Source organism: Proteocatella sphenisci DSM 23131, from assembly GCF_000423525.1.
Classification (GTDB): domain Bacteria; phylum Bacillota; class Clostridia; order Peptostreptococcales; family Filifactoraceae; genus Proteocatella; species Proteocatella sphenisci.
This window is the reverse complement of record NZ_AUID01000020.1, coordinates 1-52,558: the sequence shown is the minus strand read 5'-3', so window position 1 is coordinate 52,558 and position 52,558 is coordinate 1. Positions and strand designations below refer to the sequence as shown.

Here is a 52,558-nt window from a genome sequence, read left to right as displayed (position 1 = left end):
TGCAAATAACATAATAGGGTTATAGCCTTTTCTTCCCTTGTTTGAGTATCTAGCCAGTAAGCTAGAAAAATCGAAATCCTCCAATACATTTATTAGGGTATAGACTGGATCGTCAGCAGGTAAACCTATTGTGTAAAGATTAAAATTAATAACCTGTTGTCCTTTTTCAAAAAATTGGTTATAATATTGTTTCATGGGTAGTTATATTATAAAATATAACGGGAAAAGATGGCAATATATTTTGTCATTTTTTTTTGCTTTTTTTTGCATTAAAAAAAGCGAACTAGTCGCTTTTTTCTTTGGGGGCTATTTCCCGACAGCCCCTTTGTTTTATTAAACATTAATCAATTATACATAATTTTTCCATCTTGTAATTAAGTGTCTGCCTCGTAAGATTTAGTTTCCTGGCCGCCTCAGCCTTACTTTTACTATTATTTAGGGCTTCTTTAATCAGGCTTTTTTCAAAACTTTTCACCAATTCATCATATCCATATTCTATTTTATTATCAGAATTAATATCATCATTAATAGTCATTTTTGTCCTTATATTTTTAGGTTTTACTGTCTTTTTTGATAAAATATAATCAGGAACATCTTCTATTGTTATCAATTCCGATTCCGTCAGATTAAATGCACTTTCAATTATGTTTCTAAGTTCTCTTACGTTTCCTCGCCATTCGTGATCTTGAAATATTTTTTCTACTTTTTGATCAATCCCTTTTAGATTCATATTCATGGCATTATTGTAAAAATCAATGTAATAATCTGTTAACAACTTTATGTCGTTTTTTCTTTCTCTAAGTTCATTAAGTTTAAGTGATACAATATTAAGCCTGTAAAACAAATCATCCCTTAGCCGGTTGCCCAATATAGATTCAAACGGATCTTCGTTTATAGCTGCTATGATTCTTATGTCCGTCTTTATGTTCTTATGTCCACCTATCCTCCTTATGCTTCTTTCTTCAATAGCTTTAAGAATCTTGCTCTGAAGCGATATTTCCATAGAATTTATCTCATCAAGAAAAATAGTCCCTCCGTCAGCCAGTTCAAAAAGCCCTTTGTTAGTTATCGCCCCTGTAAAGCTTCCTTTTTCAGTCCCAAAAAGAGTACTTTCGAGCAAATTCGCAGGTATGGCGGCACAATTTTGAGATATAAAAGGCTTATCTGATCTGTTGCTTGCATAATGAATGGACTGAGCCACAATCTCTTTTCCAGTCCCAGTTTTACCCTGTATCAGCACATATGAATCAGTTTTAGCAATTTTTTTGATTTTTTTCTTTATCTCAAGCATATAGGGATCCTGAGTTATCAGGCTGTCTATTGTATAATTATTCCTCCCTTCACTCTTTACTCCCTTATCTTCATCTACTATCATTATAAATTCTTTGCTGAAGTTTGAATCCACAACTTTCATAGCTACTGCTACCCCTACTATTTCCTTATCTTTATATATCGGATAAGAACTGCTGTAGCCTTTTACCTTGTCACCTTTATAAGTTATGAGATCTTCTTTGAAGAGTATCATTGGTTTTCCCGTTCTTAAAACCTGGTAAACCTCGCTGTTTTTTTCATTAGACGTCTTAAACACATCAAAAATATGTTTTCCTGTTATCTCATCTGCTGTAAAGCTATACATATCCGGTATAAATATCTCACAATATCTTATTATCCCATTTTTATCAACAATAGATATCTCATCAAAAAAATTTTTAACTGCAAATATAGATGATATTGCCTTGTCAAACATAGAATCACTCCTTTTCCTTATTATATCAAAATATTTACAATTTCGCTTATTTTATTTACAAATAGACAATATTTTTTTTACAAAACTTTAAAAAACAATTTTCCATCCAGTGTAATAGTTGAAAAATAAAGCTTCTTGTTTTGGCACACTTCTTGCATATTTATTATAATAAAGAATTATAATTTTATTTTATATTAAATATTTTTTATTTAGATTGATTCGGAGGATTTATGAGACCAGAAATAAATAACAACCTTTCTATAATAGGTGTACCCATTGACCTTGGAGCTGGAACAAGAGGCGGCAATCTAGGCCCAGATGCTGTAAGATACGCAGGACTTCAAAAAAGGCTCGAAAATATAGGATACAATGTAGAAGACAAGGGAGATATTCCAGTAAATCGAAGAGAAGCCGTAACTGTTGAAGGATCTAACCTTAAAAATCTTAATGTCGTAGCAGATGTTAATGAAAAATTATGCACACAAGTATCTAAGGTCATGGACGAGGGGAGATTTCCACTAGTCATAGGAGGAGATCACTGCATTGCAATTGGAACTATATCCGGGGTTTTGCAGCACAAGAAAAATCTTGGTATCATATGGTTTGATGCTCACGGCGATATTAACACTGCTGAAACAAGCCCATCAGGCAACATACATGGGATGCCTGTAGCCGTTTTACTTGGAATGGGTCATGAATCCCTTACTTCAATAGGCGGAAAAGAAAGTGTAATAAATAAAGATAATTTTGTATATATTGGTTCAAGAGATCTTGATTCAGGCGAAAGAAAAGCAATGAAAGAGCTTGGAATTAAAGTATTTACGATGTATGAAATTGATGACATGGGAATCAAAAAAGTTATGGAAGAGGCTATAAAGATTGCCGGCGATGGAACAGACGGCATTCACGTTAGCTTTGACCTTGATGTGCTAGATCCCGAGGTAGCTCCTGGTACAGGAACTACAGTACCTGGTGGTATGGGCTACAGAGAAGCTCATTACGCACTTGAACTTATCGCAAAATCAGAAAAACTGGTAAGCGCAGAATTTGTTGAAGTAAACCCACTACTTGACCACGTAAATAAAACTGCAAAAGCTGCAGTCGCACTTGCCGGTTCACTTCTTGGAGAATGGTTGATTTAATAATAAAAATATGACTCTGACCAAAAGAAAATTCTTTATAAGAATTTTTTTTTGGTTTTTTTATTTTAATTAGTAATAAATATGTTGATCATTTTCAACATACGGTATATAATCTTAATTATCGAGAAGCATTACCACTATATATTGTATAGAAAGGGATAGGATTATGTTCCAGAAAATTATAAAAAGAGATGGAAGAACAGTAGAATTTAATATCGAAAGAATCGCCACAGCCATATATAAGTCGGCCAAGGCCGTAGGAGGACAAGATTACCACACATCTATGGAGCTTTCAAAAGACGTTGTCTCCTACCTTAGCAAAAAAGATATAAAGCTTCCCAGTGTAGAAGAAATACAAGATGCTGTAGAAAAAACCCTTATTGAAACTGGACATGCAAAAACTGCAAAAGAATACATACTCTATAGAGCAGAGCGAACCAGAATAAGAGAGAAAAATACACACCTTATGAAAATCTACGAAGGACTCACATTTAAGGATTCCAGTGAAAATGATACAAAAAGAGAAAATGCCAATATAGATGGCGATACCGCAATGGGTACCATGCTTAAATATGGGTCAGAAGGCGCCAAGCAGTTTTATACTACGCATGTACTTAACCGGTCTCATTCCAATGCTCACGAAAACGGCGATATTCATATACATGATCTGGATTTTTTGACACTTACTACCACCTGCTGTCAGATAGATTTGGAAAAATTATTTGCAAAGGGATTTTCTACAGGCCACGGTTTTCTTAGAGAGCCTAACGACATATCAAGTTACTCTGCACTCACATGCATTGCTATACAGTCTAACCAAAATGACCAGCACGGGGGTCAGAGTATCCCAAATTTTGATTATGCCCTTTCAAAGGGAGTAAGCAAAACATACGCAAGACTTTACCGACAAAACCTGGAAAAAGCAATTATGCTGCTGTGTGAGTTTGATGATGCCGAGATCTTTGTCAAAAATATGATGTCTGATATAAAAAATAAATTTAATCTTGTACCTGAACTTTCTGCAGATAGTGCCTATCAGGATAAAGAAGCCGAATTCCTTAAAGAAAATTTCGGAACCGTAAATGCATTAAAGATACAGGATTTTGTTCTAAAAAAAGCACTTGCAGAAACTGACAGAGCTTGTTATCAGGCCATGGAATCACTTGTTCACAATCTAAACACCATGCACAGCAGAGCGGGTGCCCAAATTCCTTTCAGTTCAATCAACTACGGAATGGATACGTCAAGCGAGGGAAGAATGATAATTAAAAACATACTCCTTGCAACTGAAAAAGGCCTCGGCAATGAAGAAACACCTATATTCCCAATACACATATTCAAGGTGAAGGAAGGCATTAATTACAACTCCTCAGATCCCAACTACGACCTTTTCAAACTTGCATGCAGAGTCAGTGCTAAAAGACTGTTTCCAAATTTTTCATTTATTGATGCTTCGTTTAATGCAAGCTTTTACAAAGGAACCCCTGAAACCGAAGTAGCATACATGGGGTGCCGAACAAGAGTAATGGCAAATAAATATGATCCTTCAAGAGAAATTGTAAGCGGACGGGGAAATCTTAGCTTTACATCTGTAAATCTTCCGAGAATTGCTATAAAGAACGAGCGAAATATAGAAGATTTTTTTTATGAACTTGATATAAAAACCGAGCTTGTAATAGATCAGCTCCTCGAAAGATTCGAAATACAGTGCAATAAAAAATCAAAGAACTTTCCTTTCCTGATGGGTCAAGGCATCTGGCTGGACAGCGATAAACTAAAGCCCGAAGATTCCATAAGAGAGGTTATTAGACACGGCACCCTTACGGTAGGATTTATTGGTCTGGCAGAGGCTCTCAAAGCACTTACTGGATCTCATCATGGAGAATCTGCAGATGCTCAGGAACTTGGCCTGAAAATAATTAGCCGCATGAGAGAAAAAACAGACGAAGCAGCAAAAAGATATAAACTTAATTTTTCACTTATAGCTACTCCTGCCGAAGGTCTTTCAGGAAGATTTGTCAGGATGGACAGAAAAAAATATGGAGAAATACCAGGAGTAACAGACAGGGAATACTATACAAATTCATTCCACATTCCTGTACATTACAACATAACAGCCTTTGATAAAATAAGACTTGAGGCCCCTTATCATGAACTCACAAACGGTGGCCATATAACTTATGTAGAGATGAATGGAGATCCTTCCAATAATCTTGAAGCTTTTGAATCGGTTATAAAAGCCATGAAAGAAGCTGGAATAGGTTATGGCTCTATAAATCATCCTGTCGATAGAGACCCCGAGTGCGGCTATACCGGTGTAATCGGCGAAGTGTGTCCTAAGTGCAAGAGAAGCGAATCTGCTGATATTCCATTTGAAAGAATCAGAAGAATTACTGGTTACCTTGTAGGTACTGTTAATCGATTCAATGATGCAAAAAAAGCCGAAGAAAGCCAGAGAGTAAAACATATGGATGCATCATCAGAAAGAAAAATGGAGATATTATGAAAATCGCAGGCATAATAAGAGAATCCATAGTCAACGGTCCAGGGATAAGGTTTGTTGTCTTTGGTCAGGGATGTCCTCACAAATGTCACGGATGCCACAATCCACAAACTCATGATTTTGAAGGTGGATTCGTTATTGATTCGGCTGAAATAATGACTGAAATAGAGAAAAATCCTCTCCTTAGTGGGGTTACGTTTTCAGGTGGCGAACCCTTTTGTCAGGCTGGTGAATTTGCAGATCTGGCTGCTGAAATAAAATCAAGGGATTTAAATATTATGACATACACCGGCTATACATTTGAAGAAATCCATGAAATTTCAAAAACCGATATAGACTATATGAGACTTTTGGTATTTACAGATATACTTGTAGATGGGCCCTATGTGGAGAGCAAAAAAGACCTGACACTTAAATTCAGAGGTTCTTTAAATCAGAGGATCATAGACGTTCATGAATCCAATAAAAATCACACCATAGTAGAGTTCGGTTCTGAATAGGAATTTCAAAAGTCAGGACTGATTATATCAATCAGCCCTGACTTTTTTTGATATTTATTATCTTTAAAAAACTTGTTAAAGCTTGGCTCCACATTCTCCACAAAATTTTGTTTCTTCAGTATTAGCCGCCCCACATGCAGGGCATACAACTCCTTTAGCTTCTGCCGACGATTCTGATGGTGCTGCAGGTGATTCTGACGGATCCACTTCATCCTTAAGCTTTTGAATGTCGTTCATTATTCCGGCTATTACGCCTTTACTGTTTTTAATATTTTCACATACTTCTGCTAATTCAGGAGAAAGCACTTCGCCCGCTTCAAACTTATTCCAGATTATTTCTCCGATTTTTTTCTGGTATTCGAGTATGTTGCGATTTTCCTCTCCTACCTTTGTATTAAGTCGTGTAACCTCCATTGCTTCGGTAGCTTTTTCGGTGACATTTCTTGCCATCTTATTGACTTTGTCAAATATTGACATGCAAATCCCCTCCCGTTATGTTACATATAAAACATCTATAAATTCCATCTATTTTATACCCGTAAACATGAGACGTAAATCATATTTGCTTTATCTAAGATTTGCGTTACATTCAATTTCCAGCTGAAGAAGTATTTTTTCTATTACAGGATTAATTTCTTCATCAGTCAGTGTTCTGTCAGCAGCTCTAAATTTCAATGAATATGCCACAGATTTTTTATCGCTTCCTATCTGAGCTCCTTCAAAGATATCAAAGAGCTTCACTTCTTCAAGCAGCTTCTTGCCATTTTTTCTGATGACCTTTTCAATTTCATTTACATACACGTCTTTATCGACAACAAGTGCTATATCTCTTAACACCGTTGGGTATTTAGGTATCTGACTATATATTATCTCTGTATTGGATACAGATTTTACCTCATCAACGAATATCTCAAAAAGATAAATTCTCTTTTTGATACCATAATTTTCCAGTACTGCTGGATGAATTTCTCCTATAACAGCTATATTCTTGCCATCTGCTACAACATTTGCGCATCTGCCCGGATGGAAAACTCTGTTTGTTTTTTCAGGTACATATTCATATTCTTTCAAGCCAAGCCCCTTCAGTATTCCTTCAAGCCTTGCCTTCATAATGAAAAATTCTTCTGCTTTTCCATAAGCTGCTGCTACCATGGCCTTTGCTTCTTCAGGCAGTTTATCTTCTTCTGACATAAAGAATGTATTTCCATATTCAAATGCTGCAAATTCATCATTTTTTCTTGAGGTATTTGTGTACATTACATCCAGCATCTCTGGGATAAGACTTGTTCTCATAACAGAGGTCTCTTCTCCAAGAGGATTGAGAAGCTTAAGGAAATTATGATATTTCATATCTGTAATGTTAGATTTTTCAAGTCCTTTTGGGCTCACGAAAGAGTATGTTGAAACCTCAGTAAGTCCATTATTCATAGCAAGGGATTTTAAAATATCTTCAAACTGTCTGTCTTTGCTTTTTCTTGCCTGAGTAACTTCTGCGTATATAGGTTTTGATTCTATATTATTGTAACCGTATATCCTTGCCACTTCTTCTACAATATCATCTGCTATTGCCATGTCCAGTCTGTAATGAGGAACTGTTACTTTTATATTGTCCCCTTCCACTAAACATTCAAAATTAAGACTTTGGAGTATATCAGTTATATCTGATATACTTAACTCGGTTCCCATAAGCCCATTTATATTTGAAAAAGTAGTTTGGATAATTGCAGGTACAAATTCCGTTTTCATTGTATCTACTATGCCGCTGCAAACAGATCCGTATCCTAATTCTTCAATAAGCTGACATGCTCTGTCAAGTGCAAGATTTGGCCTTAATATATCTATGCCTTTTTCATATTTAGAAGATGCCTCAGATCTCAGGCCCAGTCTTCTAGATGTAAGTCTTATGCTGTCAGCATCAAAAAGTGCACTCTCAATAACTATATTTTTTGTATTTGCATCTATCTCTGTATTGAATCCACCCATAACTCCGGCTATGCCTATTGGCTGTTTTCCATCTGTTATAAGAAGCATATCTGTATCCAGGGTTCTTTGTATAGCATCCAGAGTTGTCAGTTTTTCGCCTTCATGAGCTCTTCTTACAAGAATTTTACCCGACTGTATTTTTTCTGCATCAAATGCATGAAGTGGCTGACCGTATTCAATCATAACATAGTTAGTGATGTCTACAATGTTGTTTATAGGTCTCATGCCATATTCTATAAGCCTTCTTTGCATCCAATATGGAGAAGGACATATCTTTATATCTCTTATCTCACGAAGCATGTATCTTGGGCAAAGACATTCATCTTCAACATCTACAGATATTCTCACGTCTGCATCCGTCTCAGCCTTAACCTCTGGCACAGGTATATTTGCCTTTATTCCCAGAGTTGCCGCGGCTTCGTATGCAATTCCCATCATAGACTGGCAGTCAGGTCTGTTTGCAGTCAGCTCAAATTCAACAATTGCATCATTAAGCAGAAGTACTTCTCTTATGTCTTTACCTGTTTCTACCTCATGAAGAAGAAGTATCCCATCTTTTGATTTTTCATCTATATACTTTGAATCTATGTTGAGTTCTTCGTTGGAACAGAGCATTCCATTTGAAGCAACTCCTCTAAGTTTTCCATTTTTTATTTTTATTCCGCCAGGCAGCTTTGATCCATGAAGCGCTACAGGTACATAGTCTCCTACTGATACATTCTTTGCTCCTGTAACAATCTGTAAAAGTTCTTCTTTCCCGATGTCTATCTGAGTAACTATGAGCTTTTCTGCGTCTGGATGTTCTTCTATTGAAACAATTTTACCCGTAACTACATTCTCTATCTCTTCTCCAAGAAATTCTATTGCCTCAGACTTTGTGCCTGACATAGTCATCATATCAGCAAAAGTCTTGACGTCCTTATTTATATCCACATAATCTCTAAGCCATTTTAATGATACTTTCAATTTTGCACCTCCAATTAAAATTGTGACAAGAATCTGCTGTCATTTTCATAAAGCAGTCTGATATCTTCTATTCCATACTTGAGCATTGCTATTCTTTCTACTCCCATTCCAAAAGCAAAGCCTGTGTATTTTTTTGAATCTATGCCACAGTTTTCAAGAACATTAGGGTGCACCATTCCAGCTCCCAGAATTTCTATCCAGCCTTCTCCCTTGCATATGCTGCAGCCTTTTCCGTTACATTTAAAGCACGTAACATCAACTTCTGCGCTAGGCTCTGTAAAAGGGAAGTTATGGGGTCTGAATTTAGTCTTTATATCGTCTCCAAAAAACATCGATACAAACGTCTCAAGAGTAGATTTAAGGTTTGCAAGTGTTATGTTTTCTGCCACAACAAGGCCTTCTATCTGGTGAAACATAGGCGAATGGGTAGCATCTGGAGTATCATATCTGAAACATCTTCCAGGCGAAATCATTCTTATAGGGGGCTTATCTCTCATCATAGTTCTTGCCTGAACTGTTGAGGTCTGAGTTCTAAGCAAAAGATCCTCTGTAAAATAAAAAGTATCGCTCATTTCTCTTGATGGATGATATTTTGGCGCATTGAGCCTGTCAAAGTTGTTTGCCACAGTATCAACCTCAGGACCCTCTTCTATAGAGAATCCCATGGACATGAATATCTTCTCAATTTCAGATATAACAAGTGTTATAGGATGCATTTTCCCGACAAATCTTACATCTACAGGTATTGTTACATCTATTGATTCTTTTTCTAGTTTTTCATTAAGGAGTATTTCCTTAAATTCTATTTTTTTGTTTTCAATAAAATTCTCAATCTCAGTTCTCACTTCGTTTGCTACTTTTCCCATTTCAGGTCTTATGTCAGATGGTAGTTTCCCCATCTCTTTCATGAGGTTAGCCAGTTCATTTTTCTTTCCCAGAAAATTAATTCTAATTTCCTCAACTCTGTCAAGGCTTCCTGCTTCCTTAAGCTGGTCTATTGCAGCTTTTCTAAGGTTTTCTAATCTTTCTTTCAATTCTTTCACCTCTCAGATATTATTTGTCACATTGTAAAACGCCCGCATGCGCGTAGTTTTCCTTTTCCATTTCTCTTATTATTATGCTCACCGCTTCAGCAGGACAGTTTGTTGTCTCACATATTGCTGCAGTTACCTTTTCGATCATAGCTCTTTTTTGTTCTACTGTTCTTCCTTTTAAAAGCTCTACCTGTACTATTGGCATTTTAAAATACTCCTTTAATCATATCTTTCATTTAAATTAAAATTGTTAACACTAATTAAATTTTATTATTTTTTCTTAAGCTGCATAATTCTCTCGTTAACTGAAGCTAGCATTTCTTCGTGTTTTTCTTTCTTCGCTGTCTCTTCATCAACTAGGCTCTGTGGTGCTTTTGCAAGGAAGCCTTGATTGTTAAGTTTTCCTATTGCTCTTTTTATTTCACCTTCTTGCTTTGATTTTTCTTTTTCTAGTCTCTCTATCTCTTTTTCAAAATCTATAAGTTCAGCAAGAGGAAGGAAAAGTTTTGCTCCATCCATAACGATACTTACTGCGTCTTCAGGAATCGATGCTTCGTTTATAAATTCCACATCCGAAGCTGAAGCCAGGGTCTTGATATATATCTTTGCCACTTGTATGGCTTCTCTTACTTCTCCATCAGAAACTACCATAACAGTAGCTTTTTTAGATGGAGGCACGTTCATTTCAGATCTTGAGTTTCTTATCAATCTAACGGCTTCCATTACTATTTCCATCTGATGCTCTTCTTTTTCGTAATTTTCATTTTCGTCATAATGTGGCCACTGGACTACAATTATTTTTTCTTCTTTTCCAAGATATGAGTATATTTCTTCTGTTATAAATGGCATGAAAGGATGAAGAAGTTTTAGAATTTTTTCAAGTACATATGTCAATGTATAAAGCGCCGCGTTTTTGGCCTCTTCATCATCACCATAAAGTCTTGGCTTAACCATCTCAATATACCAGTCACAAAACTGAGACCATGCAAAATCATAGATTTTTTCAGCAGCAAGGCCAAGCTCAAACTTGTCTATATTTTCCGTTACATCTCTGGCAACTTTGTTTGCCTTTGATATAATCCACTTGTCAGACAGCTCAAGGTTGTTCATAGCTCTTTCTTTTGAAATTTCTTTGTCTCCAAAGCTCTCAAGGTTCATGAATATAAATCTTGAAGCATTCCATATCTTATTTGCAAAATTTCTGGAAGCTTCTACTCTTTCTACATAAAATCTCATGTCGTTTCCTGGTGAATTCCCTGTAGCAAGTGTAAATCTCAGAGCATCTGCACCATATTCTTCAATTACTTCCAGAGGATCAATCCCGTTTCCAAGGGATTTACTCATTTTTCTTCCTTGTGAATCTCTTACAAGCCCATGAATAAGAACATGTTTAAAAGGAACTTCATCCATAGTGTAAAGGCCTGAAAAGACCATTCTTATTACCCAGAAGAATATAATATCATAACCTGTTACAAGTACGCTTGTAGGATAAAAATGTCTTAGCATCGCACTGTCTTCAGGCCAGTTTAAAGTACTAAATGGCCATAGCGCTGATGAAAACCATGTATCAAGGACATCTTCGTCTTGAACAAAATGTGAAGACTTGCACTTGGGACAAATTAATGGCATTTTTCTTGATACCACTATCTCGTCACACTCCTGGCAGTAATAAGCGGGTATTCTGTGTCCCCACCAAAGTTGTCTTGATATGCACCAGTCTCTGATATTATTCAACCAGTTGTAATATATCTTGTCAAATTTGTCTGGAATAAGTTCAAAATCTTTATTCTCAAGGGCGTCTATGGCAGGTCTGGCAAGGTTTTCCATTCTTACAAACCATTGCTTTGAGAGTCTTGGTTCTACTACAGTATTACATCTGTAGCAATGACCAACATTATGAACATGGTCCTTTATAGATGCCATAAGTCCGTCTTTTTCTAAATCTTCAATTATGGCTTTTCTACACTCTTCTCTTGTCATGCCTTCATATTTTCCAGCATTTTCATTCATCTTTCCAAGCTCATCCATAACTATAATTTGCTTTAGCATATGTCTTTGGCCAATTTCAAAGTCATTTGGATCATGCGCTGGAGTTATTTTTACCACACCTGTTCCAAATTCCATATCTACATAACTATCCGCTATAACTTCTATTTCACGGTTTACATATGGAACTATAAGGGTTTTCCCAATAAGATGACTGTATCTTTCATCATCTGGATTTACAGCCACTGCAGTATCTCCAAGTATCGTTTCTGGTCTTGTAGTAGCAACTTCAAGTTTTTCATCAGAATCCTTAACAGGGTAGTAGAAGTGGTAGAATTTGCCTTCTACTTCTCCATGGTCAACTTCTGCATCAGAAAGAGACGTTTTGCAGTCTATACACCAGTTTATGATTCGATTCCCTCTATAAATATTTCCATCTTCATATAACTTTACAAAAAATTCAGTTACAGACTTGTTGCAGCCCTCATCCATGGTAAAGCGCTCTTTTTCCCAGTCACATGAATCTCCAAGTTTTTTCATCTGGTCAACAATTCTTCCACCAAACTCCTCTTTCCACGCCCAGGCTCTTTTTAGGAATTCATCTCTTCCGAGTTCTTCTTTTGACTTGCCTTCTTGCTCTCTTATTCTCTCCACAACTTTAACTTCTGTTGCTATGGAAGCATGGTCAGTACCCGGTTGCCAAAGTGTATTATATCCGTCCATTCGCTTTTGCCTTATGAGAATATCTTGAAGAGTATGATCCAGAGCGTGACCCATATGGAGCTGTCCAGTTATGTTTGGTGGCGGAAGAACAATGCTGAAAGGTTCCTTCGTTGCATCAGGTTTTGCACTGAAATATTTTCCATCCTCCCACATCTTATAGATTCTGTCTTCAAAATCTTTAGGGCTATAAGTAGTTGATAAATTAGCCATTTCTACCTCCAATATTTTTTTGTATTAAAAATCCCCCATCCTTATAAGGACGAGGGATAAAATTCGCGGTACCACCTTAATTCCAGACAAAGTCCGGCACTTAAAATTCATTTAACGCTGAACAGGCGTCTGCACTACTTTGTTTCATACAGAAACTCCAAAGCTACATTGCAAGTTTCCAGTCAAGTGATTTTTCAGCCTTAGAATCACTTTCTCTGATACTTTTCCCCCGCAACCTCTTTTTCACAGTTATGATAAATATTCTTCTATTAGTGAACTATTATATCACGATTCTTTATATTTGTTAATAAAAATTTCAAATTTATTTCAAAAAATTATTATGCTTTAATATAAAAAACCTTATGTCCATCTTTTTTTACTAGTTTTAATATATCTTCAAAATCCATTATCAAAGTAGCCGAATTATCATTTGGGTGGATTCCAAGATTTTTTGCATCCTTAAGGTCTTTATCAAATACAAATTCAACCGTCTTTTCTGGGTTATTGATAACCGCAAGTGGTCCAACCTGTCCTGTTACAAGTTTAAGGTGAGTAGCAAGCCTCTCATCTGATCCAAAGCTCAGTCTTGTGCTTCCAATTTGCTTTGCTATATCTTGAATGTTGATTTGCTTGTCTTTTGGAAGCGTTACTACAAAGTGTCTCTTTCCTTTTGCATCTCTGAGAAAGAAGTTTTTGCATACATCGCATCTTTGCGTTATACCCGCGGCTTCCATATCTTCAATAGTATGAACAATTTCATGTTCTATTATTTCATACTTCAGTCCCATATCCTGAAGTGCCTTTAGTGTTAATTCCTTATTATCCATTTCTGCCTCCTGTTATGTAAACTATTTAACAGTATCAGTATAACAAATAAGGACTTGCTTGTCGACAATCAAATAACAAATTTGGTGAAATACCCATCTTAATTTATTTCAACTCTTTTTCCATCTACTATATATATTATCTTTTCACAGATGTTAGTAAGGTGGTCTCCCATCCTCTCAAGGTATCTTCCGACAAAGAGAAATCTTGTACCTTGTGAAATGTTACTTGCATTTTCATTCACCTTATGCAAAATCTCATTATAAATATTTTTATACAGCTCATCTACGAGTTCATCTTCACTTCCTACTCTGTAAGCAAGCTTTGAATTTTCTTCTATAAAGCTTTTTTTTGTATTTTTTATCATTTCCGAAATTATGTTCTTCATTTTAGGTATGTCCTTAAGAGGTTTTATATGCTGCTCGTCACCAATGAGAATTGCTTCTTTTGCAATATTTACAGAATAGTCTCCCATCCTCTCAAGATCATTTACTATGCTCAGTATTGAAAATAGTATCCTTAAATCTCTTGCAGCCGGTTGCTGAAGAGCAAGCAGATCTATACATCTTTCTTCAATATCATCTCTTTGCGCGTCAATTACATCGTCAAAATTTATTGCCCATCTGGCGGTTTCCATGTCCTGTTCAATAAGAGACATTACGCTCTTTTCCATTATTTCATCAACATCATCCATCATCTGGACAACCTGAGTTTTCAGTTCACACAAACTTAAATCAAAACCTTCTCTTACCATGACGATCTCCTTTAATTAACCAAATCTTCCCGTTATATAATCTTCAGTTTTTTTGTTAAAAGGCGTTGTAAATATCTTTTTTGTCAAATCTTTTTCTATGAGTTCTCCTAAAAGAAAGAACGCTGTTTCATCAGATATTCTTGCCGCCTGCTGCATTGAATGAGTAACTATAACTATTGTATATTTTTTCTTAAGTTCTTGCATAAGATCTTCAATCTTTGAAGTGGCAATGGGATCAAGTGCCGAAGTAGGCTCATCCATAAGAAGTACCTCTGGATTTACAGCAAGCGCCCTTGCTATACAAAGCCTTTGCTGTTGTCCGCCAGAAAGTCCAAGAGCCGAACTCTTGAGCCTGTCTTTTACTTCATTCCAGATAAAGGCTCCCTTTAGTGAGGTTTCTACTATCTCATCTAGTTTTGCCTTATCTTTAATTCCATGAGTCTTTGGGCCATAAGCTACATTTTCATATATATTCATAGGAAATGGATTCGGTTTTTGAAATACCATTCCAACTCTCTTCCTAAGCTGATATACATCTATACTATTTTTGTATATATCTGCTCCATCAAGAAGAATTTCTCCTTCAATTCTGCAAGCTTCAACAAGATCATTCATCCTGTTAAGAGACTTAAGAAATGTAGATTTCCCACACCCTGACGGGCCAATAAGTGCTGTAATACCTTCTTTATTTAAATCTATGTTAATATTTTTCAGCGCCTGAAAATCACCGTAAAATAAGTTCATATTCTTTATTGAAAATTTATAGTCGTTCATAAAGTTCCCTTTCATCAGTTGTTATTTCCTAGTTTTTTACTCAGAAAAGTTGCTGAAAAATTAATCAGAAGTACTGTTATTATCAAAACTGTAGCTGTTGCAAACGCGTCTTCAAAAGATATTCCTTCTTTAGCTAACAGATAAAGATGTACAGAGAGCGTCCTTCCCGAATCCATTATGCTTCCTGGTATCTGAAGCACCGTACCAGCCGTTAATATTAGTGCTGCTGTTTCTCCCACCACGCGACCAATACTCAGTATCATAGCCGCCAGTATCCCTGGTGATGCTGTGGGCAGTATTATTCTAAATATAGTCCTTATCTTTGTGGCGCCAAGGCCATAGCTTCCTTCTTTAAATTCTCGTGGTACAGATTTAATTGTTTCTTCTGTAGATCTTACAATTGTAGGAAGTATCATAATGCTCGCTGTCAGTGATCCTGAAATGAGTGACCAGCCCCAGCCTAGTGTTTTAACAAAAAACAGCATCCCGAAAAGTCCGTAAATTATAGAGGGTATTCCCGAAAGACTCTCAGTTGCAAATCTTATAATTCTGGTCATTTTTCCTTGTTTCGCATATTCTGTAAGATATACCGCTGCAAATATACCTATTGGCCCAGAAATCAAAAGCGCTATAGCAACCATATGAAGTGTAGATATAATGGCTGGAATAATTCCGGTCTTCTCATTTATCAAAAAATCTATGTTGATTCCCGGTATCCCTTTTATGAGAATATATGACAGTATCCAGATTAAAAACATAAATGTTATGGCTGCTGATATATATACCATGATTTTCAATATATTATTATACATAGATCTCATTATCTGTCACCGCCAGTCTTTGTTGTAAAGTAATTCAGGATAAAATTCAGAATCATTATGAATACAAAAAGTATAACTCCTATCCCAAATAGTGCTTCTTGATGAAGGCCACTTGAATAAGACATCTCCATGGCTATTGTAGCAGTCATAGTCCTTAACCTGTCCAAAAGGCTTTCTGGTATTACCGGAGTGTTCCCCGAAACCAGGATTACAGCCATTGTTTCGCCTACAGCTCTTCCTATACCCAAAACTATAGATGCAAGTATACCCGATTTCGCAGATGGCAGAATAACCTTGAATATGGTTTCAATGTGAGTTGCACCAAGCCCAAGAGATCCCTCTTTGTAGTATGAAGGAACTGCTCTTATTGCCGCTTCACTAAGATTTATAATTGTTGGAAGTATCATTATACTTAGTATCAGAACCGTTGCAAGAAGGCTATTTCCGCCTCCTCCAAACATTTCGTCTATAAGTGGGACAATCACAACAAGCCCAAAAAAACCATATACAACCGATGGTATCCCTGCAAGCAGGTTAATCGAAGTACGCATTATTGCAGCTGTTTTAGGTGGTGCAATCTCGGCTAGAAAAACTGCCGTAAATACTCCTACTGGAAGTCCAATAAGGATGGCTCCAAGTGTCGCGTATATGCTTCCTACGATCATTGGCCATATTCCATAAAAATCTCCAGTTGGCTCCCACATTTTTCCAAATATAAATTCCTTAAATCCCACCTGAGCAATCGCCGGGATTCCCCTTTTCATTATATAAAAGGCTATGAATATTACTGAAAAAACCGCAAAAAGCCCACATAGAAAAAATGCTATCTCAATTGACTTTTCAGTTTTCTTCCTGGCATTTACCCTCTTTATATTGTCCATATCTTTCATGCTTCCACCTCTTTGCTCAGATTCAATCATAAGTCCCTAAAATAAAAGGAACTTATGTGATTTGCTTTTATTTTACTTTTATATATCCGTCTTTTTCTGCTTCCGCCTGACCTTGTGCACTCATTACATAATCCAGGAAAGTCTGATCTGTTTCTGTGATTTCTCCCTTAGTAACAAATACAAAGGGTCTTGCTACAGGATAGGTTCCTGCTATTATATTTTCAGCTGTCGCATCCGCACCTTCAACCTGAAGCGTCTTTATTGTTTCATCTATATAACCCAGTGATACATATCCAATCGCATTCGCCTTTGATGCAACATTTGCTTTTACAGCCCCTGTGCCTTCTGCTTGAAGAGCATTCGCTATCAGTCCACTGATTTTTTTGCCTTCAACTTCTTTCTCAATTTTTAGGATTTCTTCAAAGGCTCCTCTTGTTCCTGATCCTGACTCTCTTGAAACAACCAATATCTCTTCGTCATTGCCTCCAACTTCTTTCCAGTTGCTTATCTCTCCCATGAAAATCTTCTGAACCTGATCCTTAGTAAGATTTTGTACCGGATTTTCTGGATTTACCGCTACTGCTATTCCGTCTTTGCATATTACAAGAGGAGTTGCTCCTTCTGCTATTTCTTCGTCTTTAAGCTCTCTTGATGACATTCCTATTGTTGCACTTCCATCTAGTGCCGCTTTTATTCCTGCACTTGATCCAACCGCCTGGATCTCTATCTCGACATTTGGGTTAATTTCTTTGTAAGCTTGCGCCAGTTTTTGTGCCAAAGGATCCACTGAAGTCGATCCTACAAGGATTATTTTTGATGATGATCCCTCTGCTAATGACGGTTCCTCTGTTGTTGTTTCTTCTTTTGATACACATCCTGCAAGCAGGCCTGCAGATAATACCGCCGTAATAGTCAGTGCCATGATTTTCTTATTAAATAACATATTTGCTCTCCTTTTCAATTTTTTATTTTATTTTGTTTTCCTTACATACATATTTTAACTTAATTATCGTCATCGTTTGTTATGACTGTGTAAAGCCTATGTAAATTCTATGTAAATTCGCATAAAAAAAAGACCCAGGTTTATATTCCCAGGCCTTATTTGTCTTAAAATTCTGCTGATCCAACTGTTCTTGGAAAAGGGATAACATCTCTTATGTTTCCCATTCCAGTAAGATACATTATAAGTCTCTCAAATCCAAGTCCATATCCGGCATGTTTTACTCCACCGTACTTTCTAAGTTCAAGGTACCACCAATAATCTTCTTCGTTAAGATTCATTTCTTTCATTCTATCTGTTAAAACATCATATCTCTCTTCTCTTTGAGATCCTCCTATGAGTTCTCCAACTCCAGGAACAAGAAGGTCTGCAGCTGCAACTGTCTTTCCATCATCATCAAGCCTCATATAGAAAGATTTAATATCTTTTGGATAGTTTGTTACAAAGACTGGTCTCTTGAATACTTTTTCTGCAAGATATCTTTCGTGCTCTGTCTGCAAATCCGATCCCCACTCAACTGAATAGTCAAATTTTTCTCCAGATTCCTGAAGGACTTTAACCGCTTCTGTATAGGTTATTCTTCCAAATTCAGATTTTACGACATTTTCCAGTCTATCAAAGAGTTCTTTGTCAATTATCGAATTGAAGAATTCCATTTCTTCTGGTGCATTTTCCAGTACATATTTTATAACAAACTTCAGCATTTCTTCTGCATTATCAAGATAATCAGTTAAATCTGCAAAGGCCATTTCCGGTTCCATCATCCAAAACTCAGCTGCATGTCTTGAAGTATTTGAATTTTCCGATCTGAATGTAGGTCCAAAAGTATACACATTCTTATAGGCTAAGGCGAATGCCTCTGCATTAAGCTGTCCACTTACTGTAAGATTTGTTTCTTTTTTAAAGAAATCTTTGCTTTCGTCCACAAGGCCTTGGTCATTTTTTTGAGTATTGTTCATATCAAGAGTAGTAACTCTAAACATCTCTCCTGCGCCTTCGCAATCCGATCCTGTTATTATAGGTGTATTCACATATACAAACCCATTTTCCTGAAAGAATTTATGAATTGCATAAGATGCAATAGACCTTACTCTAAAGGTTGCATTAAAAGCATTTGCACGAGGTCTTAGATGAGCTATGGTTCTCATGTATTCAAAAGTATGCCTTTTTTTCTGTATAGGATAATCTGAATTCGAAGTCGCTTCTACAGCTATTTTATTAGCTTGTATTTCAAACGGCTGCTTGGTTCCAGGCGTTTCAACAAGCGTTCCTGAAACATTTATTGCAGTGGCAATTGGAAGCTTTACTACTTCTTTAAAATTTTCAAGTTTTCCGTCTTCAATTACTATCTGGATATTTTTAAAAAATGTTCCATCATTAAGTTCAATAAAACCAAATGTTTTTGAATCTCTTGAAGTTCTTATCCAACCTTGTAATGTTATTTCTTTTCCCACATACTCCGCAGGTTCTCTGAAGAGTTTTTTTATATCTACTGCCTTCATATAATTTATCTCCTTTTACATTTTTTGCCATTATTTTTTATTCTAAATATAATTTCTCGGATTTACTGTAGCTCCATTTTTTCTGACTTCAAAATGCAGATGGTTTCCTGTAGAGTATCCAGTAGAACCCACTTTTGATATAAGCGATCCCCGTTTAACGCTCTGACCTGTCCTTGCTACAAGAGATGAATTATGTGCATATACTGTCACTATTCCACCGCCGTGATCTATCATAACTACATTGCCATAACTGTTCTTGTATCCAGAAAATATTACTACCCCATCAGATGCTGCATACACTGCGGTCCCTTTGGGCGCTGCAATATCAAGTCCCTGGTGAAAGCTTTTTGATCCATTTATAGGATCGCTCCTGTATCCATAATTGGAAGTTATGGTCCCTTTTACAGCGAGTGGCCAGTGCATTGTCCCGCCAGAGTAGTTTTTCTGTGTGGAGCTTTTGCTTGTTGGTTTTGCAATAAGTGACTGAATCTGTTTTTCTATAGCCGAAGATTCTCTTTGAAGTTCTTCTTCTTGAAGTTTTAGCTTATCTAGATCCTGGGCTATCTTATGTTTTTCGCTAAATTGTTCTCCAAGATTATCCTCCATTAAGAGCTTTTCACTTTCCATCTCTTTTTGAATCTTAGACATTTTTTCTTTGCTTGCTTCAAGTGATTTTTTTTGTTGCTCGTGTTTTTGTTTGCTTTGCTCCAGCTTTTCAAGGAGCTCTTTATCATGATTTACTACCCTTTGTATATTATTTACATTAGACAAAAGATCAGTGATGTCTTCTGAAGATAAGAGAACCTCAAGATAACTTATATCATTAGTCTTGTACATGACTCTGAGTCTTTCCTGAAGAAGTTCCTCATTTTTTTCAAGGTCTTTTTCTATTTCAGATATCTTGTTTTTTGTTGCTTTAATATTAACATTAAGTCCTGCCATCTGCGACTGAAGCTCATCGAGCTTTAACTGGCTCTGATTTATTTTCTGATCTAAACTGTATATGTTTTTATTTATATTATTTACTTCTTGTTTTTTCTGACTTATTTCTGCGTTTATTTTTCCCTTTTCAGTTTTTATATTGTTTAGCTTACTTTTCTGGGTATTTAAATCAGGTGCGGCAAACACTGTCGTAAAAGACAATGAAGCTATAAGTATTGCGCTCAGAATCACTCGCTTTTTCATTATTTATACCTCCAGATATCTTCTTACCGAAATCACACTGCCAACAGTTCCAATTCCAATTCCCATAGATATAAACACCTTTGATATTGTACCCAGGATGTCATTTATATTTATGAGATATCCATTTATAAAATTCATACTGCTCGATATGAGGAAGTCATACACTACTCCGTAAAGGCCATATGTCACAAATATTGCTATTACAGCCCCTATGAAACCCAGTATCAAACCTTCTATTATAAATGGCCATCTTACGAACCAGTTAGTGGCTCCTATATATTTCATTATAAATATCTCTCTTTTTCTTGCATAAAGTGTCAATTTTATAGTTGTAGCTATTATAAATACCGAAACAAAAGTAAGTATCGCCATAAGGGCAAGTCCAAACTTGTTTACAGTTGAAGCTATGCTGTTGAGTTGCTGAACTATATCCTTGTAATAGCTTATATCATCTATTTTATCAAGTTTTTGAATATCTGCAACCATCTGGTCTGCCTTCTGGGTATCTTCTATTTCGACTATATATGAATTTTGAAGCGGATTATCAATACCTTCAAGCAGATAGGAATTTTCTCCCCATCTCTGTTTTAAATTTACGAGTGCCTGTTCTTTAGTCTCATAAGTTATACTTCTGACATTTTCAATTTTCTCAATATTAGTCCTGACAGAAATTATGTCATCCTTATTCAAATCATCTTCAAGAAATACCTGAACTGAATTAAACTGTTCTTTTGTCTGCTCTGATATGAAGTTTATATTCAAAACTATACAAAGCATTATACCCAGAACAAAAAGAGACGATGCAACAGAAGCAATCGAAGCCAAAGACATAGATCTATTCCTTGTAAGTCCTTTTAGTCCTTCTTTTATGCTATAGATAACATTGTTTAACATTAGTGTAGTTCCCCCTTTGCACGTCACTTGTAACCAAACCTTTATCGAGGGTTATTACTCTCTTTTGAAGCTTATCTACTATTTCTTTTGCATGCGTGGCTATTATAACAGTGGTTCCTCTTCTGTTTATATCCTGAAGAATTTCCATTATCTCATCAGCATTTTGCGGATCCAGGTTTCCCGTGGGTTCGTCGGCAATAAGTATTACAGGATTATTTATAATAGCTCTGGCTATTCCAACTCTTTGCTGTTCTCCGCCCGAAAGTTGATTTGGATAAGATTTAGCCTTGTCGCTGAGTCCTACAAGAGAAAGTGCAACCGGGACCTTTCTTCTTATATCTCTTTTCTTTTGTTGAGTTATCTCCATTGCAAATGCAATGTTTTCATATACTGTTTTATTAGGAAGCAGCCTGAAATCCTGAAAAACAACTCCCATATTTCTTCTGAATTTTGGTATTGTTCTAGGCGAAAGTGAAGCTACGTCTTTTTCATTAACTACAAGTGTTCCTTCTGAAGGAACCTCTTCTCTCAATAGCAGCTTTATAAAAGTGGACTTTCCTGCACCCGAACTACCTACAAGAAAAACAAAATCACCTCTGTTTATATTTATATTCACGTCTTTTAATGCAAATTTGTCTTTTTTTTCGTATTTTTTACTGACATTTTCAAATTTAATCAATTTTGCCTCCTCTGAAACTACTTGTTTAGCGTTTCTCTTCTTAAACAGTAAATTCGATTTGATAAATCGGCAAATTCCATTATAGTAAGAGTCTCCCCTCTTCTTTTTGGATCTATGCCCGAAGCTCCAAGAGCTTTTTCAATAATATCTTTTTCAAAATCCCCGTAAGTCGATAGTGAGTTGAGAATTGTCTTTCTTCTTTTTGAAAAAGAACCCTTAACAACCTCAAAAAACAGATCTGAATCCATGAGATCCACACCTTTATCTTGCTTAACATTTATTTTCAGAACAGCAGAGTCAACATTAGGCGATGGCACAAAGGCTTCTTTTGGAGCTTCTGCTATTATTTTGCTTTCTGCATAATACTGCATGGCTACAGATAGACTTCCATAAGCTTTTGTGGAAGGTCTCGCTGCCATTCTGTCAGCAACTTCTCTTTGTATCATGATCACCATTGATGATAATTCTATATTCTCTTCAAGGAATCTCATTATTATAGGAGTTGTTATATAATATGGCAAGTTTGCCACAACCTTTATTTTCTGATTTGGTGAATACTCGCTTACCAGAGCGGCTAAGTCAACTTTTAGTATGTCCTGATTTATAATTTCAACATTATCATATTGTGATAATGTTTCATTTAATATAGGTATCAGTCTTTTGTCAATCTCTATCGCTATAACTTTTTTTGCTCTTTTTGCAAGCTCCTCGGTAAGAGTTCCTATACCTGCACCAATTTCAAAAACTATATCATTTTCTTTTATATCTGCACCATCTACTATGTCTCCCAGGACATTTGCATCAACAAGAAAATTCTGACCCAAAGACTTAGTGAAATTAAATCCATATTTTTTAACAATAGCTTTCGTAGCTTTGTCATTTGCTAAATTACTCATATATCTCCCTGTTTATGTTCGTTAGCGCTTCATCAAATTCTTCTCTTGTAATACCATAATTATTCAATCTTGATAAAAACTGTTTTGCATTTGCATAACCTATTCCCAGTTTCTGGCCAACAAGGTCTCTTCTTTTTCGCGAATCAAGGTTCATCAAAAGATCATTATCTATAAGGTCTTTATTAGTAAACTCCGTTCGTTTTGAAGTGCTCTGATACCTTGCACTTTCAAGAGCCAGAATTATAGCCTCAGGACTAGCATTTTCAACTCCGATGTCATCACCTTTAAGAGCAGATTCTCTTGGAATATATGCATGTTTGCATTTACCTGCAATGCTTATAATCTCTTTTCTTATTTTTTCTCCCGCATAATCAGGATCTGTAAGTACAATTATGCCCCTTGTTTGAGCAGCTTTTTGTATACGTTCCTTTACATCTTTCGGAAAACCAAAACCATTTGTCGCAATCATTTCTGCGTCTACGGCTTTCTTTACTGCGGATATATCGTCTTTACCCTCTACAACAATTACTTCTTTAATCAAATTTATCTCCAGACATTTTTTACAAAAAAACCAACGCATATGCATTGGTAATTAATGAGTATACCTGTAAGCCGAGTTCTGTCTTGAACAGTCATCTATCTAGGCCTGCTGTCACCAGCAGGCTCAAGCGACCTACCTACGGATAGGGACGGGCAGCCCCCTTTCTCGATCCTACTTGGTCTTGCTCCGGATGGGGTTTACATAGCCAATTGATCGCCCAATTGCTGGTAAGCTCTTACCTCACCTTTCCACCCTTACCTGTATAACAGGCGGTATATCTCTGTTGCACTTTCCTTAGAGTCGCCTCCACTAGGTGTTACCTAGCACCCTTGCCCTACGGAGCTCGGACTTTCCTCATGGTGTTACCCATGCGACTATTCGGTATACTCACTGAAATATAATACCACAATTTCCAATTAATTTCAACTTTTCATTAAAATTTGTTTTAGATGGTAATATATATTTATCATCTTATATATATGTGTCAAGTTTCTTGCATTAATATTTTAAAAAATTATTGTAATTGATTTTCTATTGTAGTAAAATGAAAGTTGTAATATAAACAAGGAGGACAATAAATGCTAATTCCAACTCATATGAGAATGTCAGAGCTTATATATTCAAATATCGAAAAAAATACTGATTTTTCACCCGGTAAACTAACATTCAAGACTGGAAACATGAGTCCTGATATGCCTTTTTATCACAAACATCTTAAACACTACAAGCATCAGAATTTCGATTATATACTTCAGATGATAAACGATCTTTCATCTGTTGACCCAACAGAAAGCATTACTACTCTAAATGTGTATTCTTACAGACTTGGAGTTATAGCACATTATGTATGTGATTATTTCTGTCTTCCTCATCATGACAGAAATACCTATCAGGATAATCTGAAAAAACATCTTATCTATGAAAAAGATCTTCATAAAGCAGTAAAACAATATATCCATAAAAATGAGATTCAGTTTAACGAAAGCCTTTCAGTAGAAGGAAGCGATTTGATATCTTTTTTTGATGATCTTCTTCAAAAATATCTATACGAGGCAAATTCATTTGAAAACGACCTTAACTATGCTATATCTGCGGCCTCAATGATTTGCTCAGCTATAGTACTCAGTTCACTCAACGTAAACGCTGAGGAACTCGTTTACGCATAATATAAAACTTAAAAGGTATATAGATTCTGACATTTGCCAGATCTATATACCTTTTTTAATTCCCTTATTTAAAATACAAAATATTACTTAAGTTTCTGCCAGGCGTAGTTATTAACTTGCCATTTGCATAGAGACCGCTCGATGCACCACCATCCAGATTCATCGCATCACTGCAGCCCAGGCTCAGCATTATTCCCCCTAGTTCACTCACTTTGGCAGCTGTAGTAACTATAACTACATTTCCATTTGATTTTATACCTATAGCCGATCTGGCTCCACTATTTGCAAGTATTTTTGATTCAGTAAATCCTTCATTTTTATAACTTTGAATGTCTGTTATCTTATTAGAATTATTTAAAACCATAGGACCGGCTCCGATTGCCAGCATGATATCGTTATTTTCAAGCCCGGCAACTTCATATTTCCACCTTACGACACTTCCTGCACTGCATCCTTGCGCAAATCTCAAAAGAGCTTCACTGTTTCCACTTATATTAAGTACAAAACCGCCTTGAGGTATCTGTACGTTCTCACCTGAAACTTTTTTAACAACATTTCCATCACTGTTTACAACAATATTTATTCCAGATTTTATACCCAAATCCTTTCCCCATTTGTCAGTATAAAGATATATTCCCTGAGCACCCACTTTTCGGTTTATTCCATAAACCCCCACAGTGTGACCAGTATTTTCAGCTGTAGCTGATATACTGGTTTTCAGCCTGCCGATTCGAGGGCTTCCATCTTTTGCAACAGTAAAGCTTGTGCCATTATCGTATTTATGTATAAGTTCTCCTTTATTAATCAAGTTCCCATTTGGAGAAAATGGTCCTTGTTTCTCATAAGCATTGAAAAAAGTTCCGTTTACAGCCACCTTCGCTGAGTATGCCTTAGCCATATTAGCCAGAGGCTGAACACCGCCAACCTTATTCTGCCCAATAGCAAGATAAGCCGTCATGTCTTTTGATGATACTTCTACAACATTTACGTTTCTTCCCGCAACAACCTTGGAGTAAGTCTTATAATTAGAAGCAGATTTGTTCTGCTCCGCATAAACTCCAACTCCCGAAATCATAACAATCAAGCTAGTCACAAGACTTAATACTTTTACACCTTTTGTTTTTTTCATATGCACTCCTTATTATATTTGATTATTTAAAAATATTATAACTTGAATTATATATTATATTAATTTTATATTCAACCGATTTACAAATTTACACTACAAATGTAAGAAGTAGTAAAGCGAAATGATTTGACAAAAATATATTATTTTGTTATACTTAAATAAGTTTACAGTAAAAAACATTATGTTTAAGTAAATAATTTGTAAATTGCGTTTGAACGATGTAACCATTGATAACACACGCTTACACTGAATAATATTTCTGTAATTTACTACTGATTTTATAACATTAAAAGTCAGCATTTTATACAATTATGATACATTGAAAGTATCTGGAAAAATTTTTTTAATTAAGGAGAGTGATTTATGTATTTAGAAGAAAAAACAAAACTACCTAAGAAGGTAATACAAAATTTAGATGGTGATATCGAAAACTTAAAAGTTTATCTTGTACAGGACTACAATTCCAACTTACTTAAACGTATGGTAAATTTTGGAGTAAATATATTTGGAGACCTTGGCATGGATGAATGGGGATTAGTACCTCAGATTCGACACGGTAACGTGTATATGCTACGTGAAGAAAGCAAAAAGAAAATAATTGGACTCGCTATACTAATGCGAGACTGGGAAGACACTGACAAGTGTTATCTTTTTGATTATGCTATTGCACCCGATTTCCACGGACAAGGACTCGGCTTTCACTTCCTGAAGGCTGTCATAGAAAATGTAAAAGATCAGGGATTCAACAAAATGGGTCTTACTGTAGATGTTGATAATGCCGGTGCTATAAAATTATATAAAGACAAAATTGGATTTGAAATTCTCGATATGAATAAAGATGAATACGGCGAAGGTCATGACAGGTATATCATGAACCTGGATTTCAACAATCTTAACTATAAAAAAAACTAATATACAACTTATAAAAACTGCATTTCTTCTCATAATATTAATGAGGATAAGATGCAGTTTTTTTGTTCAGCTTACTTTTGCTACCTGTTAATTCTATTTGTTATTGGGTATATTATAAAAAAACAAAAGAACAACTTAATCAAATTAACCATATTTTACTACATTTTTGAAAGGAGGAGCCTCTATCAGTAAGCCAACCTACTACATCCAGATCTATTTTATCCTTACGCTTTATTGGGCGTCTCTTTTTGAACTTTTTTCAGTTCAGATACTTATATACGGTCTTATCTTTTCTGTAATTACTGTTTTTATTTCAGAAAAACTCACACTTCATGATTCCTACTATAATCTTTATTATTTTAACATATTAAATCTGCCACTATACTTTTGTACTCTTTTAGTAGAAATATACAGATCCAGCTTTGCTGTCATACCTGCTATTTTATCCGGAAAATCAGATTTAGCAATCATTAGTATACCTACAAATATAAAAAACGATTTTCAGGTTTCTATAATGGCCAACTCCATAACACTAACACCTGGGACCATCACTATAGATATGAAAGAAAATGAGCTCATGATACTTTGGCTCAATCCAAAAACAAGCAACTCAAGTGCAGCCGGAGATATTATTAAAGGTAGATTTGAAAAAATTCTAAAGGAGGCTTCTAAATGAAAACAGCTACATTCATCCTGACACTCCTCACTTTAATAAGCGCCTTAAGAATCCTTATAGGCCCCACTATATGGGACAGGTTACTTGGATTGAACCTTGTTACATCAAAAATAGTGATAATAATGATTTTTTTTGCATCTATGACCCAGCAGACCTACATCCTCGATACCGCTCTAGTCTATGCTTTATGCAGCTTCACCGGAATCATATTCATATCAGTGTATCTTAATAGAAAAGGCAGATTTAAAGAAGGCGAGGATGATAATAATGATTAATATCATTTCAAATATAATAATATCTATGGGAATTGTTTTTGTGACCTTAGGGATAATAGGAATATATAGATTTGAAAGTTTTTATAAAAGAGCGCTCGTCTCTTCTATAGTAGACACCACAGGTTACTTGACGCTTATGTTTGGAATTATACTTAAGGAAGGACTTTCTTTTTTTTCTCTCAAAGTGTCTTTTATAGTCCTAATCACACTGATAGTAAACCCACTTATTTCACACGCAATAACAAGATCTGCCTATATAAGTGGATATAAACTAAGAAAGGACTGATATATGCTTGAAATCATGTTGATTTTATTGGTAATCTTTGCTGTGGCAGCTATAAACACAAGGCACCTGAGACACGCCGTTATTTATCTGGGCTTCTTTTCACTTTGTATTTCCCTTGTTTATCTGCTTTACAATGCACCAGATATTGCAATAGCTGAGGCTATAATTGGAAGCACTCTTTCTACAATACTTTACCTTGTGGCACTTCAAAAATACAAAATATTTACCATTTACTGTAAAGTCGATAATATAGACGAAGCTTCATATTCTGATTTAATAGATAATACCCAACTTATGAAGACAGTAAAAAAATTCTGCACCAAACAGGAACTGGAAGCTCAGATAATACATTCTTCACTGCCTTTAGAAAATATAGTTTCAAATTACAAATATGCCATTATTATAGAAAATTATTCATATAAATTCATAATTCACGGTCATTACGATAACTATCAACTTGAAAAACTGAATATTTTTTTAAAAAATGATCCAGATTTTCACGACTCTTTTGAAATAAACAATATAAGCGAGGTGCTCGAATGAGAAGACTACTCTTAGCAATACTTATCACCGGCATATCATTATTCGTAATTTCGCTTTCCAGGTACAGCACTTTGTCCACAAGCTATCCTGCAGCTCAATATTATCTTACTAATGCCTTTAGTGAAACAGGATCTATAAATTCAGTTACAGCAATTTACCTCTATTACCGATATTATGATACTTTATTCGAAGCTCTGATGCTCATGTTAAGTATCATAGGAATAGTCTACCTTTCTATAAACAACGAGGACTCAGAACATGATTAATGACAATTCATATTTAATATCAAAAATAATGGGAATCTCCATCCCATTTGTAATAATGGCCGGTATTTATGTAATTGTAAATGGTCATGCGTCTCCAGGAGGGGGCTTTCAAGGGGGTGCACTTCTGTCTTCTGCCTTGATTTCAAAATATCTTTTTAATCCTGTTAACGATATCTCTATAGCAAAAACACAATATGTAGAAAAACTTCTGCTATTCTTTATAATACTCATATTCGTCTCTTTTCTTGCCACTGGCATAAACAATATGAATATCTTTCCTGTAAAAAAATATATATTATTCATGAATATCCTTATAGGATTGAAAGTGACATGTGGTATGAGCATAATATTTTATCAATTTGTGTTTTTTGAAGGCAGGTGACCCAATGATTAAATCTCTTATTAACGGAGAAACTATAAGCACAGTACTTTTTTTCACAGGTGTATACGGGTTATGTTCCAGGAGAAACATAATCAAGACCATAATGAGCCTTTCAATAATGCAAGCCGCTCTAATCTTGTTCTTTGTATCAATAAATTCAGGTAGAAAAACAACGGGCCCAATAGGAAAATCCCTAAGTATTACAAGTGCCGCAGACCCACTTCCTCAAGCGCTTATGATAACTGCTGTCGTAATCGGCCTATCGGTTACAGCTATAAGCCTTACAATATTTATTGCCATGGCACATAAATACGGAACTACAAACTGGAAAAGAGTCAAAGCGAAGAGAGGTGAAAGCGATTGATGGATTATCTTATTTTGTTTGTGACTCTTCCAATTTTAGCTGGACTCTTTCTTTATCTTACCGGTAAATTTGTATCGGTAAATTTGTCAGCGCTTATACCTGCTTTGCTATTTATATTTTCATTGTGGATTTTTCTGACAATTGACAATCGGGAAATTATGACTAACTTGATGAGCCTGCCTCTTCCATATGGCATGTCTCTGAGGGTGGATTCTTTGTCGAGCCTTATGCTGGTCCTTAATAACTTTTTGTTCCTTTGTATGATAATATTCAGTTTTAAAAAGAAATATATGAACAAGCTATTTATTTTTATATTTCTTAGCCTCGAGGGCATAATTAACGGGATCTTCTTATCCACGGATTTATTTAATATATATGTTTTGATCGAAGTATCTACAATTGCCATAAGTATACTTATAATGTTCAAGAAGGACAGCCAATCAACTTATGATGGCATGATTTATCTCCTGATAAATATGGTTGCCATGGCTTTTTTTCTTTTTGGTACTGGATATCTATATAAAATTTCTGGAGCTCTTGATATTTTCAGTATAAAATCTGCGGTTGATTCTCATCCATATCCTAGAGCTTTTATACTACCCTTCTCTTTTATTTTTACATCAGTATGTCTCAAGTCTGCACTTATGCCTCTTTACAACTGGCTTCCCAAAGCCCACGGAGCAATCAGTTCACCTTCAGTAGTTTCAGCTATACTGTCTGGTATTTTTATAAAGACTGGCATTTATCTACTCATGCGAGTTCAGTGGATATTTGAAAGCGCAATAGACATTAGCTCTGTATTGATTTTTATAGGTTTTATTACTGCTGTTTCAGGCTTTATATTTGCCATCAGCCAGACAAACGTAAAGCTAATCCTCGCCTATAGCACTATATCTCATATCGGCCTTATTATTACAGGAATTGCGGGTTCGTATTATTACAATCCTTCTGGCGGATTATATCATATTCTGGCACACGGTATATTTAAATCGCTTTTTTTCCTCATTGCAGGATTACTTATACATCACTATAATACAAGGGACATAACACAGATGCATGGATTGTGGTATATAAATCCGTTGCTTTCAATATATCTTATAATAGCAATACTCAGCATAACCGGAGCCCCATTTTTCAGCGGAGGATATTCTAAGTACTTTATTTCAAAAGGGTATATCTCCAGGTTCTACACATCGTTATTCACTGTCATAAACGTCGGAACTATGATTTCTTTCATGAAATTCTTCAAAGTCGTTTTTTCAAAACCCGACAGAAGTTTTCATAAGCTTGTTCTGAAATCAAATGAGATAGCAGTATTGTCTGCAATGTGCATAGCATGCATTTTCCTGGGAGTGGGAGGAACTTCTGTAATGAGTTATATAAGCTCGTCACCCTTGTCTTATTCACTTTACTCACAATTAACAAAAGTTCCAATTTATTTAGTTACATATGCGATTGGAATACTTTTATACTCATATCTAATAAAAAACTTAAGAATCATTAGCATAATAAGGCGTTTTGACCTGTCTTTTAACAGTATGAGCATAGCCCTCGCTCTTTTTTTCTTAATGACCCTGTCCTATCTTACCTTGACTATGTAAATACACACATCAAAAAAGAATCCTTTTCAGGATTCTTTATTTTTTGTGTGTGTTTAATTTAAAATCTTTTTAACCATTTCGTTAATTCTTCTGCCGTCAACTTTACCTTTGGCGACAATCATAACCTTACCCATTATCTTGCCCATGTCTTTTATAGACTGTGCGTTTACTTCAGCTACTGCGTCTCTAACTACAACTTCCAGTTCTTCATCTGTAAGCTGCTGTGGAAGATATGAAGCGAGGATCTCAATTTCTGCTTTAGTTTGAGCTATTAAGTCATCTCTTTCAGCTTTTTCAAATTCAACCAATGCATCTTTTTGTTGCTTTAGTTGTTTTGCTATAAGCTCGACAACATCATCGTCAGTCAAGTCAACTCTGTCATCTACTTCCTTCTGTTTAACAGAAGCTCTAATCATTGTGATTACGGATTTTTTTAAAGTTTCTTTATTTCTCATAGAAACTTTCATATCCTCCATTAATCTTTCTTTTAGAGTCATGTTTTCACCTTCTATCAACTATCGTTTTTTCTTTCTTGCCGCTTCAGCTTTTTTCTTTCTTTTTACACTTGGTTTATCATAGTGCTCTCTTTTTCTAACCTCTGCCATTACACCTGATAATGCGCATTGTCTCTTAAATCTTCTAAGAGCGCTATCTAAAGATTCATTCTCTTTAACTCTTACTTCTGTTGCCATCTTTATCCCTCCCCTCATTACTAACACTTTTTAGATTGTTTGAAGTAGCTTTGTATTATGGGTAAACACTACTATGACATTATACACTTATTTTGAATTTTTTACAAGTTCTTTTTAGCCTGGTGGCCATGTCAGTTTCCTCTTTCCAAGAATATGGAAATGAAGATGATCTACAGTCTGTCCGCCAAATTCCTTACAGTTATTAACCACCCTAAAGCCTTCATCTTCCATGCCTTCTTGTTTTGCTATGATTTGTACTGCCTTTATCATATCATTTATTACACTGTTGTCAAATGGAATCTCCAATATATTTTCATAGTGAGCTTTGGGTATTAAAACTATGTGAACGGGTGCCTGAGGACTTATATCGCGAAACGCAAGTACTTTTGCGTCCTCATATACTTTTGTAGATGGTATTTCACCGCTTGCAATCTTACAAAATAAACAATCCATATTATACCTCCATTCAATCTTTGTTCCCTCTATTATATTCCATATGGCTACTGATTATCAAGGAGTAAATATATATTTTTTTATTAAGATTTTTGCGCAATTACAAAATCTTTTGAGATTGCAGATATTTTACATGCCACAACCTGATTAACAAGGTTTTCCTCTGTTTTTATGCCCGTTTTAACATAATTTTTCGTGTGTCCAACTGAATAACCATTTTCCCATGTTTCAATCAGAACATCTGCATTTTGACCCAAATAAAGCACTTCAAAATCTTTTTTGTTTTTCTCATTAAGTTTAATCAAAAGCTCACTTCTGTGACTTTTAACAGATGGGGCAACCTGGTCAGGCATTTCAGCTGCTTTTGTACCATTTCTTGGTGAATATTTAAAAATATGAGTTTCATATAATTTAAGTTCTTGTAAGAATTCATAGGTCTCCTGGAATTCTTGATCAGTTTCTTCCGGAAATCCCACTATTACGTCTGTTGTTATTGCCGCAAATGGGAATATCTTTCTTATTGTCTGTACAGCATCTTTATATTCAGCGGAAGTATAACGTCTATTCATTCTTGAAAGCACTGTATCACTCCCACTTTGCAGTGAAAGATGAAAATGAGGACAGAATTCTTCTATTTTTCCCAGTCTTTTTACAAATTCTTCCGTAATTATAAGTGGTTCAACCGAACTTGTCCTTATTCTTTCAAGACCGTCAATTTTAGCTATGCCCTCTATTACATCTATAAGCGATATGCCCCCTGTATCTTTTCCATAAGATGCGACATGTATTCCAGTCAAGACTACCTCTTTATATCCATTTTCTACAATTCTTTTTACTTCTTCTATAATGTTTTCCAGCTTTCGACTTCTTATAGGCCCTCTTGTAAAAGGTATTATGCAGTATGAACAGAACCTGTCACAACCGTCTTGGATCTTTACAAGAGCTCTTGCTCTGTCTCTGACTTCACTTATCTCAAGCTCTTCAAAATCTCTTATTTTCATTATATCTTCTACTATTATTCTTTTATCATCCGAGCTTATATCTTCAATCTCTTTTAATATAGCTTTTCTGTTGCTTGTTCCTAAGACAAGATTCACTTCTTCTATAGCAAGTAGTTCATTTGGGGCCTTTTGTGAATAACAGCCCATAACAACCACCACAGCCGATGGATTAAGTTTTCTAGTTCTTCTTATCATCTGTCTGGATTTTTTGTCAGACATAGCTGTAACTGTGCATGTGTTGACGATATATACGTCTGCATACTCTTCAAATTTACCGATATTATATCCATTACCTTTCAGTAATTCTTCTACGGCCTCAGTCTCATAAGTATTCACCTTACAACCAAGAGTCAGAAAAGCTACTGTTTTATTGCTGCTTTCCAATTTTTTCTCCTTTTTTATAAAACCGACTTGCAAAATGTTTTTCTGTGTATAGGGGTAAAACCCTGTTTATTAAGTCCCTCATAGTGAGATGCTGTGCCATATCCCTTGTTGCCTGCAAAATCGTACCCTGGGTACTTTTTATCGTAATTTTGCATAAGTCTGTCTCTGTAAACTTTAGCTACTATACTTGCGCACGCTATTGCATAACTTTTGCAATCTCCACTTACTACTGTTTCTTGCATCACGTCAAGGTCTTTTATCTTCTGATTCCCATCTACGAGCACCAAATCCAGTTTCCCTCCGTCTTGAGATATTTCTTTGGAAACATGGTTTATTGCTGAAGTCATGGCAAGAAAAGTAGCATTTAATATATTTATCTGGTCTATCACATCATTTTCAATCATACCGATTGCACAATACCTGCTCTTTTTAACTATTATATCATATAGATATTCACGTTTTTCAGGGGTCAGTTTTTTTGAGTCATTGATACCTTCGATAATATCATCACTATCCATTACAACGCATGCTGCAACTACAGGTCCTGCAAGTGGCCCTCTGCCTACTTCGTCAACTCCGGCAAGAATAATTCCATCACCCGAGTACGAATTATCAAAATCCGTCATACTTTTCAGCCTTGAGCACTCTATCTCTGTCTTTATTTTTTGCTTGTTGTAGGATTCTATTATTTTTTTTACACCACTTCTCTCATCAGACATAAGCTCTCTTATATAGTCTTCTTTTTGAAGTTCATCAAAACTGCTTAAGATACTTTTAATATCGCTTATACTTAATGGTTTTTTCATATTAATCCTCTACATCCGATTTATTATCATGCTCCGGGGGAGTTTCCAGCGTTACTTTTCCTATTAGCCCTGCTCTGAACTCATTAAGAATGGTCTGTCCTGTTCTATGATAATCTATCTCTTTTCCTCTTAAGATAAATTTTCTCTCGTATGCTATCTCGTTCATAATCTCTATAGTTTCTTGTTCTGGGTCAACTTCAATCCCATACCTTTTTTCAATAAGGGTATGGTCCATATTCTTTATTCTATGAAGCAGTTGAAATCCTATTTCTTCTACATTTAAAACATCATCTTTGATTGCTCCTGTAAAAGCAAGAAGCATCGCCACTCTGTCATCTTCAAATTTAGGCCACAATATTCCTGGAGTATCAAGCATTTCAAGATTTCCCTTTACTCTTACCCACTGTTTTCCTTTTGTAACTCCAGGTCTGTCGCCGGTATGCGCTGATTTTCTACCTGTAAGTTTGTTTATGAGCGATGATTTCCCTGAGTTTGGTATTCCTACTATCATTATTCTTGGAGCGCGATTGATCATTCCTTTTGACAGAAACTTCTCCTTTTGCGCTGAATATGCCCTGTCAATAGCGGTTATAAGCCTGTCAAGACCATTACCACTGCTTGCATTCATAGCTATTGCTATAAATCCCTTTTTCTGGTAATAATCTATCCACTTTCCCGTCATTGACGGGTTAGCAAGATCCTCTTTGTTTAGCACTATTATTCTGGGTTTATTGGCAGCTATTTTATCTATATCGGGATTTTTGCTGGCAAGCGGGATTCTGCTGTCCACAACTTCTACGACTATATCTACTAAAGACAGACTGGTCTGAAGAAGCTCTTTTGTCTTTTTCATGTGTCCAGGGTACCAGTTTATATGCATTCTTTCTTCCATTTTATCTCCTATTACCTAATTGGTATCTTTCACGTATTGCTTTATTTGAATTCATTATCAAAAAAGGAACTGAAATGTCCAGTTCCTTTTTGTCCGATATTATTCTTAGAATTTTCTCTCTTTGATTTTAGCAGCTTTTCCAACTCTATCTCTAAGATAGTTAAGCTTAGCTCTTCTCACTTTACCTCTTCTTGTAACATCAATTTTTTCAATTGATGGAGAGTGTACAGGGAAAGTTTTTTCAACGCCTACTCCGAAAGAAATCTTTCTTACTGTAAACATTTCTCTTAATCCGCCGCCTTGTCTTTTAAGCACAACGCCTTCAAAAATTTGAACTCTTTCTCTTTTACCCTCTTTGATTCTTATGTGAACTTTTACAGTATCTCCAGCTCCAAAATTAGGTAAATCTTGTTTAATTTGCTCTTGTTCAATCGCTCTAATGATTTCCATTGTATCCTCCATAGGTTCTGGAGTGTTCTTAATCCACTTTGACCAGCGGAACACTCAGTAATATTAACTACAATATTTTAACATATTATTTATATTTATTCAATACTTTTTCATATATTTTCTTTTGAATCTTGCTTAATTTTTTTAAATCAAACATTTTAAAAAGGTCTGGTCTTCTCTTTAAGGTTATTTCCAAAGATTTTTCAAAACGCCACTGGTCAATTTTACTGTGATTCCCATTGAGTAATACCTCTGGAACTTCAAGTCCTTTATACTCTCTAGGTCTTGTATAGTGTGGATACTCCAGTAAATTATCAGAAAAACTTTCATCCATGTGGGACTCCGCTTTGTTGAGGACCCCATCAATAAGCCTTGCGGTGGTGTCAATTATAACCAGTGCTCCGATTTCACCGCCAGTCAGTATATAATCTCCAATTGAAATTTCCTCATCAATTATCATATCTACAGCTCTTTGGTCCACGCCTTCATAATGCCCACAAAGTATTATCAAATCCTCATACTGGGTCAGCTCCTGAGCTTTTTCCTGAGTAAGTTGCTGACCTCTTGGTGACATATATATAGTTCTGCATTTTGTTTTATAGATTTGATTGGATTCAATTATGTGCTCAAAGCACCCATCGATTGGCTCGACGCTCATAACCATACCCGCTCCGCCTCCAAATGGAGAATCATCAACTTTTTTGTGCCTGTTTTGTGAAAATTCTCTTATATTGTAGCTCTTGATTTCGATTATCCCATTGTCTTTTGCACGTTTTATCATGCTGTGGTCTGTCGCTGAATCTATAAATTCAGGAAACAGGGTCATTATATGATATCTCATCAGTCAATCATTCCTTTTATTGGGCTTATTATAATTTTATTATTTTTTATGTCAACGATAGGTACAAATTGCTTTAATGCCGGGATAAGATATTCTTTGTCTTCAGCTCCTTTGATTACGTATACATCATTTGCAGAGTATTTGAGTACGTTTATTACAGTCCCCACAGGAGTAAGATCTTCTAGATATACATTAAGACCTATAAGGTCTGATATCAGATGTTCATCTTCTTCCAGCTCTCTTCGATTGTCATCATCAATATAAAGATTTTTTTCTTTCAGTTTCTCTGCATCTTCTATTGTGTCTATGCCTTTGATCTTAAGAAGTACCATTTTTTTCTGATACCTTACATTTTCAATATACCACTTTTCATCATTATTTTTTTCTATATAAATATAGTCAACTTCTTCAAATCTTTCCGGATAATCTGTGTATGGGTATACCTTCATGTCACCTTTTAAACCGTGAGTATTAACAATCTGACCTATTCTGTGTTTTTTCATATTATCACCTTCTGTTATATCTGTAATTTAATCTTCATGATTTTTCAGCATACATTTTATTTTGTTTATTGCCTTGTCACAGGCACTGTATGAAAACCCTTTGTAATTTAATGTGTAGTATGTTTTTTTAAGTATTTCATCATCACTCTTGTTCTTTAGAGTATTGTATTTTTTCAAGGCTACATTCACTGCATTTTCAACTTCCTGATCGTCATCAACTTTAGAAACAGCTGTTTCAATATCTTCTTTTTTAATGCCCTTTTTATATAAATTGTTTTTTATCTGTCTAAGAGAACTATTTGATTTAACTGCTTTTCTTGTAATGTTTGCCGCAAGTTTCTGATCATTTATGAAGCTGTATTCTTCAAGAAATCCTATTGATTTTTCGATAGAATCGTCACCAAACCCTTCATTTTTAAGCTTTTCGACTACCTTTGCTGACGACTTTGGCGAATCTGTAATTATCTTAAGCGCCCTGTTTTTACACCGTTTTATTTCGTCTTCTCTTACGATTTCATTCAAATATCCGGTATTTTCTATTTCCATGCCTGTTTTAAGCCTGGATTTATAGAGGCCCTCATCTGTAAGCGTAAAGGCTAGTTCTTCATCTATATAAATATCATAATTTAGTCTATTTTTTTTGATTTTTGTTATTATCATAATGTTCTCCCAGTGATTAGTGTCCTGGTTTATATACAAAAACCTAGATGACTTTCTAAAAGTCTCTAGGTCCCTATACTACTGCACGATTTCTACAATAACTCTTTTGTTTTCTTTATTCGCTGCTGCTTTTACAACAGATCTTATAGCTTTGGCAATTTTTCCTTGTTTTCCTATAATCTTTCCCATATCCTCTTGCGCCACTCTCAGTTCTACTAGTGTAGATTCCTGTCCAATGATCTCTGAAACAGTTACCTGTTCGGGATAGTCAACAAGTGCTTTTGCTATTACTGCTACTAATTCTCCCATGCTTTTCCTCCTAAGAGAAATGGTAATTATAGTTCAAACTATTTTTTTGAAGCTTCAAACTTCTCTAATACACCATTGCTTTTGAATAAATTCTTTACAGTTTCAGTTGGTTGAGCTCCATTGTTTAACCATTTAACAGCCTTTTCTTCATTGATACTTACAACTTTTGGTGTAGAAATTGGATTGTAGTAACCGATTTCTTCGATGAATCTACCATCTCTTGGTGAACGAGAGTCTGCAACTACTATTCTATAAAAAGGTTTTTTGTTAGCACCCATTCTCTTTAGTCTTATTTTTACCATTGTTTTTCACCTCCTTAAATTTTTAATCATTTATTGTAACCTCTAATTAAAAAGGAAACTTCATTTTTCCGGGGCTCGTTGGCATTTGGAATTGACCTTGTCCTCTTCTGCCTTTTTTGCCACCTTTGTTCATTTTTGTCATCTGCTTCATCATCTTTTTGCTCTCTTCAAACTGCTTTATGAGTCTGTTTACTTCTTTTATGTCGAGTCCACAGCCTTTTGCAATTCTTTGTCTTCTTCTTACATTTATTATAGATGGCTTTTGTCTTTCTTCTTTTGTCATCGAAAAAATTATTGCCTGTATCCTGTCAAACTGCTTTTCATCTATATCCATATCTTTGACTTCTTTTGGCATTCCTGGCATCATCTGAAGCAAACTTTTTATGGATCCCATTTTTTTGATCTGCTGCATCTGCTCCAGGAAGTCATTAAAATCAAATTCCTGTTTTTTAATCTTTTCTTCTAATTCTTTGGCCTGTTTTTCATCAAATGCACCTTGTGCTTTTTCAATCAGGCTCAGCATGTCACCCATACCAAGAATTCTCGATGCCATTCTGTCAGGGTAAAACTGTTCAAGATCATCCAGTTTTTCTCCAACCGCTGCAAATTTTATTGGTTTTTGGGTTATAGCTTTTATTGAAAGGGCTGCCCCTCCTCTTGTATCTCCATCCAGCTTTGTAAGTATAACCCCATCTATTCCAAGTGCTTCATTGAAGCTTTGCGCTACATTTACCGCATCTTGTCCTGTCATTGAGTCTACTACAAGAAGTATTTCCTGTGGCATTACACTGGATTTTATATCCTTAAGCTCCTGCATGAGAACTTCATCAATATGAAGTCGTCCAGCGGTATCTATAAGCACTACGTCATTACCTAAAACTTTTGCTTTTTCCAGAGCTTTTTTGGCTATTTCAACTGGACTCTTGATTTCTTCATCGGCATAAAAAGCAATTCCCGCCTGCTCGCTTACCACTTGAAGCTGTTTGATAGCTGCAGGTCTATATACGTCACAAGCTACAGCCATAGGCATCTTGCCCTGGGCTTTAAGCATTTTACCCAATTTTGCAACAGTAGTAGTTTTACCTGCTCCTTGAAGTCCTACAAGCATTATTACAGTTGGAGGATTGCTTGCAAATGATATTTTGCTCTCCACTCCGCCCATAAGCGCCGTCAGTTCTTCATTTACTATCTTTATTACTTGCTGGCCAGGTGTAAGGCTTTCTGTAACCTCAACTCCCATGGATCTTTCTTTTATCTGTTTTATAAAGTCTTTTACTACTTTAAAGTTAACGTCTGCTTCAAGCAAAGCTAACTTAACTTCTCTCATTGCCAAATCTATATCTTTTTCGCCAAGTTTACCTCTGCTTTTAAGACCTTTAAAGGCATTTTGGAGTTTGTCTGACAAATTTTCAAATATCATTCCGATAGCTCCTTACAAATATCCCTGATGACTTGTATTCTGTCATCTTTAAGATTGTAATCTTTACTTATTTCATCCATAATACTGACTATTTTTTCAAGTTTTTGGTTCTCTTCAATTTCTTTTTTGAAAAGTCCAAGCTTTTGTTCATAATCATTAAGTATTACTTCGCATCTCTTTATAGTATCAAATACCGCCTGACGAGAAACGCTTATTTCTCCGCTTATTTCTCCAAGAGACAGATCTTCTTCAAAATAATAATCCAAAATTGTTGATTGTTTTTCTGTCAAAAGACTTTTGTATAAAATGAACAATTTATTTAAGTGAACAAACTTATCAATCTCCATTTTTCACAATCCTCTCTGTAAAGCATCTTTACTTTACAGTACTTATATTATTACAGTCTTGGATGTTTGTCAAGCCTTTTTACTTTACATCACTATATATTTTTTCCAAAAAGCGCTCTCGCAAAAGTTTTAGGGTCAAATTTTTGCAAATCATCTATCTGCTCCCCAACTCCAATGTACTTTATAGGCAGTGAAAGTTCTGAAATTATACCAAGGACAACCCCACCTTTTGCTGTTCCATCAAGCTTTGTAAGAATAAGACCTGTCAGAGGCGCTGCTTCTTTGAATACCCTTACCTGATTTATGGCATTTTGGCCGGTAGTTGCGTCTATTACAAGCAATACTTCTTTTTCTGCTTCTGGGTATTCCCTGTTTATTATCTTAAATATTTTTGCAAGTTCACTCATAAGATTTGCCTTATTGTGAAGTCTTCCTGCGGTATCACAAATCAGTATATCTATATTATTCGCTTTTGCTGATTTTATGGCATCAAATATCACTGCCGAAGGATCGGTCCCCTCCATGTGTTTTACAATAGGAACATCGGCTCTTTGCGCCCAGATTGTAAGCTGGTCTGAAGCTGCTGCTCTGAATGTATCTGCAGCTGCAAGCATAACTTTATTCCCTTCACTCTTAAGCTGTGATGCAAGTTTTCCGATACTTGTAGTTTTTCCAACGCCATTGACTCCTACCACTACCATGATCTTTGGGTTTTTGGCAGATTCTCCGATTTCTGATTCAGTTTCGGCTTCCGTATCTTTTACAATCAAGATTTCTTCGATTATTTTTTCCAATTCTTCCTGCAATTTATCTACTTCTTCTATCTTATTTTCTCGTTCTCTTTTTCTTAGTTCATCGGTTATCCTTAGTGTTGTTTCAAATCCAACATCCGCCGTTATAAGGATTTCTTCGAGTTCTTCATATATACTTTCTTCTATGGTCTTATAACCCTTAAAGAGATTATCCAGTTTTGTTGTGAAGTTCTGCGTTGTCTTTGACAGTCCTTCTTTAAGTTTTGCAAAAAAACCTTTTGCTGGAATTTCAGGCTCAGGTTCCTCTTCAATTTCGAGCTCAGGTTCTTCTTCAATTTCAGGCTCGACCTCTGTATCAGATATTTCTTCTTCAATTTCAGGCTCAACCTCTGTCTCAGGCTGAATCTCAATCTCTTCTTCAATGTCCAGCTCAACATCGGGCGCATCATCCTCAGAGTTATTTTCAAAAGACGTGTCAGAAATTTCCTCTTCATTTTGTTCCTGCTGAATATTTTCTTCTTCTATTTCTTTTTTCTTTCCAAATCCAAACAATTTTTTAAACATATCATTTCCTTTCAAAGTGTTGTTATATTATTACTGCTCAATAAAATCTGTTGCTTCTTCAAATTTCAGGCTCACAACCTTGGATACCCCTTTATCTTGCATGGTAACTCCATAAATATAATCCGAGGTTTCCATTGTACCTCTTCTATGGGTTATAGTTATAAATTGTATGTCCTGTGAAAGTTTTTCCAAAAATGCGTTAAACCTTGTAATATTAGAATCATCTAGTGCCGCATCAATTTCATCTAGTATACAAAAGGGCGCTGGTTTTGTCATAAGTATGGAAAACAAAAGTGCAATTGCCATAAGTGATTTTTCCCCACCGGACATAACAGATGTACTTCTAAGCTTTTTTCCATCTGGTTGTGCAACTATTTCTATCTCGGAGTTTAATACATCTGAAGAGTTTGATAAAACGAGTTTGCCTTCTCCACCCCCAAACAACTGAGAAAATACCTTTCCAAAAGTTTCATTTATATTGTCAAAATTTGACTTGAATTCTCTGGCCATATCTTTTTCAAGATCTGAAATTATTTCCCCAAGAACTTCAATCGACTGATTCAAATCTGATATTTGTTCTTTATACATTTCATATCTTTCGTTTAGAGCTTTATAATCGTCTATAGCATCTAAGTTTATATTACCCAAAAGATTGATTTGTTCTTTTATATAGCTCACTTTTTCTTTTGAAAAGTCACAGTCTTGATCCTGACACATTCTGGCCTCTTCAATACTTAGTTGATATTCTTCGAAAATCCTGTTTTTAACATTTTCTGTTATCACGTCTGTCTTTTCAATACGATTTTCAAGCTTATATTTTTCCTGAAGTTTCTTCATCATTTTTTCTTCTGCCAGTTTTTGCGATTTAATTACTTCGTCAAATTTATACTCTGATTTTTTTAAATCTGATATTGTATTCTCATATTCTATAAGAAGTTCGTCTAATTCTATCTGATTCAACTGAAGATTGGTCATGCACTGTGAGAGTTTTTTTTCTGCTTCTGATATTTCAAGTGTAATCTGTTTGAGTTCTTTTTGATTCTCTTGCTTTTGAAATTCATAATTAGTCTTTATTTCATTAATTCTTTTTTTCTCACTGGATACCCCTATTAAGCGGTTCTCTTTTCCAGAAAGTTCTATCTTCAAGTTTGATATGTGATTTTGTAAATTTTCCTGATTATCTTGCTCTGTTTTCTGATCTTTGTGGATTATTGCAATTTCTGATTCAATTTCTGAAATCTTATTAGAAATACCCTCAAGTTCTCCTATTAGAGTATCCTTGTTTTTTAATTGGTCTTGCTGAAATTCTGTTTTCGATTTACCTTCTGTAAGTATGTTTTCAATATTGTTGCTTATATACTTTCTGTTATTTTCTCTGTCATTAAGTTCAAAATTCACCTTTTCCAGTGATGATAGTTTTTCCTGTATTTTTACAGTGATTTCTTTATAAACTGATATCCTTTCAGTCTTTTCATCCAGAGTTTTCTTTAGCTTATCTTGCAGCTTTGCAAATTTGCCATTCAATCTTTCTATATCTTGCGAGTATTCCTCAATTAGTCTTTTTCTTCCCAAAATATTACTCTGCTTATAATAATGTCCTCCTGTTATGGAGCCACCCTGGTTAAATATCTCTCCGTCAACAGTAACTATCCTATATCTGTAATTAAGTTTTTTAGACAAAACTATAGCTTGATCTATGCTTTCTACTAAAAGAGTTCTGCCTAAAAGCGATTCTATTATCCCTCTGTATTTAGGTTCACTTTCAACAACAGATGATGCCGTTTTAACATTTTCTATGTCTATTGCAGTTCCTTTTACTGTATCCATTGGCAGAAATGTTGCCCTGCCTGATTTTGTTTTCTTTAAGAATTCAACTGCTCTTTTTGCAGATCCACTATCCGCAGTTACTATATTTTGAAGCGAAGCTCCAAGTACTGTTTCTATTGCTTTTTCATATTTTTTATCTGTTTTTATTATGTTTGCAACTATATCAACTATACCAGCGAGACTCTTATTTTCAAGTACAGTTTTCACGCTACGATTTATTCCTTCCATATCTTTTTCCATAGATACGTACATATTTTGCTTGACCTTTATTTCTCTAATTTCAAAAGATGTCTCTTCCACTTGTTTTTCATCGTCTTTTTGCAGGTCTGCAAGTTTTTGAATCATAAAGCTAATGTCTGATTCTTGTTTTTTTAAATGGTCAATTTCATTTTGAATTAGGTTTTTCTTGTTTTTTACACCCTCTATTTCATTGTCAATTTCACTTAGACTTGTTTGATATTTTTTAATCAGAATTTTGTTTTCCTGATTCTTTTTATTCTCAAATTCAATATTTTCATCTATAAACTGAATTCTAAGTTCTTTCTTGTTTTTTTCATCCAAAAGTTTCTGTCTGTTTTCTAAATAAAGCTGATATGCGTTCTTGTTTCTATCTATATTAGTTTTTTCCGAATTTTTTACAGACTCTTTTTCATATATTTCTCTTTTTAATGATTCAATCTGAGTATAAATTAGATCATTTTCACTTTCTGTTTCCCCAATTTCAAGATCGAGATCCGCTATTTTTTCATCTATAGATTTCACTATATTCTTGTTTTTTTCTCTCTGATTTTGCCTGGAGAGAATTTTTTCATTATTTCTTTCTATTTCATTTTCGGTAGAATTTTTTTCAAGTGTAAGTCTAGTCTTATTAGCTTCAAGCTCAAAAGTAAGCTCCTGGTTTTTTTTCTTTATCTCTTCATATATATCAAGATCTGTTTTTTTTTCAGCTATTTCTTTTTCAAGTTCTTCTATTTCTTGAGATATTTTTTCATGTATTTTTTGGTCTTGAGAGTAATTATTACTGACTGAATCATATTCATTTAATAAATTATTGATTTCAACTACTTTTAATTCTTCTTTAAGATTGAGAAATTTAAGTGCTTTTTCATTTTGTTTTCGCAATGGTTCAACTTGTCTTTCAATCTCAACATATATATCATTTAGTCTTTCCATATTAATTCTTGTGTTTTCAAGTTTTTTTTGACTATCTTCTTTTTTAAATCTAAATTTTGATATTCCACTGGCTTCTTCAAGAATTTTTCTTCTTTGAACAGATGTAGCATTTACAATCTCATCTATTTTCCCTTGCGATATTATGGAATATCCTTCTTTCCCTATTCCTGAGTCCATCAAAAGCTCTTTTATATCCCTTAATCTGCACTGTTTCCCGTTTATATAATATGCGCTTTCACCACTTCTATATGCTTTTCTTTTTATGCTGACTTCAGTAAATTCAATGTCTAAAACACTATCATTGTTATCAAAAAGTATCTCAATTTCACAAAAATTAGACTGATTATGAAGTTTGGTTCCTGAGAATATAACGTCTTCCATTTTTTCTCCACGGAGGTTTTTAGCACTCTGTTCTCCAAGAACCCATCTGAAAGCATCTAAAATATTACTCTTCCCGCTTCCGTTTGGCCCAACTATACTGATTATTCCATCTGGAAACTCGATTTTTGTCTTATGATAAAAGGATTTAAATCCTTTTAGATCTATCGATTTAAGTCTCACGATTACCTCTTCTTAAGCTAAAAATGATATATCTTCTTTCAAATCCCCTATTCTAAGGACCATACCTTTTTCAACAGCCACTATTTTAAGGTCTATACCATATCTGATTTTAAAATACTCTCTGTTAGATTTTTTGTTCCCTGAAATTTTTGAGATTTGACTCTTGGGTGCATTTATTTCAACAATTTTCCCTTTATATTCTTCTATGCCTTTTCCAATAAACATTTTTTCAATTATTTCTCTGTACACCATGGAATAAATCAGTTCTCCAATCGCCGGATGAAAAGGACCGGCAACAACATCTTTCCCAATCATAATATCTTGTGTTGTCTGCAATCCCATCCTTATTACCTTAATCTTATTTCTGGCGAATTTTAAAAAAATATCCTTGCACGCCTCAACTGTTTTTTCAACGCTCCATGGTTCATAAACCTTACTCTTAAAAAGTGATTCAAGTCCTGTATCTTTTATGACAAGAACTGGATATATCCTTACAAAATGAGGAGATATTCTGATGAATTCATCTGCTGTATAATTTACTTTTTCAATTGAATCTCCAGGTAATCCCAGCATCATCTGTAATCCTAATTTAAATCCATTTTTTAAAATAAGCTCTGATGATCTATACACACACTCACTGTTATGTCCTCTGTTGCTTTGCGCAAGGACATTTTCATCCAGAGATTGCACTCCAAGCTCAATAATTGTTACATTTGAAGATTTTAAAAAACTTATTATATCTTCGTCTATAGCATCTGGTCTGGTGGATATTCGTATGTCTTTTATGTTGTATTCTTTTTTATATTTGTTTGCAACATCGAGCAATTCTTTTTGTCTTTCTTTTTCTATAGCAGTGAAACTCCCTCCAAAAAATGCAATTTCAATCTCAGTATCAGCATCAATAGTCTTAAGCGATTCTATTATTACATTTTCTGCTTCTTCAGGCCCCACAGGAGTAGATACCCCTGTTATTCTTTTTTGATTGCAGAATATACAGTCATTGGGGCAACCACTGTGAGGCACAAATATGGATATTGTTTTCTTAAGCTTCATTCGTTTTTTCCAGAGCAAGTTCTGCCGCATTTTGTTCTGCCGCTTTTTTGCTCCTCCCCTTTCCAGTGGTCACATTTTTATCGTTTAACAAGAGACTGACTGTAAATATTTTTTGATGGTCTGGACCTTCTTCACTTATAACTACATATTCTATTTTACAATTAGATTTTTTTTGTATCATTTCCTGATACTGAGTCTTATAGTCTTTGAATAATTTACCCTCTATAGCTTTGTCTATAGTATCTCTCATTTGTACCAAAACAAAACTCTCTGCATTTTCATAACTTGAATCAAGGTATATAGAAGCTATAAGGGCCTCCATAGCATCTGAAACAATAGAACTTCTGCCTCTTCCACCGGTTTGTTCCTCGCCTTTGCCCATATATATATATTGGCTCAGGTTAAATTCATCCCCACTTATTTTAAGTGAATTTTCACATACAATTGTAGATCTTATCCTTGAAAGTTCACCTTCAGTAATATTGGAAAGATTTTTGAAAAGATAAGTAGTTATAATTAGACTAAGCACGCTATCTCCCAGAAATTCGAGTCTCTCATTGTGCTTTATCATCTTTTTCTTGTGTTCATTCGCATATGAAGTATGGGTAAGTGCTATCTTTAAAAGCTCTATATCTTGAAAATAATATCCAATTTTACTTTGCAATTCGGTAAGCTTTTTCATATTTACCTCCTTTCTTTATGTATCTTATACCAAAAGGCTGCATTAAATGCAGCCTTCTGGTATAAATAATTTTTATAACTAGTTTTCTTTTTCGCCTTCTATTTCATCTTCTTCAAAGTCCTCATCATCACAGGCATTTATTATTACCTGATCACAGCAAGGGCAAAGTATGTCTGACTCTTCGTCATAAAGTAAATCTTCATCAATCTCGATTTCTTCACCACAGTGTGGGCACATAACTTCAACATAACCCATCTCGTCTTCGTCATCTTCATCGTCTTCTTCATAAAAATCATCTTCAAGTTCTGAAAGATCTTCGTCGATCAACTCGGTATACTCTTCTAGTTCCTCTTGCTTATCAGATAGCTCGACGATTGCATCTGCAAACTCTCCAAGTATCTCAACAATTTCCTCAAGCACTCGGCCTTCCTTGGTTTCCTCAGAAATTCCAAGACCTTCACAAAGTCCTCTTAAATAAGCAACTCTTTCATATAAATATTCCATGGTCATGCCCTCCTTATACAAGTATATATTATGGGTTTCTACACTCTTGACATGTAGTCGCCTGATCTTGTATCAATTCTAATTTTGTCCCCTTGGTTTACAAACAGTGGGACATGTACGATAGCGCCAGTTTCCATAGTGGCAGCTTTTGTTACGTTTGTTGTTGTATCGCCTTTTACTCCAGGCTCACAATCGATCACCTCTAGCTCCACAAAGTTTGGCGCTTCAACTTGAAATGCCAGCCCCTGGTAAAATCTTATTGTCGCACTATCATTTTCTTTCAGCCATTTTATAGATTCTTCTACTTGGTCAAAATTAAGTGGAATTTGCTCAAATGTGTCATTATCCATAAAGTAATAAAGTTCACCATCATTATACAAATATTCCATTTCTTTCGTTTCTATAGTAGCCTTTGGGAATTTATCGTTAGGATTAAAAGTTTCTTCTCTCAAAACTCCCGATTTAAGGTTTTTGTATTTAGTTCTTACAAAGGCTGCTCCTTTTCCTGGTTTAACATGTTGAAAATCAATAATCAGGAATGGTTGACCATCCATTTCGAAAGTAATGCCTTTTCTAAAATCTCCTGCTGAAATCATTAACTAATCCTCCAATAAATTTTATAAAATTTCGTTTAACTACAAGCATATGCCGAAAATACAATTTTTTCATTAGTAACTATTATTATATATTCAAGGCAAATCTATTGTCAAGAAAATCAGTTATATTATTCGATTTTATGATCTTGTAACTCTACAATAAAATCTTTACTGTAGCCTATACCTGTATTTTCATATTCCAGATCCAGCCACATTCTGTATAAATTACCGTCAATCCTTGATATCATCATTTTGCTTATATGGTTTCCTACTTCAAAACTCGGTAAGTTTTTGTAATTTTGAGAACTGAAATTCAGCTTGGTCTGTTTAGAGATGTAAACCGGTTTTCTTACACTATTTTTATATTTCCCATCAATAAGAAATTCTTCAACATATCCACTATCATATAGCGTATACCTCGTTCTTTTAAATGAAATGCATAGAAACTGTACTGGTTCACTACCTATTATACTATGCTGGTTTCCCTCAATATCCAGATAATCCGTTATCTCTTCTGATCTTGAAAATTCTCTTTTTATTACTTGCTCCAGATAATCTGCCGATTCTATAAGTTCTTTTTTCATTATTGATATATTGCTCCTGTGAGATAATTCTGAAAACAAATTGAATGATATCGTAATGATAAAGGAAGCAAGCATCAATGATATTAAAACTTCGATTATAGTATATCCATTTTTTCCTGAGAAACTGGTGTTACTCAAAGGTTTTTGTCTCTTCATATTAAACCTACTCTCACAGTGAGTATATTTCTTAATAATTATACCACATAGAAACAGAAATTACATCTATAATTTAGTGTGATAATGTCCGCTATATTGTTAACATAGTCAAAATAATCTTAATTTTCTCCTATTTTGATAATTCGTAAAATTTGTTCAATTATTATTCTTGCGTGAATTATTTTCATAAAAATGAAAATAATCATGCTAATTATCATTTTTTTTCATTCTTTTAATAATAATTTAACGTTTTTTTGCCATTTTGTATTGTAAGCAATAATATTTTATGATATTATTGGCTATGTAAAATACAAATATTTAAAATTATAAAGAGGAGGTTTTATATAATGAACATTCTTGAAAGAGTATCAAAACTAAGACAACTCATGATCAAGCAAGGTGTAGATGCATACATAATACCATCTGCTGACAATCATCAAAGCGAGTATGTTGGAGAATATTTTAAGACAAGAGCATACATATCAGGATTTACCGGTTCAGCTGGTACAGTTGTTATCACCAAAGATGACGCCGGACTATGGACAGACGGAAGATATTTTATTCAGGCTGATCATCAGTTAGAGGGAACAGGCATTCGTTTATTTAAAATGGGCGAACCCGGAGTTCCTACTACAGAAGAATTTCTTTACAACAGCATCCAGGACGGCGGCAAGCTCGGCTTTGATGGAAGAGTTATAGCAGCTGAAGAGGGGATTTCACTTGAGAAAAAACTATCCGAAAAAAATATAAGCATTGTTTACGATACAGATCTTATTGATACATTCTGGACTGACAGACCTGCAATGTCTGAAAAACCAGCCTTTTTGCTAGATGTAAAATATGCAGGTGAAAGTTTTTCTTCAAAACTTGCGAGAGTAAGAGAAAAAATGAAAGAATCAGAAACTACCTGCCATATAATTACAAGCCTGGATGATATCGCGTGGCTTCTTAACATCAGAGGTGATGACGTTGCTTATTCACCACTTGTGCTTTCTTATTCAGTTATAACATTTGATACAGTTCACTTGTTTATTGATAAAAACAAGCTTGGTGATGATATAATGACAGAATTTGCAAAAGAAAATGTTATTATACACCCTTATAACGATATATATGATTTCATTAAAACTATAAGCAGTGACAACGTTGTTATGATTGATTCTAAGAAAATCAACTACGCTATATTCAACAATATTCCAAATGCGGTTAAAAGAGTTGAAAAAGACAACCCTACTATCATGTTTAAAGCTATTAAAAATGAAATCGAACTTGAAAACGTAAGGAAAAGTCATATAAAAGACGGAATTGCATTTACTAAATTCATGTACTGGCTAAAGCAAAATATAGGAAAAATAAAAATTACGGAGATATCTGCATCCGATAAACTTGAGGAGTTCAGAGCTCAGCAGGAAGGATTTATAGGGCCGAGTTTTGCTCCTATATCTGCCTACAAAGAGCATGCTGCAATGATGCATTACAGCGCAACAGAAGAAACTGATTATGAGCTTAAAGCCGAACATCTTTATCTGACAGATACCGGTGGAAACTATTATGAAGGTACGACTGACATAACTAGAACATTGGCGCTTGGAGAGATAAGCAATGAGCTTAAAATTCATTTTACAGCAGTAGCAAGAGGCATGATTAATCTTTCTATGGCAAAATTTCTTTATGGTGTAAGAGGATACAATCTTGACGTTCTTGCAAGACAGCCTATATGGCAACTTGGAATAGATTATAAATGTGGAACTGGACACGGTGTTGGTTACCTTCTCAATATTCATGAGGGTCCAAGTGGTTTCAGATGGCAAATAGTACCATCCAAAAATGAAACTGCTGTAATGGAGCCTGGTATGGTAATAACCAACGAGCCAGGAATTTATATCGAAAATTCACACGGCATAAGATTAGAAAATGAGCTTATATTCAAAAACGCGGAAAAGAATGAATTCGGTCAGTTTATGAATTTTGAAGTTGTTACATTCATACCTATCGATCTTGATGCTCTAGAACCATCTGAATTAAATAAAGATGAACGTGCTTATCTTAACTATTACCATCAACAGGTGTTTGAAAAAATTTCGCCATACCTTACAAATGAAGAAAAAGAATGGTTGAAAATATACACAAGAGAAATATAATTACATTTAACTTACCATTACTATGGTGTTTAAAGTAACTGCATTCTTTTGTAAAATTGAATGCAGCTGCTTTTTTAAATACAAAAAAAATTCAGGAGGAAAAAAAATTGGAAAATGTTAACAAAAAAAGACCCTTTGGTTTTTATGTATGCTCACTTGCTTTCACATTTGAAAGATTTGCATTTTATTCAGCTAAATGGCTAATCTCAGTATTCGTAGTTGCCAGTGTTATAAACGGGGGGCTTGGACTAACACCTGCAGATGCGGCTAAAATGTCTGCAAACCTTGTTGCTTTCACTTACCTTGCACCAATAATCGGAGCTTATGTATCGGATCGTTACATAGGGGCAAGATATTTAGTTCCAGTAGGAATGATTTTAATGGGAGTTGGTTACCTGGTAGGATGGCAAGCTACATCTGCTTCAATGGTAAACATTATGATCATCCTTGTTTCTATAGGAACAGGTCTATTCAAGTGTCAGACTAATGCTATCACAGGAAGACTTTTTGACGACCCAAGACAGCTTGACAGTGCATTCTCTACTCAGTATTCATTCGTAAACTTTGGTTCATTCTTTGGAACTACAATCCTTGGAGTGGTTGCTGGAGTAAAAGGATATTCTTTCGCATTCCTTATCTGTGCCATCATGATGTTCATAGATGCAGCATGGTTTACATTTGGATGGAGATACCTTGGAGATGCTGGTAAAAAACCATTTAAAATTGACGAGCGTAACAAAGAAAATTCAAAAACTAAAGAAGAAGAAGAGAAAAAACCTCTTACTCCTATGGAGAAAAAAAGAGTTGCTGCTATTATCCTAGTTTCATTCTTCTCAGTTATTTTCTGGGTATTCTGGTACCTTGCATATATGCCAGTTTATTACTACTGGGGTGGAGAAACAGGAGTTGCAAACTGGATGATAGGAAACTTCGAAGTTCCTACAGCTTGGTTTGACTCTCTTAACGCATTTATGTGTATAGCTCTTGGACCAGTTCTTGGATCACTTTGGACTAAACTTTCAAAGAGACCTAAAGGTGACCTGAGCATGTTCAAAAAGACGGCTCTTGGTATGATCCTTCTTGGCCTTTCATATGTAATATTTGCTATGGCTGATGTTACTAGAGCTGGAAAGCTTGCTCCACTTGCATGGATAATAGCATTTGGTGTTGTACTTTCACTTGGTGAAATGGTATTCTCACCACTTGGTAACTCATTTATAAGTAAATTTGCTCCACCAAGACTTCTTACATCAATGATGAGCGTATGGGTACTTGCAGTATTCTTCGCTGGAAAATCTTACGGATATCTATATGAATTTACTCTTAAATTCGAATTTGCTACAGCGTACTTTACAATCGCTGCAATCGCAATAGTATCTGGTCTTATACTTTGGGCTATGGACAAGACTCTTAATGGTCTTGTTGATGAAGACGGGGACACAGAAAACGTTGCTTAATAAAACAAAAAAAGGGGCTGTCGGAAAACAACGTTTTTTGACACCTGCACTTAAATAATTAAAAATCCTAGATTATTCAACATCTACAAAAATGTAGAGCACTGAATAATTTAGGATTTTTTTGTTTAATTTAATATTTATTGTATGACAAAAAAGCCATTTGATATTTTCTCATGACTTATAAAAATCCGATAGGATTAGGCTGTTTTTGCTTCGTAGGTTTTGATTTTTTCCTTCGCGAAGCGATAATATTTATTTAAATTTCTTCCTACAGCGTATAAAAGAAATTCTTT

General features: G+C 35.1%; 55 protein-coding genes, 1 other RNA gene and 1 other annotated feature. Of the genes, 15 read left to right on the top strand and 41 right to left on the bottom strand.

The genetic code is table 11. The features are described 5' to 3' along the window. Positions 1–340 precede the first annotated feature (340 nt). On the bottom strand, positions 341–1,747 hold the full coding sequence (locus tag G558_RS0108600) for a sigma-54 interaction domain-containing protein (RefSeq protein WP_028829818.1): 1,407 nt from the start codon (positions 1,745–1,747) through the stop codon (positions 341–343). Positions 1,748–1,977: 230 nt separating this feature from the next. Between G558_RS0108600 and rocF the strand changes: the two genes are divergently transcribed. The 3 genes from rocF (at position 1,978) to nrdG (ending at position 5,892) form a co-directional block, all read left to right on the top strand. Then, entirely contained in the window at positions 1,978–2,889 is a 912-nt protein-coding gene (gene rocF / locus G558_RS0108595; RefSeq protein ID WP_028829817.1) for an arginase, read from the top strand. Between the two features lie 166 nt (positions 2,890–3,055). Beyond that, entirely contained in the window at positions 3,056–5,395 is a 2,340-nt protein-coding gene (locus G558_RS0108590; protein WP_028829816.1) for an anaerobic ribonucleoside triphosphate reductase, read from the top strand. Next, entirely contained in the window at positions 5,392–5,892 is a 501-nt protein-coding gene (gene nrdG, locus G558_RS0108585) for an anaerobic ribonucleoside-triphosphate reductase activating protein (protein ID WP_036931829.1), read from the top strand. The genes G558_RS0108590 and nrdG overlap by 4 nt, the downstream gene beginning before the upstream one ends. A 75-nt stretch (positions 5,893–5,967) precedes the next feature. Here nrdG and G558_RS0108580 read toward each other — a convergent pair whose 3' ends face one another. From G558_RS0108580 to rnpB, 18 genes are all read right to left on the bottom strand, one after another. Further along, on the bottom strand, positions 5,968–6,369 hold the full coding sequence (locus G558_RS0108580; protein WP_028829814.1) for a zinc-ribbon domain-containing protein: 402 nt from the start codon (positions 6,367–6,369) through the stop codon (positions 5,968–5,970). A 90-nt stretch (positions 6,370–6,459) separates the two neighbouring features. Further along, positions 6,460–8,841, bottom strand: a complete 2,382-nt coding sequence (gene pheT / locus G558_RS0108575) for a phenylalanine--tRNA ligase subunit beta (RefSeq protein ID WP_028829813.1) — start codon at positions 8,839–8,841, stop codon at positions 6,460–6,462. A gap of 14 nt (positions 8,842–8,855) precedes the next feature. Further along, positions 8,856–9,875 carry a phenylalanine--tRNA ligase subunit alpha gene (pheS, locus tag G558_RS0108570; RefSeq protein WP_028829812.1) on the bottom strand — a complete coding sequence of 340 codons (1,020 nt, stop codon included), beginning with the start codon at positions 9,873–9,875 and terminating at the stop codon, positions 8,856–8,858. 19 nt (positions 9,876–9,894) lie between these two features. Continuing rightward, on the bottom strand, positions 9,895–10,080 hold the full coding sequence (locus G558_RS0108565) for a 4-oxalocrotonate tautomerase (protein ID WP_028829811.1): 186 nt from the start codon (positions 10,078–10,080) through the stop codon (positions 9,895–9,897). Between the two features lie 65 nt (positions 10,081–10,145). Beyond that, positions 10,146–12,794, bottom strand: a complete 2,649-nt coding sequence (locus tag G558_RS0108560; RefSeq protein ID WP_028829810.1) for a valine--tRNA ligase — start codon at positions 12,792–12,794, stop codon at positions 10,146–10,148. Between the two features lie 42 nt (positions 12,795–12,836). Beyond that, positions 12,837–13,050, bottom strand: a binding site (T-box leader). An 82-nt stretch (positions 13,051–13,132) separates the two neighbouring features. Next, a complete protein-coding gene (locus tag G558_RS0108555; protein WP_028829809.1) occupies positions 13,133–13,621 on the bottom strand; it encodes a prolyl-tRNA synthetase associated domain-containing protein in 489 nt (162 codons plus the stop codon). A 98-nt stretch (positions 13,622–13,719) separates the two neighbouring features. After that, on the bottom strand, positions 13,720–14,373 hold the full coding sequence (gene phoU, locus G558_RS0108550; protein WP_028829808.1) for a phosphate signaling complex protein PhoU: 654 nt from the start codon (positions 14,371–14,373) through the stop codon (positions 13,720–13,722). Positions 14,374–14,388: 15 nt separating this feature from the next. After that, positions 14,389–15,147, bottom strand: coding sequence for a phosphate ABC transporter ATP-binding protein PstB (pstB, locus tag G558_RS0108545; protein WP_028829807.1), 759 nt, complete (start codon positions 15,145–15,147; stop codon positions 14,389–14,391). Between the two features lie 14 nt (positions 15,148–15,161). Then, positions 15,162–15,968 carry a phosphate ABC transporter permease PstA gene (gene pstA, locus G558_RS0108540; RefSeq protein WP_028829806.1) on the bottom strand — a complete coding sequence of 269 codons (807 nt, stop codon included), beginning with the start codon at positions 15,966–15,968 and terminating at the stop codon, positions 15,162–15,164. Further along, positions 15,968–16,858 (bottom strand): phosphate ABC transporter permease subunit PstC, encoded by an 891-nt coding sequence (gene pstC / locus G558_RS0108535; protein WP_330363837.1) that lies wholly within the window; start codon positions 16,856–16,858, stop codon positions 15,968–15,970. The genes pstA and pstC overlap by 1 nt, the downstream gene beginning before the upstream one ends. A gap of 67 nt (positions 16,859–16,925) precedes the next feature. Next, the gene (locus G558_RS0108530; RefSeq protein WP_028829804.1) at positions 16,926–17,801 is read right to left on the bottom strand and encodes a phosphate ABC transporter substrate-binding protein; all 876 of its coding nucleotides are present in this window, start codon (positions 17,799–17,801) and stop codon (positions 16,926–16,928) included. A gap of 164 nt (positions 17,802–17,965) precedes the next feature. Then, complete coding sequence (asnS, locus tag G558_RS0108525) at positions 17,966–19,360, bottom strand: asparagine--tRNA ligase (RefSeq protein WP_028829803.1); 1,395 nt, start codon at positions 19,358–19,360, stop codon at positions 17,966–17,968. 42 nt (positions 19,361–19,402) lie between these two features. Then, positions 19,403–20,545, bottom strand: coding sequence for a murein hydrolase activator EnvC family protein (locus G558_RS13425; protein WP_051188606.1), 1,143 nt, complete (start codon positions 20,543–20,545; stop codon positions 19,403–19,405). A gap of 3 nt (positions 20,546–20,548) precedes the next feature. Further along, on the bottom strand, positions 20,549–21,439 hold the full coding sequence (gene ftsX, locus G558_RS0108515) for a permease-like cell division protein FtsX (RefSeq protein WP_028829802.1): 891 nt from the start codon (positions 21,437–21,439) through the stop codon (positions 20,549–20,551). Continuing rightward, positions 21,417–22,118, bottom strand: a complete 702-nt coding sequence (gene ftsE / locus G558_RS0108510; RefSeq protein WP_028829801.1) for a cell division ATP-binding protein FtsE — start codon at positions 22,116–22,118, stop codon at positions 21,417–21,419. The genes ftsX and ftsE overlap by 23 nt, the downstream gene beginning before the upstream one ends. Before the next feature lie 17 nt (positions 22,119–22,135). Continuing rightward, positions 22,136–23,014, bottom strand: a complete 879-nt coding sequence (rsmA, locus tag G558_RS0108505; RefSeq protein ID WP_028829800.1) for a 16S rRNA (adenine(1518)-N(6)/adenine(1519)-N(6))-dimethyltransferase RsmA — start codon at positions 23,012–23,014, stop codon at positions 22,136–22,138. Then, positions 23,007–23,555 (bottom strand): ribonuclease M5, encoded by a 549-nt coding sequence (rnmV, locus tag G558_RS0108500; protein WP_028829799.1) that lies wholly within the window; start codon positions 23,553–23,555, stop codon positions 23,007–23,009. Before rnmV ends, rsmA begins: the two co-directional genes overlap by 8 nt. Positions 23,556–23,606: 51 nt before the next feature. Continuing rightward, an RNA gene (gene rnpB, locus G558_RS13430) (RNase P RNA component class A) lies at positions 23,607–23,945 on the bottom strand. A gap of 188 nt (positions 23,946–24,133) precedes the next feature. On the opposite strand from rnpB, the gene G558_RS0108495 reads away from it, so the two are divergent. Next, the gene (locus G558_RS0108495; protein WP_028829798.1) at positions 24,134–24,721 is read left to right on the top strand and encodes a zinc dependent phospholipase C family protein; all 588 of its coding nucleotides are present in this window, start codon (positions 24,134–24,136) and stop codon (positions 24,719–24,721) included. Between the two features lie 64 nt (positions 24,722–24,785). On the opposite strand, the gene G558_RS0108490 is transcribed toward G558_RS0108495, so the two are convergent. Beyond that, positions 24,786–25,850: a phosphodiester glycosidase family protein gene (locus tag G558_RS0108490; protein ID WP_028829797.1), complete on the bottom strand. Its 1,065-nt coding sequence runs from the start codon at positions 25,848–25,850 to the stop codon at positions 24,786–24,788. Between the two features lie 363 nt (positions 25,851–26,213). On the opposite strand from G558_RS0108490, the gene G558_RS0108485 reads away from it, so the two are divergent. The 9 genes from G558_RS0108485 (at position 26,214) to G558_RS0108445 (ending at position 31,155) form a co-directional block, all read left to right on the top strand. Further along, positions 26,214–26,762, top strand: coding sequence for a GNAT family N-acetyltransferase (locus G558_RS0108485; RefSeq protein ID WP_028829796.1), 549 nt, complete (start codon positions 26,214–26,216; stop codon positions 26,760–26,762). Positions 26,763–26,928: 166 nt separating this feature from the next. Further along, positions 26,929–27,438 carry a Na+/H+ antiporter subunit E gene (locus tag G558_RS13420; RefSeq protein ID WP_051188605.1) on the top strand — a complete coding sequence of 170 codons (510 nt, stop codon included), beginning with the start codon at positions 26,929–26,931 and terminating at the stop codon, positions 27,436–27,438. Then, a complete protein-coding gene (locus G558_RS12805) occupies positions 27,435–27,713 on the top strand; it encodes a monovalent cation/H+ antiporter complex subunit F (RefSeq protein WP_036931828.1) in 279 nt (92 codons plus the stop codon). Before G558_RS13420 ends, G558_RS12805 begins: the two co-directional genes overlap by 4 nt. After that, positions 27,706–27,999 (top strand): cation:proton antiporter, encoded by a 294-nt coding sequence (locus G558_RS0108470; RefSeq protein ID WP_242825223.1) that lies wholly within the window; start codon positions 27,706–27,708, stop codon positions 27,997–27,999. The genes G558_RS12805 and G558_RS0108470 overlap by 8 nt, the downstream gene beginning before the upstream one ends. Positions 28,000–28,002: 3 nt before the next feature. Then, the gene (locus tag G558_RS13705; RefSeq protein WP_071604470.1) at positions 28,003–28,542 is read left to right on the top strand and encodes a Na(+)/H(+) antiporter subunit B; all 540 of its coding nucleotides are present in this window, start codon (positions 28,003–28,005) and stop codon (positions 28,540–28,542) included. Further along, entirely contained in the window at positions 28,539–28,808 is a 270-nt protein-coding gene (locus G558_RS0108460) for a hypothetical protein (protein WP_028829794.1), read from the top strand. Before G558_RS13705 ends, G558_RS0108460 begins: the two co-directional genes overlap by 4 nt. Beyond that, positions 28,801–29,190: an MnhB domain-containing protein gene (locus G558_RS0108455; RefSeq protein ID WP_051188604.1), complete on the top strand. Its 390-nt coding sequence runs from the start codon at positions 28,801–28,803 to the stop codon at positions 29,188–29,190. Before G558_RS0108460 ends, G558_RS0108455 begins: the two co-directional genes overlap by 8 nt. Positions 29,191–29,194: 4 nt before the next feature. Then, a complete protein-coding gene (locus G558_RS0108450) occupies positions 29,195–29,554 on the top strand; it encodes a sodium:proton antiporter (RefSeq protein ID WP_028829792.1) in 360 nt (119 codons plus the stop codon). After that, positions 29,554–31,155: a complex I subunit 5 family protein gene (locus G558_RS0108445; protein WP_028829791.1), complete on the top strand. Its 1,602-nt coding sequence runs from the start codon at positions 29,554–29,556 to the stop codon at positions 31,153–31,155. The genes G558_RS0108450 and G558_RS0108445 overlap by 1 nt, the downstream gene beginning before the upstream one ends. Positions 31,156–31,208: 53 nt before the next feature. On the opposite strand, the gene G558_RS0108440 is transcribed toward G558_RS0108445, so the two are convergent. The 21 genes from G558_RS0108440 to G558_RS0108340 all read right to left on the bottom strand — a co-directional run bounded on the left by G558_RS0108440 (position 31,209) and on the right by G558_RS0108340 (position 48,667). Continuing rightward, positions 31,209–31,652, bottom strand: a complete 444-nt coding sequence (locus tag G558_RS0108440; RefSeq protein WP_028829790.1) for a GatB/YqeY domain-containing protein — start codon at positions 31,650–31,652, stop codon at positions 31,209–31,211. Positions 31,653–31,670: 18 nt separating this feature from the next. Next, positions 31,671–31,847 (bottom strand): 30S ribosomal protein S21, encoded by a 177-nt coding sequence (rpsU, locus tag G558_RS0108435; protein ID WP_028829789.1) that lies wholly within the window; start codon positions 31,845–31,847, stop codon positions 31,671–31,673. A gap of 114 nt (positions 31,848–31,961) precedes the next feature. Continuing rightward, positions 31,962–32,300, bottom strand: coding sequence for a histidine triad nucleotide-binding protein (locus tag G558_RS0108430; protein ID WP_028829788.1), 339 nt, complete (start codon positions 32,298–32,300; stop codon positions 31,962–31,964). An 83-nt stretch (positions 32,301–32,383) separates the two neighbouring features. Then, positions 32,384–33,685, bottom strand: a complete 1,302-nt coding sequence (gene mtaB, locus G558_RS0108425) for a tRNA (N(6)-L-threonylcarbamoyladenosine(37)-C(2))-methylthiotransferase MtaB (protein WP_051188603.1) — start codon at positions 33,683–33,685, stop codon at positions 32,384–32,386. Between the two features lie 14 nt (positions 33,686–33,699). Beyond that, entirely contained in the window at positions 33,700–34,491 is a 792-nt protein-coding gene (locus G558_RS0108420) for a ribonuclease HII (RefSeq protein WP_028829786.1), read from the bottom strand. A gap of 1 nt (position 34,492) precedes the next feature. Next, positions 34,493–35,383, bottom strand: a complete 891-nt coding sequence (gene ylqF, locus G558_RS0108415) for a ribosome biogenesis GTPase YlqF (RefSeq protein WP_028829785.1) — start codon at positions 35,381–35,383, stop codon at positions 34,493–34,495. A gap of 105 nt (positions 35,384–35,488) precedes the next feature. Then, the gene (gene rplS, locus G558_RS0108410; protein WP_028829784.1) at positions 35,489–35,833 is read right to left on the bottom strand and encodes a 50S ribosomal protein L19; all 345 of its coding nucleotides are present in this window, start codon (positions 35,831–35,833) and stop codon (positions 35,489–35,491) included. 85 nt (positions 35,834–35,918) lie between these two features. After that, complete coding sequence (gene trmD, locus G558_RS0108405) at positions 35,919–36,674, bottom strand: tRNA (guanosine(37)-N1)-methyltransferase TrmD (protein ID WP_028829783.1); 756 nt, start codon at positions 36,672–36,674, stop codon at positions 35,919–35,921. Further along, positions 36,674–37,177 carry a ribosome maturation factor RimM gene (gene rimM / locus G558_RS0108400; RefSeq protein WP_028829782.1) on the bottom strand — a complete coding sequence of 168 codons (504 nt, stop codon included), beginning with the start codon at positions 37,175–37,177 and terminating at the stop codon, positions 36,674–36,676. Before rimM ends, trmD begins: the two co-directional genes overlap by 1 nt. A gap of 27 nt (positions 37,178–37,204) precedes the next feature. Continuing rightward, complete coding sequence (locus G558_RS12795) at positions 37,205–37,837, bottom strand: regulatory protein RecX (RefSeq protein ID WP_051188602.1); 633 nt, start codon at positions 37,835–37,837, stop codon at positions 37,205–37,207. Between the two features lie 78 nt (positions 37,838–37,915). Beyond that, the gene (locus G558_RS0108390) at positions 37,916–38,146 is read right to left on the bottom strand and encodes a KH domain-containing protein (RefSeq protein WP_028829781.1); all 231 of its coding nucleotides are present in this window, start codon (positions 38,144–38,146) and stop codon (positions 37,916–37,918) included. A 38-nt stretch (positions 38,147–38,184) separates the two neighbouring features. Then, a complete protein-coding gene (gene rpsP / locus G558_RS0108385; protein ID WP_028829780.1) occupies positions 38,185–38,448 on the bottom strand; it encodes a 30S ribosomal protein S16 in 264 nt (87 codons plus the stop codon). 46 nt (positions 38,449–38,494) lie between these two features. Continuing rightward, positions 38,495–39,868 (bottom strand): signal recognition particle protein, encoded by a 1,374-nt coding sequence (gene ffh, locus G558_RS0108380; RefSeq protein WP_028829779.1) that lies wholly within the window; start codon positions 39,866–39,868, stop codon positions 38,495–38,497. After that, on the bottom strand, positions 39,865–40,215 hold the full coding sequence (gene ylxM, locus G558_RS0108375; RefSeq protein ID WP_028829778.1) for a YlxM family DNA-binding protein: 351 nt from the start codon (positions 40,213–40,215) through the stop codon (positions 39,865–39,867). Before ylxM ends, ffh begins: the two co-directional genes overlap by 4 nt. Before the next feature lie 92 nt (positions 40,216–40,307). After that, positions 40,308–41,531, bottom strand: coding sequence for a signal recognition particle-docking protein FtsY (ftsY, locus tag G558_RS0108370; protein ID WP_028829777.1), 1,224 nt, complete (start codon positions 41,529–41,531; stop codon positions 40,308–40,310). 30 nt (positions 41,532–41,561) lie between these two features. Further along, entirely contained in the window at positions 41,562–45,092 is a 3,531-nt protein-coding gene (gene smc, locus G558_RS0108365; protein ID WP_028829776.1) for a chromosome segregation protein SMC, read from the bottom strand. Between the two features lie 12 nt (positions 45,093–45,104). Next, on the bottom strand, positions 45,105–46,145 hold the full coding sequence (locus tag G558_RS12790; protein WP_036931825.1) for an elongator complex protein 3: 1,041 nt from the start codon (positions 46,143–46,145) through the stop codon (positions 45,105–45,107). After that, a complete protein-coding gene (gene rnc / locus G558_RS0108355; RefSeq protein WP_028829775.1) occupies positions 46,135–46,827 on the bottom strand; it encodes a ribonuclease III in 693 nt (230 codons plus the stop codon). The genes G558_RS12790 and rnc overlap by 11 nt, the downstream gene beginning before the upstream one ends. 78 nt (positions 46,828–46,905) lie before the next feature. Next, on the bottom strand, positions 46,906–47,331 hold the full coding sequence (locus tag G558_RS0108350) for a CD1247 N-terminal domain-containing protein (RefSeq protein ID WP_028829774.1): 426 nt from the start codon (positions 47,329–47,331) through the stop codon (positions 46,906–46,908). 38 nt (positions 47,332–47,369) lie between these two features. Next, positions 47,370–47,927 (bottom strand): elongation factor P, encoded by a 558-nt coding sequence (gene efp / locus G558_RS0108345; RefSeq protein ID WP_028829773.1) that lies wholly within the window; start codon positions 47,925–47,927, stop codon positions 47,370–47,372. Between the two features lie 128 nt (positions 47,928–48,055). Further along, positions 48,056–48,667, bottom strand: a complete 612-nt coding sequence (locus G558_RS0108340; RefSeq protein WP_028829772.1) for a hypothetical protein — start codon at positions 48,665–48,667, stop codon at positions 48,056–48,058. A 347-nt stretch (positions 48,668–49,014) separates the two neighbouring features. On the opposite strand from G558_RS0108340, the gene G558_RS0108335 reads away from it, so the two are divergent. Both G558_RS0108335 and G558_RS0108325 read left to right on the top strand, forming a co-directional pair. After that, a complete protein-coding gene (locus G558_RS0108335; RefSeq protein ID WP_028829771.1) occupies positions 49,015–50,808 on the top strand; it encodes an aminopeptidase P family protein in 1,794 nt (597 codons plus the stop codon). 107 nt (positions 50,809–50,915) lie between these two features. Next, complete coding sequence (locus tag G558_RS0108325) at positions 50,916–52,265, top strand: peptide MFS transporter (RefSeq protein WP_028829770.1); 1,350 nt, start codon at positions 50,916–50,918, stop codon at positions 52,263–52,265. The last annotated feature ends 293 nt before the right edge of the window (positions 52,266–52,558 follow it).

Excerpts from the sequence above, each read along its gene's own strand:
- G558_RS0108600 (WP_028829818.1), bottom strand. The coding sequence starts at position 1,747 with ATGTTTGACAAGGCAATATCATCTATATTTGCAGTTAAAAATTTTTTT.
- rocF (WP_028829817.1), top strand. The coding sequence starts at position 1,978 with ATGAGACCAGAAATAAATAACAACCTTTCTATAATAGGTGTACCCATT.
- G558_RS0108590 (WP_028829816.1), top strand. The coding sequence starts at position 3,056 with ATGTTCCAGAAAATTATAAAAAGAGATGGAAGAACAGTAGAATTTAAT.
- nrdG (WP_036931829.1), top strand. The coding sequence starts at position 5,392 with ATGAAAATCGCAGGCATAATAAGAGAATCCATAGTCAACGGTCCAGGG.
- G558_RS0108580 (WP_028829814.1), bottom strand. The coding sequence starts at position 6,369 with ATGTCAATATTTGACAAAGTCAATAAGATGGCAAGAAATGTCACCGAA.
- G558_RS0108565 (WP_028829811.1), bottom strand. The coding sequence starts at position 10,080 with ATGCCAATAGTACAGGTAGAGCTTTTAAAAGGAAGAACAGTAGAACAA.
- G558_RS0108560 (WP_028829810.1), bottom strand. The coding sequence starts at position 12,794 with ATGGCTAATTTATCAACTACTTATAGCCCTAAAGATTTTGAAGACAGA.
- G558_RS0108555 (WP_028829809.1), bottom strand. The coding sequence starts at position 13,621 with ATGGATAATAAGGAATTAACACTAAAGGCACTTCAGGATATGGGACTG.
- phoU (WP_028829808.1), bottom strand. The coding sequence starts at position 14,373 with ATGGTAAGAGAAGGTTTTGATTTAAGTTTGTGTGAACTGAAAACTCAG.
- pstB (WP_028829807.1), bottom strand. The coding sequence starts at position 15,147 with ATGAACGACTATAAATTTTCAATAAAGAATATGAACTTATTTTACGGT.
- pstA (WP_028829806.1), bottom strand. The coding sequence starts at position 15,968 with ATGAGATCTATGTATAATAATATATTGAAAATCATGGTATATATATCA.
- pstC (WP_330363837.1), bottom strand. The coding sequence starts at position 16,858 with ATGAAAGATATGGACAATATAAAGAGGGTAAATGCCAGGAAGAAAACT.
- G558_RS0108530 (WP_028829804.1), bottom strand. The coding sequence starts at position 17,801 with ATGTTATTTAATAAGAAAATCATGGCACTGACTATTACGGCGGTATTA.
- asnS (WP_028829803.1), bottom strand. The coding sequence starts at position 19,360 with ATGAAGGCAGTAGATATAAAAAAACTCTTCAGAGAACCTGCGGAGTAT.
- G558_RS13425 (WP_051188606.1), bottom strand. The coding sequence starts at position 20,545 with ATGAAAAAGCGAGTGATTCTGAGCGCAATACTTATAGCTTCATTGTCT.
- ftsX (WP_028829802.1), bottom strand. The coding sequence starts at position 21,439 with ATGTTAAACAATGTTATCTATAGCATAAAAGAAGGACTAAAAGGACTT.
- rsmA (WP_028829800.1), bottom strand. The coding sequence starts at position 23,014 with ATGAGTAATTTAGCAAATGACAAAGCTACGAAAGCTATTGTTAAAAAA.
- G558_RS0108495 (WP_028829798.1), top strand. The coding sequence starts at position 24,134 with ATGCTAATTCCAACTCATATGAGAATGTCAGAGCTTATATATTCAAAT.
- G558_RS0108490 (WP_028829797.1), bottom strand. The coding sequence starts at position 25,850 with ATGAAAAAAACAAAAGGTGTAAAAGTATTAAGTCTTGTGACTAGCTTG.
- G558_RS0108485 (WP_028829796.1), top strand. The coding sequence starts at position 26,214 with ATGTATTTAGAAGAAAAAACAAAACTACCTAAGAAGGTAATACAAAAT.
- G558_RS12805 (WP_036931828.1), top strand. The coding sequence starts at position 27,435 with ATGAAAACAGCTACATTCATCCTGACACTCCTCACTTTAATAAGCGCC.
- G558_RS0108470 (WP_242825223.1), top strand. The coding sequence starts at position 27,706 with ATGATTAATATCATTTCAAATATAATAATATCTATGGGAATTGTTTTT.
- G558_RS13705 (WP_071604470.1), top strand. The coding sequence starts at position 28,003 with ATGCTTGAAATCATGTTGATTTTATTGGTAATCTTTGCTGTGGCAGCT.
- G558_RS0108460 (WP_028829794.1), top strand. The coding sequence starts at position 28,539 with ATGAGAAGACTACTCTTAGCAATACTTATCACCGGCATATCATTATTC.
- G558_RS0108455 (WP_051188604.1), top strand. The coding sequence starts at position 28,801 with ATGATTAATGACAATTCATATTTAATATCAAAAATAATGGGAATCTCC.
- G558_RS0108450 (WP_028829792.1), top strand. The coding sequence starts at position 29,195 with ATGATTAAATCTCTTATTAACGGAGAAACTATAAGCACAGTACTTTTT.
- G558_RS0108445 (WP_028829791.1), top strand. The coding sequence starts at position 29,554 with ATGGATTATCTTATTTTGTTTGTGACTCTTCCAATTTTAGCTGGACTC.
- G558_RS0108440 (WP_028829790.1), bottom strand. The coding sequence starts at position 31,652 with ATGACTCTAAAAGAAAGATTAATGGAGGATATGAAAGTTTCTATGAGA.
- rpsU (WP_028829789.1), bottom strand. The coding sequence starts at position 31,847 with ATGGCAACAGAAGTAAGAGTTAAAGAGAATGAATCTTTAGATAGCGCT.
- G558_RS0108430 (WP_028829788.1), bottom strand. The coding sequence starts at position 32,300 with ATGGATTGTTTATTTTGTAAGATTGCAAGCGGTGAAATACCATCTACA.
- G558_RS0108420 (WP_028829786.1), bottom strand. The coding sequence starts at position 34,491 with ATGAAAAAACCATTAAGTATAAGCGATATTAAAAGTATCTTAAGCAGT.
- ylqF (WP_028829785.1), bottom strand. The coding sequence starts at position 35,383 with ATGGAAGAAAGAATGCATATAAACTGGTACCCTGGACACATGAAAAAG.
- rplS (WP_028829784.1), bottom strand. The coding sequence starts at position 35,833 with ATGGAAATCATTAGAGCGATTGAACAAGAGCAAATTAAACAAGATTTA.
- trmD (WP_028829783.1), bottom strand. The coding sequence starts at position 36,674 with ATGAGATATCATATAATGACCCTGTTTCCTGAATTTATAGATTCAGCG.
- rimM (WP_028829782.1), bottom strand. The coding sequence starts at position 37,177 with ATGAAAAAACACAGAATAGGTCAGATTGTTAATACTCACGGTTTAAAA.
- G558_RS12795 (WP_051188602.1), bottom strand. The coding sequence starts at position 37,837 with ATGATAATAACAAAAATCAAAAAAAATAGACTAAATTATGATATTTAT.
- G558_RS0108390 (WP_028829781.1), bottom strand. The coding sequence starts at position 38,146 with ATGGGAGAATTAGTAGCAGTAATAGCAAAAGCACTTGTTGACTATCCC.
- rpsP (WP_028829780.1), bottom strand. The coding sequence starts at position 38,448 with ATGGTAAAAATAAGACTAAAGAGAATGGGTGCTAACAAAAAACCTTTT.
- ffh (WP_028829779.1), bottom strand. The coding sequence starts at position 39,868 with ATGATATTTGAAAATTTGTCAGACAAACTCCAAAATGCCTTTAAAGGT.
- ylxM (WP_028829778.1), bottom strand. The coding sequence starts at position 40,215 with ATGGAGATTGATAAGTTTGTTCACTTAAATAAATTGTTCATTTTATAC.
- ftsY (WP_028829777.1), bottom strand. The coding sequence starts at position 41,531 with ATGTTTAAAAAATTGTTTGGATTTGGAAAGAAAAAAGAAATAGAAGAA.
- G558_RS12790 (WP_036931825.1), bottom strand. The coding sequence starts at position 46,145 with ATGAAGCTTAAGAAAACAATATCCATATTTGTGCCTCACAGTGGTTGC.
- rnc (WP_028829775.1), bottom strand. The coding sequence starts at position 46,827 with ATGAAAAAGCTTACCGAATTGCAAAGTAAAATTGGATATTATTTTCAA.
- G558_RS0108350 (WP_028829774.1), bottom strand. The coding sequence starts at position 47,331 with ATGGAATATTTATATGAAAGAGTTGCTTATTTAAGAGGACTTTGTGAA.
- efp (WP_028829773.1), bottom strand. The coding sequence starts at position 47,927 with ATGATTTCAGCAGGAGATTTTAGAAAAGGCATTACTTTCGAAATGGAT.
- G558_RS0108340 (WP_028829772.1), bottom strand. The coding sequence starts at position 48,667 with ATGAAGAGACAAAAACCTTTGAGTAACACCAGTTTCTCAGGAAAAAAT.
- G558_RS0108335 (WP_028829771.1), top strand. The coding sequence starts at position 49,015 with ATGAACATTCTTGAAAGAGTATCAAAACTAAGACAACTCATGATCAAG.